General features: G+C 54.7%; 45 protein-coding genes (1 of these 45 running past the window's edge). 5 read left to right on the top strand and 40 right to left on the bottom strand.

The genetic code is table 11. The features are described 5' to 3' along the window. The 4 genes from VE23_RS23285 to VE23_RS23270 all read right to left on the bottom strand — a co-directional run. Positions 1-2435: the 5' portion of a PKD domain-containing protein gene (locus VE23_RS23285; protein WP_232317025.1), read on the bottom strand. The gene continues 931 nt to the left of window position 1, outside the view; only the first 2435 of its 3366 coding nucleotides appear in the window; the start codon lies at positions 2433-2435; the stop codon falls past the left edge of the window. Then, positions 2432-5491: a CARDB domain-containing protein gene (locus VE23_RS23280; protein ID WP_084781639.1), complete on the bottom strand. Its 3060-nt coding sequence runs from the start codon at positions 5489-5491 to the stop codon at positions 2432-2434. Before VE23_RS23280 ends, VE23_RS23285 begins: the two co-directional genes overlap by 4 nt. Beyond that, on the bottom strand, positions 5488-6639 hold the full coding sequence (locus tag VE23_RS23275) for an S-layer homology domain-containing protein (RefSeq protein WP_049869302.1): 1152 nt from the start codon (positions 6637-6639) through the stop codon (positions 5488-5490). Before VE23_RS23275 ends, VE23_RS23280 begins: the two co-directional genes overlap by 4 nt. Positions 6640-7171: 532 nt before the next feature. Further along, positions 7172-8017, bottom strand: a complete 846-nt coding sequence (locus VE23_RS23270; protein WP_269746017.1) for a nucleotidyltransferase-like protein — start codon at positions 8015-8017, stop codon at positions 7172-7174. Positions 8018-8194: 177 nt separating this feature from the next. Here VE23_RS23270 and VE23_RS23265 point away from each other — a divergent pair, with 177 nt between their 5' ends. Continuing rightward, a complete protein-coding gene (locus VE23_RS23265; RefSeq protein WP_069202519.1) occupies positions 8195-8614 on the top strand; it encodes a YgzB family protein in 420 nt (139 codons plus the stop codon). A gap of 88 nt (positions 8615-8702) precedes the next feature. Here VE23_RS23265 and VE23_RS23260 read toward each other — a convergent pair whose 3' ends face one another. The 23 genes from VE23_RS23260 to VE23_RS26745 form a co-directional block, all read right to left on the bottom strand. Continuing rightward, positions 8703-10313, bottom strand: coding sequence for a glycosyl hydrolase family 18 protein (locus tag VE23_RS23260; protein ID WP_232317023.1), 1611 nt, complete (start codon positions 10311-10313; stop codon positions 8703-8705). Between the two features lie 259 nt (positions 10314-10572). Further along, positions 10573-11007, bottom strand: coding sequence for a peroxide-responsive transcriptional repressor PerR (gene perR, locus VE23_RS23255; RefSeq protein WP_021877254.1), 435 nt, complete (start codon positions 11005-11007; stop codon positions 10573-10575). Between the two features lie 128 nt (positions 11008-11135). Then, on the bottom strand, positions 11136-13037 hold the full coding sequence (locus tag VE23_RS23250; protein ID WP_049869298.1) for a DUF4097 family beta strand repeat-containing protein: 1902 nt from the start codon (positions 13035-13037) through the stop codon (positions 11136-11138). Next, positions 13034-13750, bottom strand: a complete 717-nt coding sequence (locus VE23_RS23245) for an MgtC/SapB family protein (RefSeq protein WP_048745818.1) — start codon at positions 13748-13750, stop codon at positions 13034-13036. The genes VE23_RS23250 and VE23_RS23245 overlap by 4 nt, the downstream gene beginning before the upstream one ends. A gap of 212 nt (positions 13751-13962) precedes the next feature. Next, entirely contained in the window at positions 13963-15405 is a 1443-nt protein-coding gene (gene gatB, locus VE23_RS23240) for an Asp-tRNA(Asn)/Glu-tRNA(Gln) amidotransferase subunit GatB (protein ID WP_048745821.1), read from the bottom strand. A gap of 35 nt (positions 15406-15440) precedes the next feature. Next, entirely contained in the window at positions 15441-16892 is a 1452-nt protein-coding gene (gene gatA / locus VE23_RS23235) for an Asp-tRNA(Asn)/Glu-tRNA(Gln) amidotransferase subunit GatA (protein ID WP_049869297.1), read from the bottom strand. A 28-nt stretch (positions 16893-16920) separates the two neighbouring features. Further along, positions 16921-17208 (bottom strand): Asp-tRNA(Asn)/Glu-tRNA(Gln) amidotransferase subunit GatC, encoded by a 288-nt coding sequence (gene gatC, locus VE23_RS23230; protein WP_049869296.1) that lies wholly within the window; start codon positions 17206-17208, stop codon positions 16921-16923. A gap of 146 nt (positions 17209-17354) precedes the next feature. Further along, on the bottom strand, positions 17355-18059 hold the full coding sequence (locus VE23_RS23225; RefSeq protein WP_049869294.1) for a metal-dependent hydrolase: 705 nt from the start codon (positions 18057-18059) through the stop codon (positions 17355-17357). Positions 18060-18100: 41 nt separating this feature from the next. Beyond that, on the bottom strand, positions 18101-18484 hold the full coding sequence (locus VE23_RS23220) for a hypothetical protein (RefSeq protein ID WP_021877246.1): 384 nt from the start codon (positions 18482-18484) through the stop codon (positions 18101-18103). Positions 18485-18807: 323 nt separating this feature from the next. After that, positions 18808-19323, bottom strand: a complete 516-nt coding sequence (locus VE23_RS23215) for a hypothetical protein (protein WP_049869293.1) — start codon at positions 19321-19323, stop codon at positions 18808-18810. A gap of 31 nt (positions 19324-19354) precedes the next feature. Beyond that, positions 19355-19780: a hypothetical protein gene (locus VE23_RS23210; protein ID WP_049869292.1), complete on the bottom strand. Its 426-nt coding sequence runs from the start codon at positions 19778-19780 to the stop codon at positions 19355-19357. Beyond that, positions 19777-19923 carry a hypothetical protein gene (locus VE23_RS26755; protein ID WP_157054034.1) on the bottom strand — a complete coding sequence of 49 codons (147 nt, stop codon included), beginning with the start codon at positions 19921-19923 and terminating at the stop codon, positions 19777-19779. Before VE23_RS26755 ends, VE23_RS23210 begins: the two co-directional genes overlap by 4 nt. Before the next feature lie 43 nt (positions 19924-19966). After that, the gene (locus VE23_RS26750) at positions 19967-20119 is read right to left on the bottom strand and encodes a hypothetical protein (protein WP_157054033.1); all 153 of its coding nucleotides are present in this window, start codon (positions 20117-20119) and stop codon (positions 19967-19969) included. A 219-nt stretch (positions 20120-20338) separates the two neighbouring features. Next, the gene (locus VE23_RS23205) at positions 20339-21229 is read right to left on the bottom strand and encodes a hypothetical protein (RefSeq protein ID WP_049869291.1); all 891 of its coding nucleotides are present in this window, start codon (positions 21227-21229) and stop codon (positions 20339-20341) included. 21 nt (positions 21230-21250) lie between these two features. Next, entirely contained in the window at positions 21251-22189 is a 939-nt protein-coding gene (locus tag VE23_RS23200) for a type II secretion system F family protein (RefSeq protein WP_049869290.1), read from the bottom strand. Then, the gene (locus tag VE23_RS23195) at positions 22186-23679 is read right to left on the bottom strand and encodes an ATPase, T2SS/T4P/T4SS family (protein WP_069202517.1); all 1494 of its coding nucleotides are present in this window, start codon (positions 23677-23679) and stop codon (positions 22186-22188) included. The genes VE23_RS23200 and VE23_RS23195 overlap by 4 nt, the downstream gene beginning before the upstream one ends. Further along, on the bottom strand, positions 23676-24512 hold the full coding sequence (locus VE23_RS23190) for a hypothetical protein (RefSeq protein ID WP_048745830.1): 837 nt from the start codon (positions 24510-24512) through the stop codon (positions 23676-23678). Before VE23_RS23190 ends, VE23_RS23195 begins: the two co-directional genes overlap by 4 nt. Continuing rightward, on the bottom strand, positions 24509-25237 hold the full coding sequence (locus VE23_RS23185; protein ID WP_049869289.1) for an SAF domain-containing protein: 729 nt from the start codon (positions 25235-25237) through the stop codon (positions 24509-24511). The genes VE23_RS23190 and VE23_RS23185 overlap by 4 nt, the downstream gene beginning before the upstream one ends. A 226-nt stretch (positions 25238-25463) precedes the next feature. Then, positions 25464-25814 carry a type II toxin-antitoxin system PemK/MazF family toxin gene (locus VE23_RS23180; protein ID WP_021877237.1) on the bottom strand — a complete coding sequence of 117 codons (351 nt, stop codon included), beginning with the start codon at positions 25812-25814 and terminating at the stop codon, positions 25464-25466. Positions 25815-25817: 3 nt separating this feature from the next. After that, positions 25818-26099 carry a CopG family ribbon-helix-helix protein gene (locus VE23_RS23175; protein ID WP_048745833.1) on the bottom strand — a complete coding sequence of 94 codons (282 nt, stop codon included), beginning with the start codon at positions 26097-26099 and terminating at the stop codon, positions 25818-25820. A gap of 191 nt (positions 26100-26290) precedes the next feature. Then, positions 26291-27496: an alanine racemase gene (gene alr / locus VE23_RS23170; protein WP_049869288.1), complete on the bottom strand. Its 1206-nt coding sequence runs from the start codon at positions 27494-27496 to the stop codon at positions 26291-26293. A 171-nt stretch (positions 27497-27667) separates the two neighbouring features. Then, positions 27668-28843, bottom strand: coding sequence for a LolA family protein (locus VE23_RS23165; protein ID WP_049869286.1), 1176 nt, complete (start codon positions 28841-28843; stop codon positions 27668-27670). Between the two features lie 404 nt (positions 28844-29247). Further along, on the bottom strand, positions 29248-29418 hold the full coding sequence (locus VE23_RS26745; protein ID WP_157054032.1) for a hypothetical protein: 171 nt from the start codon (positions 29416-29418) through the stop codon (positions 29248-29250). A gap of 126 nt (positions 29419-29544) precedes the next feature. Between VE23_RS26745 and VE23_RS23160 the strand changes: the two genes are divergently transcribed. The 3 genes from VE23_RS23160 to VE23_RS23150 all read left to right on the top strand — a co-directional run bounded on the left by VE23_RS23160 (position 29545) and on the right by VE23_RS23150 (position 32782). Next, complete coding sequence (locus tag VE23_RS23160) at positions 29545-30912, top strand: ABC transporter substrate-binding protein (protein WP_049869285.1); 1368 nt, start codon at positions 29545-29547, stop codon at positions 30910-30912. Positions 30913-31023: 111 nt separating this feature from the next. Then, the gene (locus tag VE23_RS23155) at positions 31024-31881 is read left to right on the top strand and encodes a carbohydrate ABC transporter permease (RefSeq protein WP_021877231.1); all 858 of its coding nucleotides are present in this window, start codon (positions 31024-31026) and stop codon (positions 31879-31881) included. Positions 31882-31903: 22 nt separating this feature from the next. Beyond that, complete coding sequence (locus tag VE23_RS23150; RefSeq protein WP_021877230.1) at positions 31904-32782, top strand: carbohydrate ABC transporter permease; 879 nt, start codon at positions 31904-31906, stop codon at positions 32780-32782. A gap of 90 nt (positions 32783-32872) precedes the next feature. On the opposite strand, the gene VE23_RS23145 is transcribed toward VE23_RS23150, so the two are convergent. The 12 genes from VE23_RS23145 to VE23_RS23090 all read right to left on the bottom strand — a co-directional run bounded on the left by VE23_RS23145 (position 32873) and on the right by VE23_RS23090 (position 47298). Beyond that, positions 32873-33106 carry an Arc family DNA-binding protein gene (locus VE23_RS23145; RefSeq protein WP_021877229.1) on the bottom strand — a complete coding sequence of 78 codons (234 nt, stop codon included), beginning with the start codon at positions 33104-33106 and terminating at the stop codon, positions 32873-32875. 12 nt (positions 33107-33118) lie between these two features. After that, positions 33119-33988: an SPFH domain-containing protein gene (locus VE23_RS23140; protein WP_049869283.1), complete on the bottom strand. Its 870-nt coding sequence runs from the start codon at positions 33986-33988 to the stop codon at positions 33119-33121. Between the two features lie 134 nt (positions 33989-34122). Then, entirely contained in the window at positions 34123-34644 is a 522-nt protein-coding gene (locus tag VE23_RS23135) for a hypothetical protein (protein WP_049869282.1), read from the bottom strand. Between the two features lie 137 nt (positions 34645-34781). Continuing rightward, entirely contained in the window at positions 34782-35120 is a 339-nt protein-coding gene (locus VE23_RS23130; RefSeq protein WP_127507149.1) for a hypothetical protein, read from the bottom strand. Positions 35121-35259: 139 nt separating this feature from the next. After that, positions 35260-36213 carry a magnesium transporter CorA family protein gene (locus tag VE23_RS23125; RefSeq protein ID WP_048745844.1) on the bottom strand — a complete coding sequence of 318 codons (954 nt, stop codon included), beginning with the start codon at positions 36211-36213 and terminating at the stop codon, positions 35260-35262. A gap of 309 nt (positions 36214-36522) precedes the next feature. Continuing rightward, positions 36523-37860 (bottom strand): TrkH family potassium uptake protein, encoded by a 1338-nt coding sequence (locus VE23_RS23120; protein ID WP_021877224.1) that lies wholly within the window; start codon positions 37858-37860, stop codon positions 36523-36525. A gap of 134 nt (positions 37861-37994) precedes the next feature. Then, a complete protein-coding gene (locus VE23_RS23115) occupies positions 37995-40244 on the bottom strand; it encodes a response regulator (protein ID WP_021877223.1) in 2250 nt (749 codons plus the stop codon). Between the two features lie 27 nt (positions 40245-40271). Further along, positions 40272-41060, bottom strand: coding sequence for a CheR family methyltransferase (locus VE23_RS23110; protein WP_084781740.1), 789 nt, complete (start codon positions 41058-41060; stop codon positions 40272-40274). Positions 41061-41112: 52 nt separating this feature from the next. Beyond that, positions 41113-44796, bottom strand: coding sequence for a response regulator (locus VE23_RS23105; protein WP_048745847.1), 3684 nt, complete (start codon positions 44794-44796; stop codon positions 41113-41115). Positions 44797-45118: 322 nt separating this feature from the next. Next, entirely contained in the window at positions 45119-45712 is a 594-nt protein-coding gene (locus VE23_RS23100; RefSeq protein WP_049869279.1) for a hypothetical protein, read from the bottom strand. A gap of 113 nt (positions 45713-45825) precedes the next feature. Beyond that, the gene (locus VE23_RS23095) at positions 45826-46842 is read right to left on the bottom strand and encodes a CobW family GTP-binding protein (RefSeq protein WP_049869278.1); all 1017 of its coding nucleotides are present in this window, start codon (positions 46840-46842) and stop codon (positions 45826-45828) included. Between the two features lie 129 nt (positions 46843-46971). Then, positions 46972-47298, bottom strand: a complete 327-nt coding sequence (locus VE23_RS23090) for a general stress protein (protein WP_021877218.1) — start codon at positions 47296-47298, stop codon at positions 46972-46974. Positions 47299-47569: 271 nt separating this feature from the next. Between VE23_RS23090 and VE23_RS23085 the strand changes: the two genes are divergently transcribed. Then, positions 47570-48742, top strand: a complete 1173-nt coding sequence (locus VE23_RS23085) for a glucose-1-phosphate adenylyltransferase (RefSeq protein ID WP_048745850.1) — start codon at positions 47570-47572, stop codon at positions 48740-48742. Between the two features lie 98 nt (positions 48743-48840). On the opposite strand, the gene cysK is transcribed toward VE23_RS23085, so the two are convergent. After that, entirely contained in the window at positions 48841-49761 is a 921-nt protein-coding gene (gene cysK, locus VE23_RS23080; protein ID WP_049869277.1) for a cysteine synthase A, read from the bottom strand. Positions 49762-50000 lie beyond the last annotated feature (239 nt).

Genomic DNA, 50000 nt, shown 5'->3' with positions numbered 1-50000 from the left:
ATCTCGGTTGGCTTGAGCTGATCTTTGCTCGCAGGATTGGCAAGCATGACAGACGGCAGCCGGTTAAGAATGGTGACCTGTTTTTCCATCTGGGCTTCAGAGCCGCTTGAATCCTGCACCAATTGACGAATGCGGAACAATCCGAGACTGCTGAACGTTTTTTGCCAGCTCGTACGAGAGCTGCCGGCTATCGTCTCCCCGCCGTTGGTCGTTGCATTTCGCAAATACCAAGTTTGAGGGAGATTCTCTCGACTTCCGTCCTCCTTGTCATAGGCAGTGGAGTCGAACGTAATTGAAACGCCACGGAAAGTACTCAAGTGTGTTTGATTGAATCCAGGAACCGGAGGAGTGTTGTGAGCAGGTATCGTTCCTATGTTGACCGTCTGAATGGAATACACCGACCAAGCCCCGTACTCATCCTTGACGGCCATCCCGACTTCGTAGATACCTCTTTCCTGCGGCGTGACGAGTTTCTGATAGACGGTTTCCCCGGATGGCGTTACATAGTAGAACTTCTTCTCTAATATTCCTTTTGTCGTTCGATAATCGATGCCCGTGTTCTCCGTGGAGTAGTTAGTCGAACTCACATATCGGTCGGGATCATAGCTGCTGTCCGTCCAGATGACTTTCCCGTCAGCTGCGGATGCAATCGTGAAATGCGACACTGGCCTCCGGTGAACCGTCACTTTCTTTATAAACGGATCTGAATCCTTTCGATAGTCTCCGAATCGATTGTCCGGATAGCGGTAATCCGGATGCGGATCGTCCCTCGCCTGCAGCTTGACGAGGTAATCCCCCACTTTATCAAAGGTCAGCTGCTCGGATTCAACCATGCGGCCGTTTAGAGATGATAAACCTTGATTGTTGATGAATCGCGGCGTATGTTCATAGCTCCATAAGTAGGAGCCGGCTTTAGGATCCCCTTCCGGATCGAAGAACTGAATGTTTTCATACTGCACATCAGCCCTCGCTGTGCCTTCATCCCAGATGGCATAATCCGCAGACCACTCCACTTTGTTTTCGACGGCCTTGTAAGTCAGTGCGCTGAAACGGACAAAGGCTTTGTTGGCATAGTATCCGAACTTGCCTTCCGTGAACTGGCCGTCTATGGCGCTTAGAATGGGAATGTTGTTCAGGAACGCTTCAATTTTATTGCCTACTGTTTTGACCTTCAATCCGTAGCTGACATCGGACTGGAAAGGGTAGCTACCATTCTGTAGTACCATCCTGGATCCATTCATATATTTCACAAGGTCAAACGAATGGCCATCTGTCTCTACCGCGTACCGGTTCCGTGGATCCTGCATGCGGAAGCTGAAGCCCATGTTCTCCTGGTCGATGTCCACATCCGTCATGCGAAGGCTGAATTTCATCTCCACATCGTTCAGCGAAACGTCGGATACCATCTGTCCGTTTGTGAACGTTTGACGTGCAAGCGGACTTGTCGTAGGATCGCCTACGGCCATATAGACGTAAGGAATTTTCGACGGATAAGCAGGTTCCAGAACTTCAACCAGGACACCGTTACCTGTATACTCTCGGAAAAATGCACATCCATAGGCATTGCAGTCGCCGCCGGTGTTGGCATTATCCGCTGTAAGGGTTGTGTTGCTTCCTGTCCTGTTTCCGTTCCAATCAACGAAGGTGCCTGTTCCTCCGGGAAGCCGTTCCTTAATTGTGCCATCCCTCATGCTCAGCCGCAGCACGGTGGATTCAATGCTTGTCGAGCCCCCGTTTTGAACTAGAGGGACGTACAAATCATCCGCCGATGGCGACATCGACATTGGATGATAATTCAAGGTCGTCATCCCCCGGTAAAATCCGACCTGGTTGCTGTTCAGTCCGGCTTCCCGATTGATTTCATTCACATACTTCTTCCAGACTAGATTCATGTTGGCGTCGTATTTGTTAACCGTTAAGTCCAGGTAAGAGTGAATCGGATTCCATGTCTGTCCTGAAGATATTTTGGTGCCATGGCCCTCATAGGTGTATGTGTTCCCATACGGGTCCGTGTACCATTCATCCGCAATGTGATAATCAAAGCCGGTCCAATACGTTCCCGGCCTTAACGGTACGGATTTGATTGTTCCAAGGCGCTTGGGAGATAAATCAGGACCAAGCTTGACGAAATATCCGGCATCCCCGCCGTCAGGGAGCGTGTAGTTGGAGGAATGGTCATTGTAGAAGCTGCTTAAAACAATGGTTCCGTCATTTCCGGAACGGGATATTTTCCATTCATCAAAGGATCCCCATGACTTGTCCCGATCGGCTACAATTCCATCGAAACTGGAGGTAAAGCTTTTTTCCTTCAAGACTTGTCCTGTTGATACATTGTACGCGGCAACCCTCACTTCACCTTGCGCGGTCTGGATTACATACAAATAGGATCCCGATACGGTAAACCACTTTCGATAGGCGTTATCGATTGTAATCACGTACTCATACGGGTGCCATTCGTCCATTTCCGTTTAGGCAAATAGGGGTTGCTGTAATCCCAAATGATAGGCGACAACTTCTTTGGATTCATGCCATAGATGGTGTAGCTCGAGCCCTTGTAACCGGAAAAGATCGTGAGTTTTTTAGTTGAATATACTTGAGGCAAGAAGTGATTGTACAAGATATTTCCGTCACTTCTAACCTGCATCAGTTCATTGTCTTTATCCAGAATGATGTCATTAAACTTGTTTTTGTTCGTAAGTGCGCGCCAGGGAGAAAGGGAGTTGGGTCCAAATCCATTGTCGGCTTGCGTTCCCATGGTCCAAAATACAGTATCATTTCCTGTTGCGCGGTTCATTTCATAGCGGTTCATATTATTCGCTGCCCCGCCGAAATTGCGGCCTTCGCCACCGACCAGGCTGCCGCCGTCAACATTCCACAGCTTGAGCTTGTCGTATACCTGCTCCAAAGTGTTCGGGACGTAAACAGGCCAATCAATCATTTTCTCCGGACGGATGGTCGTACTGGCGTCCAGATCTGGCTGCGGGTTCTTGCCTTTGAGATCGAAGGATACTTCTGGAGCATTGTTCACGATATTTAGGACAAGAGTTGATTGTGATTGATTGTCCGTGCTGCCCGTCAGGCCGTAGTTTTCAGTTACCTCTGTCCAGAATAAATACTTTCCGACTTTGCTGCCGGCAAAGGTGACTTGCTTCATAGTCCCGGTCAATGTCTGCCAGGTATCATCTGCAAAGCCATTGTTCAGCGCGTCGTATTTGTATTTGTATTTCGCCGAAATGATTTCATCGCCATCCGGACTGTAGGATTTATTGAGAATGACGTTAGGCTCATTACGGATGCCAAGTGAAGGAACTTCAAGTTTGGCAATGGGGGGCTGATCGGGTTTGACGATAATCTCGCATACGGCTGGAGCGTCCGATTTTCGGCCTTTCGTATCATACACATCCAGTTTGACTTGGACGGTGATATCTTGGCCGGTTCCGTTCGCATAGCTGGTCTGTTTGTTCTGCCATTCGTCGCGGGAGTGATCGATTGGCGTTCCGTCTGGACTGTAGCTGCCGCTTGAATCGAATGCGCTGAAAGGGACAATGTGATTTTCGATGACACTGGCCGGGCATTTAATGATTGGAATGGGGCTGCGGGAAAGAACGTTAATAAAGGCGCTGGCCTCTGCTGTCGCTCCCCACTGGTCACGGCCGGTTCCATAGACAGTATGAGTGCCTTTCTCCATTGTGACTTCGTACATGCCGTATTCGTTCGTCGGGTATTTGCCTTTTAAGCCTTTGATCCAGGGCGTGCCTCGACTGTAATCGAAACCATCAAAGATGAAGTCATCCCCATCCAGGTCATTTGGAGTAGGGACCGATGGGTCTTGGATAACGACGAGATCAAGGATATCGCCTTCCATGGCTTGGCGGACCGGTTTTGTCGGTTCGCTGCGTTTCACCCATGCAATCTGGAATGTCGGCGGATGGTTGTTCTTTGGTCCTTTGACTTCAAGAGTCTTCGGTCCGATCCAATCAGTTGCTCCGCAATCGGTTGATACCTTCATATAGACTTGATGGTTACCTTGCCCGATTGCTCTTGGATAGTCGGACCGGGTATAGGTGGTATCGGAATAACTTCTGATCCATTCAGTGACGCTTTCGTTGCTGCCGCGAACGAATTTGTACATGTGACCGGTATACGTGCATTTTCCCAGTTGCAGATCCTTTGGGTGAGCTGTGAAGCTATCCCCGTAGTCTATTAAAGGGGGGAGGACGTCAAAATCGGCCTTAATCTCTTTGTTTGGAGTCGGCGTCGGTGTTGGAGCTGCGCCAGGCGTAAAGGTGCGCTGAATCGTATTGTTGCTTTCGTTGGATTCATTGATGACGTTGCCGCTGTCTACCGTGAGCTTGAAGGTTTTGGATGCGCTAGTCATGAATGTGCTCACAAACGTCAAGCTGGCTGATTCACCGCTCTTAATCGAGCGAATGGTATCGAGCTTGAGCGTGATCCCCTTTTCGTCCGTCACCTTGACATTGAAAGTGTTATTGATGTCCATGCCTTCGTTATGATAAGTTGCCGTGAAGGTGGCGGGTTTCCCGACTTCGATGACAGGTGGGCCGGAGATGTCGTCTGCGATGAGGTCGGGTTTGGTGGGGGTGCCGATGCGTTCGTAAATTACATCAACTTCATATTCTAGGAGATAAGTAGTTCCTGACCATATTGTATTTGAGTTCAAAAAGTAAGAGCGACCTTGAACATTACCACCTAAAGAATTATCTACAGAATAGTCCAAGCCCTCAACGTTATTATTTAATGACAAAGGTTTATGAACTTTTAAATAGCCATAACCGTCAGTACCCTTACCTTTGTAATCAATGGTCATCCCTGCATTTATAGGTGTTGCTTCAGTTATATTTATTGAATGTGAGGATACTTTTGAGTTCGTTACTAAATCTCCTGTATTTGTCACAAAATAATCGGGTGGAGGGAGCTTGTCTGACCATGCAGCTGCACTGCCATCCGAGTATCGAAGCTGTGAAGGAATTGCTTTCCCGCTATCATCTATTGCAGGAATTGCCCCTGGGTACTGTGAAATCCCTCCAAGTAGGGTTGATGAACTGGCTGCGTATTCATAATTACCTGCTTCACTGGTGCCAGTTCTCCATGTTTTCCCACTTGAGCTACGCCAGATTGCGTAATACATTGTAGACTTTCCATCAGCGTTAACTGGGACTGGATCCCCGCTAATGATTGAAATGTTAATTTGTTGAGTGGAAGTGTTATAAGTACCCAATTGTCCCTTTTCAATATCATTTTTTCTAAGTGTGTAAGATTTCACTTGATAATTTTGAAATTGTGGGACGGCAATTGTTAAGTTATTAATTGTTGAAGATGGATAATATTTTTGGTAACCCGGATTGTTTGTCGACTTAATAGTATAAGAATAAGTGTCATTAGAAGTTGCTTCTGCTATAGGTGAAAAAAACGGTGTAAACAGGGAACTCCAAAACGAAATAAGCAGTAAACATACAGGCCATTTCTTCATTTATCTAAACCATCCGGGAAGAGTCTTCCTTCCTTAGAAAACCAAATGTGATTCCCTTTGTTATTCCAATCAAAATAGAAGAATGGCCAGTTTTTTGTTTTAAAAAATTCCAACTTCTTTCTATCAATTGTTGCAAGATACCATGTGGTGATTTTATTTTTTTCTCCAAGATTAATTTTATCATTGGAGTTTAATTTGGATTTGAGGTTAAAAGGATAGATAATTGCTGTTTCTAAATACGGGTTACCGACCATTTCTTTAAAATATAGATTAGTATTAGTCGCTGTCTTTACGACTTCCATTGTAATATTGAAGGCTACTAAATAATCGTTTATCCAATCTTTTCTACTTTCCTTGAGTAGACCGGGTACCCAATTTTTAAAAGGGCTGTTAGAGTCGGACATATCTATTACAAGGATTTGATTAAAGGTCCCCCTTACGTTATAAGATAAGTTCTCCGATAAGGGAAGTGAATCAATTCTCCCTCCCCACATCGTTTCAATGTTTGTTCCTCGATAAGCTACTTCCGCATACGAGGCAGCTCTTTTATCCGCTGTCAGATTTCCGCCATTTAGAACCGTCAGGACCCGATCCACAATAACCGTGGCCTGAGCGCGCGTAGAATTTTCTTTCAGACCCAGCTCGCCGCCGGTAAGGCCAGATAGGATTCCGCGCTTCGTTGCTTCATAGACCAATTGCGTGTCGCTAGTCTTCGTATTCCGCAATGTTTGATCAATAGCCCTTACTGTGATTCGCGCCATTTCCTGGCGGCTGATCGGCTGAGTCCAATTCCCATTAAAATCGGATGTACGGTGTATGCCAGCTTCTACAGCTGCACTTACATACGGCGTGTACCAGGGCTTGCCGGATAAGCTTGCGGGGATATCCAATTGGAGAGATAAATCAACAAGCTTCAGGAATTCAGCCCTGCTGATCTCTTGATTCGGTTTGAACGTGCCGTCTTCGAATCCATTGACCAGCTCTTTCGAGATGAGCTTTTGAATCGAGCTGTAAAACCAGTCGCTGGCTTTCACATCCTTGAAGGATGTACTGGCGGCCGCAGTTGAAGCTGCTTCAATTGATGCTGAAACGCATGAAAAGAAAAGAGCAGCAGCTGTTAAACCGGTGGTCAGTTTGGAAAGTTTCATTTCAATCCGCTCCTTAACATAGGATCTTGTTATTTCCTAACCTGCTTGTGAATGGTCTGGCATGAATTGATCGGGTGATAGAGCAGCGGCTTAATTTCATTCATAAAAAGGTTGTCCGACTTTCCCACACCTTTGTCACTTAAATGAACCGTCCGCTTTTAAACCAACACTAGGAATCGTTCTGTAATTGTCGTCCAGGAAAGATAAAATTATATGGTCTAAAAATTGTTATCGTTGTTCCCGAGCCTGCTCCGCAATAATCATCGATCTGGTCGAGTTGATAGATTCGTACATGATCAAGCCTGAACCGGCTAGCATAACCATAGCCGACAAGGTAATTAACATTAACCGAACCAAACTGCATTCCTCCAGACACCTCTTTTTGCCTTATATCGGTAATTTTAATGATTCCTTCCATAATCAGAACAAAAAAACACCCGTCCCAGCATCAGCTGCGGACGGGTGCTTCCCGATTCCGAATCATTCATTTCTTCCTATTATATCCATGTAGAATCATTAATCAACAACAAATTTATCTCGGGAGCTTGTATCTCAGCTCAAGCGCATCGGATTCCCTGGGATCGGCCATGACAGCCACTTCCCGAACATACCCTCGCTGAACGAGCTTCTGCAGGATAAGCGTAAGATCGACGTGAAGTCCGTTCATGGAAGGATGGCTTGCCAGCTCCATGATGCTCCAAGGCTCCTCCCTCGATTCCAGAATATGAAAGATTAGAGAGGAGCAGGATCGCATTTTGCTCATGATCGAAAACTCGCAGGCGAGAAGCACGAGCTGAATGCGCTGTTCAAGCGTCTCCGGACTCGTCGTGAGCTCCTCATACAGCTTATAAATGCCCGGATGGAACCTTCGCATCTGCCGCCAAACGGAAGGCTCCGGATGAAGTCCGGCTTCAAGCAGCTCCATATGGGCATAATGATTTAAAGTTTTGATAATATCGTTATGAGCATCGAATTGAAACCCGTCCGAAAGGTTTTTCTTGGCTTGAAGGCATGATTTCAAGAAAGCCTCATACTCCACAAGCAGCTTCCGCTTCATGAGCTCATCCGGGAATTGGCTGATGCGCGCCTTGATCTGTTCGAGGAAGCTTTCCTTGTCGAAAACAACGTCTCCTCGCAGCAGCCATTCGATGATCCTGCCGTCGCTCCCGTTGGAAACCCATTGCTCCAAGCCCACGCAGGTTGTCCGGCGGATCATGACACGCTGCCCTTCCATGCGCAAATGTTCAATCGATGGCCGGCTGCACGCCGAGCTCGTGATGACGAGCAGCAGCAGGTCCAACCCGTCGATCTGCGGATGAAACGGATAGGGATGAGAGACAGACACAAGCCCGATCACTCCTTCTTCAAACTGGAGCATACTCGAAACGTGTTTTTTCATAAGTTCCAAACGGTTATCCCCCATATAGCTTCCACCAGAAGTTTCCGCTATAATATTAGTCTGTAGGTTATGATTCGACAAAAACAGGCGGTTTCCTGCCTTGCTTACAAGAAATCGGGCCGCTATGCCCGAGCCAATGAAAGGGAATGAATTCGAGTGCTACTTAAATCCAGCAAGATCAACGAGTTCCGCCTGTGGGGGCTTGTTCTCATCCTTGTCGGAATGGGGGTTATGATTCTTGGCACGGCAGGCATCGTTTTCTGGGGCCAGACCGGCAAAGTGATTGCCGCCGTGTTCATGGTTATCGGCATGATCGCCCTGCTCGTCAGCGTCGGCATCTATTTCTGGGCAGGCATGCTCTCGACCAGCGCGGTCATGCTCATCTGTCCGGAATGCGGACGCCAGACCAAAATTCTTGGACGCACCGACCGCTGCATGTACTGCAAGACGATCCTCACGCTGGACAAAGAGATGGCGACGCACGGTCTGAACAGCGATGATGATGAGCTGCCTGTTGCTGCAAGCAAGACCGATTCGGGACCGGCAGCAGCCGCTCCGCCTTCGTCCCAGGCCTGAATTTCATAAAAGCCCTCGGCGCCGCGACTTCACTTGGAAGTCATGGCGCCGAGGGCTTTTTTTGATCGTGATTTAAATCGTCCTTGAATCAAGATGGATTGCTGAGGCCGTTGTGGATGACAGACCAGACATCATCCGCCTGGAAGGAGCGGCTCCATGTGGCCACGCCTGCCAATCCGTATTTGTGGACCAAGGCGATGCGCGCCTCAAGGGAGACTTTGTCTTCGATCCATATCCGGTTCAGCCCTCCCTCTACCGGGTACTGAACATAATTCTGGCCCGTTGACGGATCAAACTCCGGCTTCAGCTTGTTCGTCGCGATCAGCTCCCTGATCTTGTTCATGCCGACAGCCTTGGACGATACTTTGACCGACCCGTCCGAACCGGTTTTCTCCGTCCAGATCCGCGTATATAGAGGCATGCTCAAAATCAGCTTGGAGCCGGGAATCTTATCTTCTTCCAGCAGCCTCAAAATCGAATTTTCCACCCAAGGCAGCGAGGCGACCGAACCCGACTGGGGACTGGACGCCCAATGCTCGTCATAGGCCATGAGCATCATGTAGTCGACGCTTTGAATCAATTCGGCCCGGTCCAGGAACAAGGACCACATCTCGCTATTGGACTTCGGCGTCACATCGATGGAAACGACAAGACCCTGCTCATGCAGCATCGGCGTCAGCTCCCTCACGAATTGAACGAGTGCGCCTTTGTCGGAGGTCCGTACATTCTCGAAATCGATGTTGATGCCCTGAAGCTGGTACATTTTGGCGTAGGCCAAAAGCTGCTGGATCATGGAAAAACGGGTCTCGACATTGGCCAAAGCTTGAGTCGTCCGTTCCGGATCAAAGCCGTTGCTGAACAGCGCCCACACCTGGATCCCCTTGCTTCTCGCCCATTTCGCATAATTGGCATCCGCCTTGCTGCGGATTTGGCCGGCTCCATCCATTAATTCGAACCAGGTGGGGCTGACGACGTTGACCCCTTCCATGGCAGGGAACTTCGCCGGATCGGGAGCCACGTTGTATACCGCTTCCCAAGTCAGATTGATTTTCTGGCCGGTCGATTTCCACGCCAGTTCAGGCTGCTGCTCGACTGGCTCTTGAGTCGTCTGCTTGTCCGACAACCGAAGCTCGGATTTGCGGGCATAACCGCTGTACCCGCTTGGTCCTTGGACGGAGTACCAGTCTCCCTCTTCCTTCCAGACCGTGAGCCTGCCTTCCAATGGAACCTTTTCAATATAAGGGCTATGAATGCTCGGCCCGTTACGGACAGCCAGCTCCTTTTTGCCAGGAATCGCATACTGGATGCTGTCGCCTCCCTTGGCAAGCGTAACGGCTCCAGTGACCTTCGATACTTGAGCTTGGACGCCGTACAGCGTGTTCAGCGGAGTCAAAGGCACATAGACGATGCCTTTTCGGGTTTCCGGAGCGACAGCCAGCTTGAACGGTTTGCTGCCAAGCTTGGCGGTGAGAGTATCCGTTTTCATTCGCAGCACTTGACTGCCATTGGTTAAAATGATGGATTCCGAATCGGCTTCATAGCGAATCGGAATCTCGCTTCCGAGCATGGAAGTGACGGCTTCGATCGGAAGCTTGATCTCGTCGCCCTCCAGCAGAGCGCCCGCTCCCATGAACTCGCCTTTATAGAACAGCGGATGCTCAACCGAGAACACCGGCGTCTCCTGCTCGTTGCTTGGCATAAGCAGCTGATATCCTGCCCATGCCCCTGCCATGATACCGATACATACACAGAATCCCAGCAAGCGGCGAAATCCTCTTCCCTTGCGCCTGCCCGCAGAGGTCATGCCCCTTCTCATTGCTCACACTCCTTGCGTATACAAAGATTAGACGAGTTCGGAACGCAAAAAGTTGACCGATCCTTCTCTATGAGTCTATTAAAAGAGGGCTATATTCATGCACATAAAAAAAACCGTTTGGAAGCATCGCTTCCAAACGGTTTCAATTCACGGTCGTTTTCGCGCATTGCGTGCATACTCCGTAAATTTCCATTCGATGTCCTTCGACACGGAATCCGGTCTCTCGGGAAGCGGCTTGCTCCACCTCCATGAGAGGAGGATACTCAAAGTCGACGATATCTCCGCATACTTTGCATATGGCGTGATAATGGTCGGACAAGTCGGCATCAAACCGGCTGGAGTCATCCCCATAGGTCAGCTCCCTGACCAAGCCTGCCTCGACGAACAAACGCAGGTTGTTGTAGATCGTAGCGACGCTCATGCTCGGGAAGTCGGGTGACAAAGCTTTATAGATCTCGTCCGCAGTCGGATGAGTCATGGAATTCATCAGAAACCCAAGTATCGCGTGACGCTGCGGGGTCATGCGGACGCCGCTTGCCTTCAGCTGCTCCAGAGCTTGCTCAACGCTGGCTCCCATTCCCGATCACGTCCTTCGTAATTTATAGTTGTATTTACTTTGTAGTAGTTCTATTGTAAGCCTGAATTTTACGTTTTGTCAATGAAGAGGCTACCATCCAACTTTTCTCTTTGCATGGCCTATAGGCTTCATCCGGGACCGGGATAAGAGGTAATCCGTATGTCGCTGTTGGCATCGACCCGGATCCGGTACGTACCGAGCCCGATTTGGCCTTTGACGGTCTTTTTCTCGATTTGGAGAGGCAGCTCGGAACGGATCGTCCCGAAGGTAACCGATCCATCAACCGTATAAGAACCATCCGCCGGCAAGGATAAGAGAATTTCGCCAATGGAGCTGTTGATGTCCCAAGTGCCCCCGACCACAGAGCTTGCCAGGCTGATTTCTCCATTCAGCGTATCCGCCTGCACGCTCCCGCTTACTTCACGGACATGGATGAATCCGTTCCTCGTCTCGAGCAGCGCTTCACCCCGAACATCGTTGATGTCCAGATTGCCATTGGCCGTGGAAGCGGTCAGCTTGCCATGGATCGACGAGGCTGTAATCGCTCCTTCCTTGGCCGACAACGCCGCGTCTCCGGTAATTCTCCGGGCTTTCACCTCGCCATTGCTGGTGCCCGCTTCCAGCGGTCCGGTCAAATCCATCGCTTCGATGGAACCGCTGCGATTGCGTACGACAAACCCGCCGGTTGCGCGAATGCCGCTTAGCTTGACGGAGCCGTTGCCCGCATTGAGCAGGAATTTGACCGTTTGCTCAGGAGCAGCGGGAGGAGGAGAGGGACTCGCCGCGTCCGTCTGTGGAGAAGGAGAAGGCTCCGTACCGTCGGGTACATTCTCTCCCGGCAGGGCTGTTCCCGCCGAGAGAGGACCAGGAGAAGGAGATGCTCCCGGAACGGACAGCAGCGTCTCCAAATCGGCCGGAATCGTAATCTGGAGGTTGAAACGCGGCATCCGCGCCCCGTTGGCGCCGTAAGGCATCCCCTTTGTCTCAATGTGCAGCTTTCCTTCCGCAGATACGGAGACGGCTGATTTTTGCTCCACCAGATCCGCCTCCTGCTTGTTGTCGGAATCGACCCAGAGCGTCGCTTCGACGGTTACTTCCCGGCTGTCCGGGTCTGTCGAAGGTACGACCGACACGTCTCCGTTGGGGTTGTCGACCACGACATCGTTCAGCGGTTCCGTAATGACGGCGGATACTGGCTTCAAGCTGTAGCTGTACCCCTTTTCCTCCGACAGGTTCTCCATCCTCGCGCCGGTCCCGTATTGATCCAGCCAACGGAAAGGAAGCCCGCCGTATTGGGTGATCGAGTAGGCTGATCCCGCAAGCAGCAGCGCTGCAAGAAGCGAGCCCGCGCCTGCCGACAGCCTTCGCCCAGGCTTTTTTCTCTCCAGCAGCTGGTAGACCAGCATTTCAAATCCGGCAAGAACGAACAAGAGCGGCCACCAGTCGGCTAACAGCCCGATGTCATTGCGTCCCGCAGCCTGATCCCACAGCAGCAGAACTCCGCATGCAGCCAGCAAAGCGGCGCTGCTGAGCCTGCCGAAGCGGAAGAAGCCCGGCTTGATCCGAAAAGCCATCCATGCGGCGATGATCAGAAGAATGACTCCGGATGCCATATCCCCAAGCCAATCCAGTCTTGGCTGGACAGCTCTTGTCGGACGGATAAGAAAAAAGAGAATGATTCCGCCGGCGACAAGAATCATGCTGTGAGTCATCGCGAAGCCGGCAGGCTCCGGTCGCAGGCGCGCATCGTCTTCAGACAGACGCGTGCGGCTGGCGATCTGCAGGGCATCGAACACGCTGACGAAATACAGCGCCGGCAGCGCCATTCCCAAATATACGAGCAAAAGGGCGCGGCTGCCGCTCGTCGCATCGGAAAATCGGACGAGAGCGGCTAGATCCAGCAGCACCGCGAGCAATAGGACCAGGCCGCGTCCATAGCGGCCGATGTAGAGATGGCCTCCGCCGGGGAGCAAAAAAGCGAGCAGTCCGGCCAGCCAGCGACGTTTCGGTTGGAATTGGGTATTGTTCATTCCGCGCTCACGGCATGCACACCATCCAGCGATTTGATTTCTTCAAGCAATTTGATGATATTGCACGATCGGGGGAAATTAACATACAGCAGCAGCATCACCCTCGGCCCTTCCATTTCACGGTTGCCGTGCTCCTGCAGCGACATCTTGCGCATGACGATGCCTTGCTGCTGGAGAAGAGCGCTGATCGCCTGAAGAAGGGCGTTCGTTTCGTCAGCCAAAATCTGCAGGTGATGCTCTTTTTTTCCGTTGCTGAATTTGCGTTCGACTTTATTAAGGACGATGAGGACGATAAGGACAATCACTGTGACGGCCACGGCAGGGAACAAAAATCCAGCGCCGACCGCAAGTCCGATGGCGGATACGACCCATAGCGTAGCGGCCGTCGTAAGGCCCGTAATGGATTTCCCGGTAAATAAAATGGTGCCCGCTCCCAGAAAACCTATGCCCGTAATGACTTGCGCTGCCAGACGAGCCGGGTCGAGACGGACATTCGTCTCGTTGATGAAGGCTGAAAATCCGTATGCCGACAAAAGCATCAGCAGACAGGAGCCAAGGCAAACCAATATATTCGTCCGAAGGCCGGCCGCATGATTCGACTGCTCCCGCTCGAAGCCGACCAGCCCGCCGAGCAGAACAGCCATAAGCAGCCGGAGCATCATCTCCCACTCGCTGATGTACCAGGGACTGCTGACAGCCAAGGATGCGCTCATGATGTGCCATCCCACCCTTTCTCTTCGTTGCTGCGCATCTTTTCAGGCTATTGTACCTTACTGTATGCGGCGACATGAAGCATTTCTTCGCTTCAACATACTTTAACACGGATGCTAGGTTCCGTAACGTCCAAAGCGGGCAGGAGCGATAAACCTCGTACTTATATCGCATATTGAAAAAAGCCGCTCCCGATAGGGAACGGCTGTTGAAATCAGCGGTTGAGATAGTCGGTCAAAAGCTTGTTGACGAGTCCCGGGTTCGCTTTGCCGCGGGATTCCTTCATCACTTGGCCGACGAGGAAGCCGATCGCTTTTTCCTTGCCCGCCCGGTAGTCCTCCACCGACTGCGGGTTCGCTGCGACGACCTTCTCCACAATGCTCTGGATGGCTCCTTCATCGCTGATCTGGACGAGTCCCTGCTCTTCCACGATCTGCTGCGGAAGCTTGCCGCTCTCGAGCATTTCCTTGAACACGGTCTTCGCGATCTTGCCGCTGATAGTGCCTTTTTCGAGGAGGCCGATCATTTCTCCCAAGCCTTGTCCGGTAATCGCGACGCCGTCGATCTCCTTGCCGGTCTGGTTCAAATAAGCGAGCAGATCGCCCATGATCCAATTGGACACCGATTTGGCATCGTTCGTATACGCCAGGCTCTCTTCAAAGAAATCAGCCAGCTTTTTCGAGGAGGTGATGACGCCGGCGTCATATGCAGGCAAACCGTATTCGGAGGTGTAGCGGGCTTGCCGTGCATCCGGAAGCTCGGGAATGGAAGCGCGGACGCGCTCCTTCCACTCGTTGTCGATAAGCAGCCGAACCAGGTCCGGATCGGGGAAATACCGATAGTCATGCGACTCTTCCTTGCCGCGCATGGAGAAGGTTTTGCCTTGGGAATCGTCCCAGCGGCGCGTCTCCTGCACGACGGTACCGCCGCCGTCCAGTATGTCGGCCTGCCGCATCTGCTCGTACTCCAGTCCGCGCTGCACGCCGCGGAAGGAGTTCATGTTCTTGAGCTCGGCTCGGGTGCCGAATTTCTCCTGGCCCCATGGACGAAGGCTGATGTTGGCGTCGCAGCGCAGGCTGCCTTCTTCCATCTTCACGTCGGACACGTCGCAATACTGCATGATGGCGCGCAGCTTTTCCAGATAGGCCTTCGCTTCCTCCGGAGTACGGAGATCCGGCTCGGATACGATCTCCACAAGCGGAGTGCCGACACGGTTGAAGTCCACAAGGGAAGCGAAACCGCCTTCGACATGGGTCAGCTTGCCGGCGTCCTCCTCCAGATGGAGGCGGGTAATGCCGATCCGCTTCGTCTCGCCGTTCACTTCAATGTCGATCCAGCCGTTCTCGCCGATCGGCTGATCGAATTGGGAGATCTGATACGCCTTCGGTGAATCGGGATAAAAATAGTTTTTACGGTCGAACTTGCTGATATCGGCCACGGTGCAGTTAAGCGCCATGGCCGCCTTCATCGCGTACTCGACCGCCTGCCGGTTCAGTACCGGCAATACGCCGGGGTGGCCGAGGCAGATCGGGCATGTATGGGTATTCGGCGGCGCTCCGAACGATGTCGAGCAGCCGCAGAAAATTTTGCTGGCGGTATGCAGCTCCACATGCACTTCAAGCCCGATCACCGTTTCGTACGAATTGTATTCCGTCATGGATAACGTTCCTCCTGCTTGCAAGATACGGGCGCTTACAGCTGCGGGCGCGCCTTGTGGTGGTCGGTGTGCTGCTCGAAGGCATGGGCGGCGCGAAGCACGGTCGCTTCGTCGAACGCCTTGCCGATCAGCTGCAAGCCGACAGGCAGTCCGTCCGCGAAGCCGCACGGCACGCTGATGGCCGGCACGCCGGCCAGGCTGACCGGGATGGTGACGATGTCGTTGAGATACATCGTCAGCGGGTCGCCGATCTGCTCGCCGATGCGGAATGCAGGCGTTGGAGCCGTCGGTCCGAGCAGCAGGTCGAAGTTCTCGAATGCCTGGTCGAAGTCGCGCTTGATCAAGGTGCGTACCTTTTGCGCCTTCAAATAGTAAGCATCGTAGTAGCCGGAGCTGAGCGCATACGTGCCGAGCATGATGCGGCGCTTCACCTCGTCGCCGAAGCCTTGGCTGCGTGACTTGCGGTACAGGTCGATGAGATTGTCCGGATTGTCGGCTCGCACGCCGTATCGGACTCCGTCGAAGCGGGCCAGGTTGGAGGACGCTTCAGAGGAAGCGAGCAGGTAATAGGTCGCGACCGCATACTCGGTATGAGGCAGCGATACTTCTTCCCATGTCGCTCCAAGGCTCTCGTACACTTTAAGCGCGGCCAGGACGGCCTCCTTCACTTTAGGATCGATGCCTTGACCCATATATTCCTTCGGAACGCCGATGCGAAGACCTTTGACATCTCCTGTCAAAGCGCTGACGTAATCCGGAATGGCAACGTTCGCCGAGGTCGAGTCCATGCCGTCATGTCCGGCAATGGCTTGCAGAACATAAGCGGAATCCTCGACGTTTTTGGTCAGCGGCCCGATCGCATCCAGCGAGGAAGCAAATGCGACCAGACCGAAGCGGGACACAAGGCCGTAGGTCGGCTTCAAGCCGACGACGCCGCAATAGGATGCCGGCTGGCGGATGGAGCCCCCGGTGTCGGACCCTAGAGCGAAATACACTTGGCCGGCTGCAACCGACGCTGCCGAGCCGCCGCTGGAGCCTCCAGGGACGTAGTCCGTATTCCAAGGATTGCGGACCGGGTGGAAGCTCGAGTTCTCATTGGAGCCGCCCATCGCAAATTCGTCCATGTTGAGCTTGCCGATCGTGACCGCTCCGGCATCGCGCAGCTTGGAAGCCGCGGTCGAGTCGTAGATCGGATTGTAATTGCTCAGGAACTGGCTGGCGCATGTCGTGCGAAGCCCCTTCGTCACAATGTTGTCCTTGATGCCTGCGGGGAGTGCGTGCAGCAGCCCCTTCTCCGCTCCTGCATCGCGGTCCAGCCCTGCAGCCCTGGCACGCGCGGATTCCTCGTTCAGCGTCAGGAAAGCCCCTATCTTGCCGTCCGTCTCCGCGATGCGCTTGAAGGAAGCATCGGTCAGCTCAGCAGCCGACAGCTTGCCGGCGGCGAGCTCGTTATGTACATCCTGAAGTCTCTTGTCAAATAAAGCCAAGCGTTGTTCCTCCTTTCAGCTAGGGATCCTATTCCAGCACGGCAGGCACTTTGAACTGCCCGTCCTCTTCATCCGGCGCGTTCAGCAAAGCGGTCTCGTTGGAAACCGATCCGCGCACCTGATCTTCCCGCATGACGTTCGTCACCGGCAATACATGGCTCGTAGGCTCCACATCCGTCGTATTCAGCTCTCCGAGCTTATCCGCATAAGCGAGTATGGCGCTGAGCTGCTGGGCAAATTGCTCCTTCTCCGATTCCGTGAACTCCAGCCGGGCCAGTCCCGCCACATGCTCCACATCCCGAATTGTTATATTCATCGCGCTGTTCCCCCCTTGCCTCTTCGTCATTCCTTGTATTATACCTTGAGTTCCACAACATTCTCAATGAGCTGCAAATGCAAAAAAGAAGGCGTCCGCCAAGTTGGCGGCGCCTTCTGCGCTTACTTGCTTGCTGTGCCGGAATATCACTTCCAGGCAGAGAGATCGACCTTGGAGCCCGGCTCCACGACCTGGCCCTTCAGGCCGAGCCCTCTCAAGCTCTCGACAAAAGCGCCGGCATCCTGACGGATGGGCGGAAACGTATCGTAATGAATCGGGACGACATGCTCCGCTCCATACCATTCGGCCGCCTGCAAGGCATCCTCTGGTCCCATCGTGAAATGGCCTCCGATCGGGATGAAGGCGATATCCGGCTTGCTGCGCTTGCCGATCAGAGCCATGTCCGAGAACAGACAAGTATCGCCGGCGTGCAAAATCCGCTTGCCGTCCACCTCAATGACAAATCCGGCCGGCATGCCGCCGTAAACGATTCTCTGCTCGTCATCCAGCACGATGCCCGAACTGTGGAAGGCCGGTATCATCGTCGCCTTGGCGAACCCGAGATCGACCGTTCCGCCCATGTTCATGCCGATCGTCTCGGCACCTTGCCAGGACATGTAGGCAGCCAGTTCGGGAATAGCGACGATCGGAGCTCCGTTCGCCTTGGAAATGTCGGCGGCGTCCAGGATATGATCCTGATGCGCATGAGTAAGAAGAACGTAATCCGTGCGGATATCGGACGGATTGCTCTTGGACAGCGGATTGCCGCTTAGGAATGGATCGACCAGCAAAGATTTCCCGTTATCCGCCGTAATTTGAATGCAAGATTGGCCGTGAAAAAGAATTTCCATCCTCATCATCCTCCTCTATCGACTAAAATCCGCTCCGCTTCTTAAATCCAGGCCTTGAGATTGACTTGCCGGATAAAGTCGTCGCGGCTTTGCAGCTCTTTGGATCCGGGCTCTTCGGCAGGCTCTTCGGCTGCGTCGCCATTCATGATCCGGTTGAACAGCTCTTCGTTGCGGGTCGCCAAGGCATAATCGATCAAAGCCTCCCGCTCCACGCGGTCAGCCTCCAGACGAAGCAGGATCTCCTCCAGCTCCACGTCATCTCCCGGAACGAGAAAATTGCGGTTTTCCGCTGGTATGCGGATGACATAATCAAATACATTGTCCGCATTGCGGTCATAGGCAATAATATATCCATACTCCCCGACAGGAAGATTCTGCTCATATTGATCAGCGATGATAACGACCTTGTCTCCGAGCTTCAGCATTGTCACTCGCCCCCCTGCTCTTTGCCGCGGCCTATTGAAATAAACAGAAATGATAGGCTCGCGGACAGCTCTTTTAAAAAGTTTACTAGATGTAGCGGGGTGAGTGCAAACGGATATGTTCAAGAGCCGGCAGATGAAGAGAATAAACCGGGCCGGAGGCAAGGAAATTAACAGTATTGACATGGTTTTCCTGCACGGCAGCACCCTATGCTGCGGCTTCAAATCAAAAGCTAAGTGCTGTGGTTCTTATTAGGTTGTTAGCTGTGGTCTGATAAGGAGCTAAGTTCTGCTGACCTGATTAGGTTAAGTGCTGCGGTTCCCGATCAAGAACTAAGGCTTGTATAGACTGTATTCATCGGGCCGGTCAGCTCGGCGGTTCCTTTCACATGCCAGACAACCGGCTCCATCATGGAAAACAACCGCGGATAAGAGACGGCTATGATCATGACGACGCCGGGCCGATCGAGCGTCACTTCGTAATTGTACCGGGAATTGCGGTACGTGAAAGGAAACGGCTGGCCGGCGTTGATGACTGCCCAGTCTTCCAGCACGACGCGCTGGCGCAGCCTGGAGCCGGGAAGCGGATGACCCGAAGCATCCAGCAGCAGATTGAGCCGCAAGTATTCCATCGCCTTCTCGTACGCCGCCTCTTCATTGATCGTGAACCGGCCTTCGGCCAAATCCTCCTTGTTCAACTGCTGGGCGGCCGCATGGACGGCTCTGCTGACGGAATGCTTGCTCTCGAACAAGGTGCGGATCGATCTTTCCTCATCGATCTGCAGCGCATGGGCGGAAGCCCAGACGGTCAGCATGAGCATGATAAGCAGCAATTTGGACATGGTTTTCCCCTTGCGTGATCAGGATCAGGCATTACGGCACGTATTCGCTCATTTTAATGCCCGATGCGGACATTCTCTCCTCGGGATCAGGCACAGCAATCCCTATCAGGCTGTCGATCTGGAACAGCCTTTCGTAGGGATAGCTGATCGTAAGAAGCAGCCCCGTTCCTCTCAGCAAAGGTCTGGACGAAGAAGTGGCGACGCCTCCATCCGAAGCCGATATGCGGTAGCGGATCTGATCCCGCCTCATTCCAGCCTGCTCCAGCCTGCTGCGGGAGGCTTCGACCATGGCATCGTCAATATAACCGCGGCTGCCGCTCGCCCCCGTTTCGAGAAGGTAATCCACTTCCTTCTGGAGGAGAGCTTCCCTGACGATGAAGACATGCTTGTAAATCGGCGAAAACATCATCCAGCACAGCATTCCTGCAAACAGGACGAATACCAGAATCTGCTTCATGGATCGGTGCTTCGGATCTCTTCCGCCATCCGGCTGCCCATGGAGGCCAACCGGACTATCGATCCTTCCTCTCCGTCCACGACGGATAGGTAAATGGCGATGACCGTTACCAATAAAAGCATGGATACGAGCAGTTCCTTCATGGATCCCCCTTGCTTTCAGCCAGTCGATTGGAGACTTAGGAACTTAAGGCAGCAGGCTGCTGATTTGGCCGTTCGCAGCCGTTCCGTGATTCTGAATCTGCACCCGCGTACCGGTGCCGTTGTCTGCGATTATGGAATTGAACAGCAGCATTACGACAACCAGCATCATGACCGTAACTAAAATATTGCGCATCATCTCACCTCCTTGAATAACATTTGCCTTGCACGGAAGCATGAATCGATGGATTCAAGCAGGAACACAACTGCTGAGCTGCTTGAGCTGTCGAGTTGGATGAGCCGTTGAGCTGCATAAGTGTCGAGTTGGATGAGCCTTGAGCTGCTTGAGCTGTCGAGTTGGATGGGCCGTTGAATTGAATGAGCTGGAACAGCAGCTTGTTCGGCTTAGAGAATTGCGCTAGTTGAGCGAATTGAACAGAGCCTGGCTCTCCCTCACCCACGGATAGATGAAGACCTGAAAGGTATACAGGATCGGAATACCCGCGAGCATGAACAGCATGTACGAGCTCGACTCCTTGCGGCTTTCCTTCAATAGCTCCAGCTTGTCCTTATAATCGCGGATACGTTCCCTTAACAGGACGTAATACGCCTCGTGATCATGCACCCGCAGCGATTCAATCGTCTCGGCGAAGCTCATTCCCTCCTCCGTCCCGATCCGATGCTTGAACTGGCGGATGGATTGTTCGGCATCGTGATACCATTCGCCCAGCAGCCGCTGAAGGTCGCTCCGAATGGATCGTGTATAGGGCACGCATCTCATGAGTTTGGCGTGGATATGCAGGCTGGAGCCTTGCAGGTACAACAGTTGTACGCTTATGGCATGCACTTCCTGGATGACACGCCTCGATCTGGCTTTCTTCCAGGCACCGAGGATGGATTTGTCGGCATAGGCGCAGACAAACACCGCCGCGAATACGGCCATGATAACTGCTTGAACGGGTCGCGCCTCTCCTATTGCCAGCCAGGCTCCGCATCCTGTCACCCCGAGCATGCAAGACTGCATGGCTATCCTCCGCACAAGCAGGTAAAACCCCGGATCGTACTCCAGACCGCATCCGGCCAACAGCGCCGCTCTTGCTTTATAATCGAGGCTATCCCTATAAAGCTTCCAGAATGCAAGCCTTTCATCCGTCACCCGAACATGCTTCCAAGGACGATCGGGAAGATGGAGCCAGCGCTTGCGCTTCGCAGGAAGCAGCTTCCCTAAGAAAAAGATCGAAACCGCGACAAGCACAAACTGTCCCAAAACAGATGCATAGAATAAGACAGCGGCCCAGCCTTCCATCATAATCATAACCACCTGTGTCCTTTACATTTTTTTGCGTGAGAGCCAAAGCCCCATTAAGAAAGACATGAAGATAAGCAGCAGCGCATTCAGCAGCATGTCCCTGCCAGCGGCGTCCTGCAGATAGTACCGATAGGAATTGTCTGCGTTGTACCGGATATTGATCCCCATGAAAACGGCAAGAAAGAGGATCGGCGTAAAATTCGCGATTCGGATCTCCAGAAGCTTATGGCGTTCCTGTTCTGCAATCCGCCTCGACTTGCGCATGTCTCCCACCAGCTCCCGCAAATTTTCGGATACCGGATTGCCTTCAACGAGTGCAATTCGGAGAATTTCGACCAAATAATCGCCCCACATATGACCGAGCGACGAAGCGAAAACTCGAAGGCTGGCTTCGTCATCCCCTCGGACGGACAAGTTGCGGTACAACTGCTCGAAAACGGGCTGCATCGGTCCAAGAAGCCGCTGTTCCTCGACAACCCGCTGCAATGTCCTGCGAATCTGCCGTTCGCCCGTAATCATATAGCACTGGTAAAAGAGCTCCACCGCCGGAAGGAAGTCCATTCTCGCCTGCATCTGCCGATGCAGCAGCAGGCTTCTAAGGAAAACGTAAGGGATCAGCCCTCCCATGGCTCCGGAAAGCAGACTTCCCTTGAAGCTCAAAAACAGCAGCCCCCCTCCCGCAGATCCGGCGGCCAAAAGAAAGAAGGAGAGAAGCAAAAAGCCTTCGGGTTTGATTTTAGACTGCACCGATTCAAGCAAGAGGGAAATATGACTGTACAACCGCTCCTGCTTCGCTAACAAGGAAGCAAGCCTTGCCTTGACGCTGCGGTCGCGGCGGTAGTGAAGTCTGGCTGCCGAATAATAGGCCCTCTCTCCGTGACGAAGCATCGCCATCACCAATATGAAGAGGCATAGTCCGAGAAGCAGGGAGGCCGCTGCGGCAAGTACCCCTCCGCTCACAGCTGCAGCGCCTTCATCGGAATCTCCGTCCGATATTCGCCAGCTTCAGCTTCGGTGACCGCAAATCCGGCAGAAGACAACGTAAATCCAGCTTCGGCAAAGCGCCTGCAATCGTCCGGATCAGGAGAAGCAGCCACATGCCAGCTGCCTGATCCGCGTACATAGACGGCCCAGTCGAGCACGCTTGCTTGTCCCCGATCCCAGCGGATCCGGCCTATTCTTACGATTCTCCGCTTGCCGTCCAACACTTGCATCTCGATTCCGATCTGGGTCACATAACCCGCGATCCGCTTGGAGAGCCGGTCCGGATTCATGGCTCTGCCGTCAAGCATACACATATCGCAGATCGTATCCGGTATATCTTCAAGACGGTTCGCATGAACGGTCGTCATGCTGCCCGAGTGCCCCCGGGTGCAGGCTCTTACGTAGATGTTCGCATCGTCATCCCGAATCTCGGCATGGATGATCCTATCGGGAGATTGTCGGAGCGCCAGCTTGAATGCTTGCTTGGAACGATGGAGCGGATCATCCTCGTCCATTTCGTATTCCACCGCGTTTTTGTTTGGAAAGTCTCGGCTAAGCATCATCTCCAGCCGGCTTTCCAGCGTGACGAGACGCTCGTCATCGGGCAGCTCGGCGATGAGAGCCTTGAGCAGATGGGTTTTGCCGGAACCCGTCGGACCGATAATGACCAGATTGTACCGGCAATCAAGCGCGGCTCTCAGCATGGCCGCCATGGCGGCGTTCATCGTGCCGCATTCGGGAGAGATCAGCTCTTTCAGACGAAAAGCCTTTGATGCGTAAAAACGAAGCGTAAGCGTCGGCTGGGACGTGAATCCGAATCCCGTCATCGTAACGCGGGTGCCGTCCCGCAGCATGACTTCGGCCCATCTTTTGCGGGGATTGATGCGGTCGTTATTGTAAAGAACAAGATTTTGCTGGATCCGCTCCACTTCCTTCAATGACTGGAAACGGTATGGAGACCGCGAGACCCGACCTTCCCGCATCACATAAATTCTTGTTCCTACAACCTGGATTTCTTCCAAGCCGATCCGCTCCTGAAGGACAAGCTCCAGCGCCCCAAGCCCAATGACTTCTGCGAACAGCGCCTCCGCCAAGGAAGGATATCCGCCAGCCGTTCCGGGCAGCTCGTGAATGCGCAGCCTCAACAGCCTGTCCGTGATAAAAGCCAGAATCTCCTTGCGCTCTCCTGAATAACCGAGAACGGCCCGATTCAGCTTCTCGCCGTATTCACGCCGCTCTTCCTCCGTCAAGCCTCGGGGCGAAGCTAGATATGACCTCATGTCATCCGCCGCTTTGGCAAAGTCGGACGGCTTCCGAGCCTGATCCCCGTCAGCTTCATCGACGTCTTTGATCATCATCCGGACGACCGGAACGGTTCCGGCTTGCTTCGGCGAGCTTTCGTTCGGATCCTCGTTCTTGAGCTTCGCGGAATAGGCGGAGGGAGAGAATCGCTTCTCTCCGCTCATACTCCCAGCTCCCCCCGATGAGCGCGCAGCCGACGGTACCAAGGCTGCGATTCCACAGCCGGCCGCTGCCTCAGGCCATGCCGTTTCACAAGCGTCTCTGCAGGACCGCTCATGGCCTGGGCTCCGGCAGCATCCTTCTTGAGCCAATGCCCGTATCGGCCATGGTCAAGGGAATCATAAAAAGCTTCATTCGTTTTAAAACTCCCGATTAGCGGCAGTCCTGTTTCTTTTCCAATTTCCTTCATCTTGTATCCTCCGGTTCTCCAAGGGGTTTGAATGGGAAGCAGTTCGTATCGGCTCGGATCGACTCCGAATAAAGGGGACACCTGGCGAATCCAGCGGCTGCAATCCTCCTGGAAATGCGAGAGCGCTCCGGTCGTGCACAATATCCGGGAATCTGCGCGCCGAGCCGTACTGATCGTCGCGGCATTGTCCCAGCAGCAGCCGGCGTCCGCCACGACCGCCGAAAAGGTCCGTGCAGCTGTCTCCAACAGATGCTCCGCTTCCTCCGGCGTGAAATATTCGGCCTGGTCCCTGAGCAGATTGCCAAAGAGAGCATGTACGCCAGGCTCATCCGGGAAAGGCCAGCAAGCCCGCCTCAGCATCCGAGGCGTCAGGGAGCGGGATTTCAGCTCGGGACGGATCGCGTCCAGCGTATGAGCAGGAGCATCGCTCCCAAGGTAACGATGGATTTTGGCGCTCTTCAAGTTCAGGCATAGGAAGCCTACCTCTCCGCCGGTCTGCTCCGCGATTCGGCAGGCTGCCGCATAAGCCGCCGCCGTCGTCCCGATGTTGGGCGTCGTCCCGATAAAGGCGATCAGCGGTGCCGTCATGGCCTGCCTCCCGCGGCGGCAGCCGCCACAGCGTTGAGCGAGTCGGGGCTATAGGCCACGACGAGCTTGCTCTCCCCCGACTTGCAAAGCGAATCGATCCGCAGCCATTGCTCTTCCGTCAGATTCAGGTTGATGTCCTCGATTCTTCCGTTCGCATCCCGGCGGGAAGCATACATCTTCTCGCGGTCGCCAGAGGCAAGCGACAGCAGATTGGGATTGTCCATGTCGTCGATTTCCTGGTTTCCTCCGGTCTTCACCGAAGCGACGATGACCGGTTCCGGGAACAGCCTTTCCGACAGCTCAGCCGCTCCCGATACGTACAGCTGCACCCGATCGCCGGCACGGATGCCGTTGGATACCGAAAGCACATAGCTTCGGGGCAGCTGGAAGGTAGATTCGTTTTTGGCCGGCATGAGCCGGTATCCGTCCATCTTCCAGCTTCGAAGCGGCTCTCCTTCTCCAAGCGGGACGATTGCCTCCTTGCCCGCAGCCAAACCCATCTCCGTCATCATGTCGGCATTGAACGCCATCTCCGGAATCGACATATAACGCAGATCTTCCGCAGCTATCCTCTCTCCGGCTGCAATGAAGCGCTTGGGAGCGACGATCTGCACCGATTGCCGCCTCTCCAGCATGTTGGATTGGACTTGATAAAGGCCGTATACAAGTACGGCGGATAGCGCAGCTGCCAGTAAAGCGGTGGATTTTTGATTTCTTTTGAACATGTTGCTCCCTTCTCTGCCCCGGAAAAACAAAAAACGCAAGCAGGAACCGGTAATCCGGTTCAACTGCTTGCGTTCTTCGCGAGCAAAACGATGCCATGCATCGTATACGGTTATGTTTGAGTCTATAGTATCAACAGAATAAATACCTGTCCAGCATTTTTTTCCATATTTCCCTCATCGGACACAATCGCCAGGCAGAAAATGGCAGAGCCGATTATCTGCCGGCTTAAAAGTCGATCAGACCGACGCTGATCTGCAGCGCGTCGTCGACATGTCTCATCATCTCATCGTCGAGATGCGTGATCTTGTCAGTAAGACGCTGCTTGTCGATCGTGCGGATCTGCTCGAGCAGGATGACTGAATCGCGATCGAAGCCATGAGCCTTGGCGTCGATCTCAACATGGGTAGGAAGCTTCGCCTTCTGGATCTGGGCCGTAATGGCCGCTACGATGACCGTCGGGCTGAAGCGGTTGCCGATATCGTTCTGAAGGACAAGCACCGGGCGCACGCCGCCTTGCTCGGAGCCTACGACGGGAGATAAGTCTGCAAAGAATACGTCGCCGCGTTTGACGATCAAGAGCTACACCCCGCTGACGAGGCGGCCCAGCGCACGGTCTGCGTCTTCTTCCGCGTGGAAAGCTTCCGAGGCCATGTTCAAGTTGATCTTAGCCATTTCCAGATAACCGCGCTGCATCAATTCACGGATCTGACGTTTTTTGCGCTCCACGAGATAAAGCTTCATCGCCTGCCGAATGAACTCGCTGCGGTTGGAATTCTCCTTGGCCACGATTCCGTCCACTTCTTCCAGGAGCTGGTCCGGGATACTGATCATGATTCGTTTGGTATTCTGCAGATTGGCCACCAACTCGCACCTCCAAAACTTGTCAAAGCCTATTACCATTATGTCTCCGTTGGTATCGAGCTATACTCAACCATACCTATGAAAGGGCACTTTTCGTTAGAACGGCAAGATCCTTCAATAGTCGTTAAAAGGCTATTCGCCGCATAGCGACGCGATTCCTTCTTGACTTCTTCAAAAAATGACAAGAAGCCTCACATCCCTCCGCCGAGAAGCGGATTCGACACTTCGACGACCGCACCGCCGCGAGTGTAAATCCGCGGGACGCGCGCAGCAAGCATGCAGGTGAGCTCGTAATTGATCGTGCCGAGCTTGTCGGCAACCTCTTCGGCCGAGATCCGCTCTTCCCCTTGCGAGCCGATGAGGATGACTTCCTCGCCCGGCAGCACCGGGAATGTACCCGCATTGTCTGCGGCTGCAAGCGCAATCATGCTCTGATCCATGCAGATCGTGCCGACAACCGGAACTCTGCGGCCGCGCAGCAGCGCTTCTGCCTTGCCGGTGAGCATCCGGCTGAAGCCGTCGGCATATCCGACCGGCAGCGTGCCGATCCGGGTATCTTCGCCGGCGACGAAGCGGGTGCCGTAGCTCACTCCCCAGCCAGGGGGCACCGTCTTCACGTGCACGACTTCGGTCTTCAGGGACAAAACCGGACACAGATCCACTCTGCCGAATTCCACTTCATTCGACGGATATAGACCGTACATGCCGATGCCGAGACGGAGCATGTCTCCGCCCAGCTCCGGCGTATCCATGCCTGCCGCCGTATTGGCGCTGTGCAGGATTGGAATCGGAAGGCTGCGGCTGCGCACGTAATGCATGATCCCGGCAAACCGCTCGTATTGCAGGAGAGTGTAGCTCTTGTCGGCCTCATCCGCTTTGGCAAAGTGGGTGAACACACCGTCGACCTGAAGCCGAGGGATCGCGAGCGCCTTCTCGATGAACCGTTCGGCCGCTCCGCTGCCGTCGGCGAGCGTCCCGAGCCGGCCCATTCCGGTATCCACTTTGATATGAACCTTAAGCTTGCGCCCATCATCCTCGGGCAGCGATGCCGCCGCCTCCAGAACATCCTCCCGGAATAAGGCGATTGATACATCATGCCGTCGCGCCGCCGGCAGTCCCTCCGGCGGAACGTATCCCAGCACGAGAATCGGCGCGGCAATGCCCGCCCTGCGGATCGTGAGAGCTTCGTCAAGAAAAGCCACACCCAGATAGTCGATTCCGCGAGCCTCGGCTTCGCGGGCGACCTGGATGAGGCCGTGTCCATAGGCATTCGCCTTGACGGATGCCATCATCTTCATTCGTGCCGGCAGCGCGGAGCGGAAGGCTGCGATATTGTGAGCCAGTGCATCCAGGGAAATATGAGCTGCGGTCGGCCGATAAAATGCCGCTTCATCCATCGTATTTCAGTCCTTTTCTTTTGAACCCAGTGCCTCTAATGTTAAACGCTGACCTCGGGACTGTCAATGAAACGGGGACGGTTCGGCACTGGCACCTGTTGCCAATTCGGCATCGGCAGGTAGGGAAAAGAGGCGCCGCCCAATGCCCGCGAACGCCTCTTGCATGATTGTTTATTTGCCCATTTCATCCACGACAGACTGGGCTACCGCAATCATTTGGTCCTGCGGAAGATCGCCGCTGGTCAAGCGGAATTCCTTGCCTCCGTAGGTCCAGGTGAGCGTCGTCTGGTCGCCTTCGTTAAGCTGGGCCCACGTATAGCCGAGATCCACCAGCCGGCCGCTGCCCATCGCCACCGCCGTATCTTCCGGCTGGGTTTCGATCAGCGTGTAATTGTAGGTGCCCGTATAACGCTGGATGTAGCCGGGCTCACCGCCGAATACGATCTCGCTGGAATCCTTCAGCGCAATGCCGTCGCCGCCAAGATAGGATGGCTCCATCGGCACGAAGCTCGTCGGATCTGCCGCTGCATCCTGCTGCCCATCCTCGTCCTGCGCTCCGGATGGATCCGCCGAGCCTGCGCCCTGCTGATCATCGCCTGCAGACGCTGCTCCGCCTTTGCCTGCGTCGCCGTCCTTGCCGGCCGGGTCGGCCGCCTTGCCGTCCGTCGCATCCGACTCCGGAACGGCTGTCGTAGGCTGCGAGCCGGCCGCAGGTGAGGACTGGAGATTCGTCTTCGTGTCGAACACGCTTTTGTCCAGCTTTTCATTGAATTTGAAGGAGTCGAACTTCACATCGACCAGCACGGAAGCATTCGAATCGCTTACTTCGACCTGCTTGGGCGCATAGTCGGATTTATTCAGCCAGATTTTTTGCCGGGCCAGGGAAGCATTCTGATAATTAGCCATGACATCGAACACATAGCTGTCCTTCTCGGAAGCGAACTGGCGCGAGTTGTCGAGCAGGATGCTCTTCACCAGCGTCTGGTACAGATAGACTTGACCTTGGTCTTCCGGCCAGTTGCTTTGGAAGCGGAATACCTTGTTCAGGCTCGGGGTCAGGACGAACACGCCCTCGTCGTTGCGCAGCACGATCTGTGTCAGGTCCTTCTTCTCGTTGGTAAGCGCGATCCGGTAATAGTTGGGCTTCTGGAACTTCACATCCACCTTGTACTCCAGCGGCTGCGTGGCGGTATGAAGCGTCATCGTCCCCGTTCCCTGGTAAGTCTCGGTCTTGTCCTGCAGCTTGCCAAGCTCCTTCACCACGGAGCCGGCGTCCTTGCTGCCGCATCCGGCCAGCACCAGCGTAAAGCAGGCAATCAAAGCCGCGATCCATGTGATGCGACGCATGTAAATCATCCCCTCTGCACATTGGTTTTCCTAAGCTGATAACATGTCTATGAGGGGTCTTGGCCAATTATGCGGACGGGTTTCAGCTTGGCCGAGTTTTTGTCTGGAGCAAGCCCAAAGAAGGCCTGTGATCCAGCTAAATCCGATATGTGCAGGGTTTTGCCGAGCGGGGGCCGCAGGACGCAATGCCAGCCAACTCCGCTTTAATGATAGAAAAGAATTCTTATCTCTATCGCTGGCCGTGCTTTCCACAAGCTTGCCATGCAGGAATGCCTCCAAAACTCAAGTGATTTGGGAACACAGACCTTCAGACCTTCAGACCTTCAGACCTTCAGACATTCAGACCTTCAGAACTCAAACCTCTAGATCATCAGAACTTCAAATCTGCAGAACTCGTCAGGGCTTCAAATCTTCATAACTCCAGAATCCCAGACCTCCGCCACAGCCTCCGAGCTTTTAATCGGCAGCGCGACTTGCGGCCCATTGATTTCATCCCTGCTGCCCTTCCACTGCCCCAGCTGGAAATAAAAAGATGATTTTCCCCTATTGGCCATAAAATAATCCCCCATGTCCATAGGAATATCCCCCTCCTTTAGAACCAATCTTGCCTTGGCGGGCTGCTGGAAACCTTCTAGACTTTATCTAAGCAGATCAACGATCTGTACGATAAGACTTAGCTAAACTAAGGGGGATCATCGTCGATGAAGAAGAAGTCCCAAGCTCTGTGCGCCCTTTCCGTGGCGACTGTGCTGCTCCTGTCTGCATGCGGCAGCAACGGAAACAACAACTCCGGAAATACCGGCGGAGACGCAAGTCCGGCACCAAGCCCGGCAGCAAGCACATCGCCGAGCCCGGAAGCGTCCAAGGCTCCGGAAGCCAAAGACGTCACGCTCCGCGTATTCTCCACCTTCGCCGGAACGGACGCAGCCAAGCCTGCTTTCCAGAAAGCGCTTGACGATTTCTCCGCCAAATTCCCGAACATCAAAATCACGAACGACGCGATGTCCGCGAACGACGACAGCTTCCGCACGAAGGTCAACACGGACATGTCCAGCGGCAACGAGCCGGACCTGCTCTTCTACTTCGTAGGAGCCGACGCCAAAGGCTTCGTCGATGCCGGCAAGGTCGTTCCGCTGAACGCTCTGCTCGACGAGGACGCAGAATGGAAAGCCGGCTTCAACCCTGCGGCTCTCGATGCCGTCAAGCAGCCGGACGGCAACATCTATGCCGCTCCGCTGACGGGCTACTACGAAGGCCTGTACGTCAACAAGGACATCTTCAAGAAATATAATCTGGAGCTTCCAACCGACTGGGACAAGTTCACGACGGCCATCAAAACGCTGAACGAGAACAAGGTCATCCCGCTCGCCGCTCCATTCGATCAATCGCACTACCTGATCGAGCACTTCGTCCTCGGCGCCTCCGGCGGCGCAGGCCACAACTCCGGCATTCTGGATGCCGTCAATCCGGACTGGGAGCTCGGCCTCTCCAAGCTGAACGAGATCGGCAAGCTCGGCGCCTTCCCTAAAGACGCCGCCACGATCGACCTGAACATGGCTGCGAAATACTACTCCCAAGGCAAGGCTGCCATGGTCATCGAAGGCTCGTGGGCGCAAGGCAGCTTCTCCGACGAAGTCAAAGCGGCTTCGACCGTGCTTCCTTTCCCGGCCATTCCAGGCGGCAAAGGCGACGGCAAGTCCATCATCGGCGGCTTCGGCTCCGGCTTCTACTTGTCGAAGAGCACGTACGACAACGCGGACAAGAAAGACGCTGCCGTCCAGCTGCTCAAGTTCCTGACGTCGCCTGATACGATCAAAGCGATCGCGCAAGCCAACTCCGGTACGCCTGCCGCTGCCAACGTGCAAGTGGAAGGCCTGCCGCAGCTCGCTCTGGACGGCTTCAAGATGGCCAGCGAAGCTCCGACGATCAACGCTCCGATCGACACGCAGGTCGCTCCGGAAACGTTCACGACGATCCGCCAGCATATCCAAGGCATCGTATCCGGCAAAGATACGGCGAAAGCAGCCCTGGAAGCCGCTCAGAAGATCGAAGTCGCAAACAAGAAGTAAGGCGTCCATATCCAGGCGATAGCCAACCCGACTCGCCGCCCGCTTGCTTGAAGGGCGGCGAGTTTCTTTAAAAGACTGGGGCTCGACGATAAACCGCAAAAAGGTGATTGAATGAAGGGCGATAAGAACTATATTTTGGCTTTCCTACTGCCGGCTTTCCTGCTGCTCGGCACCTTTGTCTACTATCCGTTCCTGAAAAGCTTCTATCTCAGCTTCTTCCGCACAAACGGCTTCTTCAACAAGAAATTTGTCGGCTTGGACAATTACGAGCGCCTTTTTTCCGATGATCTTCTGGGCGCCGCTACCTTGCATACGCTGGAAATCATGCTTTACGTCCTGATCTTCCAAGTCGGAATCGCGCTTGTGCTGGCCGTCATGGTCGACAGCATCTCCAAGGGCAAGCAGTTTTTCCGAACCGTCTTCTTCTTCCCGATCGTCATCTCCGGAGCCGCGATATCCCTCCTGTTCGTGCTCATCTACAACTACCAGTTCGGCCTGCTCAACGGCATCATCGCCAAGCTGGGCTTCGAGCCGATTCTGTGGATGAGCGAAACGGGCTCCTTGAAAGCCGTCGCGGTTCCGACCGTATGGCATTACGTCGGCTTTTACTTCGTGCTCTTCCTTACCGCCATGTCCAAGATTCCCTCCGATTTCTATGAAGCAGCCAAGCTGGAAGGAATCGGCGGCATCAAAAAGACAACCATGCTGACCATCCCGCTTATTTTGAGCGACATCAAGGTCGTCATGATCCTTGCCATCACCGGCACGCTCAAAATTTTCGACTTCGTCTTTATTTTGACCCGCGGCGGCAACGGGACGGAACTGCTCGGAACGTACATGTACAAGAAGGCCCTTGTGGACCAGAACTTCGGTTACGGTTCCACTATTGCGATCTACATCGTCATTTTCGGGGTCATCCTGTCCTTGATTACGAACCGTCTCCTCAAGAGAGAAGAAGTCACATATTAAGTTGCAATGGGGTGGAAAGTGAATGCAGCAAGTCAATCCTGCCAATGCCGTACCTGTCACGAGAGGCCGCTCCGGCAAGCGATTCCCGTTCGGGATGGCCTTCGTTTATCTATGCCTTTCCTTATGGGCGCTCACGACGATCTATCCGCTCATCTGGATCATCAACAATTCGTTCAAATCGTCCGACGAGGTCATGGACAATTCGTTCAAGCTGGCGATTCCGCCGGACAAGCTGAATTACACGAACGCTTTCGAGAGCATCAGCATCGGCCGGGCATACGCCAACAGCTTGATCATGTCCGTCTCCGTCGTCCTGCTTGTCTTGATCGTCGCCGGGCTCGCGGCCTATATTCTGTCGCGCTTCAAGTTCCGGGGACGCAACCTCATCAACTCGCTGCTGGTCGCGACGCTGCTCATTCCGACCTTCGCCACCGTCGTGCCGGTGTACGAGCTGCTGATCAAGTGGAAGGTGGTCAACACCTACTTCGGCCTCATTCTGCCGCAAACGGCTGGCAATCTGTCCTTCGCCATCCTCGTCATCGCAGGGTATCTGGCTACAATCCCCAAGGAGCTGGAGGAAGCCGCCTTCATCGACGGCTGCAACCGGTTCAACATGTTCACGAAAATCTTCCTGCCCGTTGGAAGGCCGGTCTTCGCCTCGACCAGCATCTTCGTCTTCCTGTGGTCCTACAATGACCTGTTCTCCGCCATCATCTTCGTCAACAAGGATTCGGTAAGGCCGATCGTGGCGCTGCTCGCTCAGATCAGCTCCCAATACGGCACCGACTTCGGCCTCATGGCCGCCGCTGTCGTGCTCACTGTCATCCCCGTTCTGATCGTATACCTCTTCATTCAGAAGTACATTGAAAAAGGGATGACCGAAGGCGCGATCAAAGGCTGATTCCATTCCCCAAAAAAAGAACCCTGCGGTCACAGCTGTGACCGCAGGGTTCTTTGATTTTGCGTCAATCATGAATGATGAGGCTTGCTGCTAGCTGGATCCGTTCTCCGGGACCTCTGCGTCCCCGGAAGGAACGGACTTGGATTGATCCTCCGCAGCTTGAGGAGGAAGGCTTTTGAGCCTGCCGCTCTTCTTCAGCGATTCGCGGAGCAGATATTCGATATGCGCGTTTACGCTGCGGAATTCGTCGCCGGCCCATTTCTCCACGGCCTGGTACAGCTCCAGGTCCAGGCGCAGCGGAAACGCCTTGCGTTCTTTGGCCATTAGACGGCTGCCTTAATTATAGAGCGTACCGGTATTGATGACCGGCGTCGTTCCCCGTTCGGAGACGATGGCAACCATAAGATTGTTGATCATCGCCGCACGCCGTTCGTCATCCAGTACGATTCCGTGGTGCTTCAGCTGCTGCAGGGCCGACTCCACCATGCCGACAGCACCGTCTACGATTTTTTGCCGAGCCGCTACGATCGCTTCCGCCTGCTGGCGCTGCAGCATCGCACCTGCAATCTCGGCTGCATATGCAAGGTGGGACAGACGGGTTTCCAGCACTTCCACGCCAGCTACGCTGAGGCGCTCCTGAAGCTCGGCGAGCAGCCGTCCGGAAATTTCGTCCGCGTTGCCCCTAAGCGAGATGACGGAGCTGTCCTCGTACGTGTCATAAGGGTACTGCGCCGCGATATGGCGGATCGCCGTCTCGCTCTGGATTTCCACGAACGTCTCGTAATCGTCGACGTCGAATGCCGCTCTGGCCGTATCCGTTACCTTAAATACGACCACCGCTGCAATTTCGACCGGGTTGCCGGAAGCATCGTTGACCTTCAGCTTCTGGCTGTTGAAATTCCTGACCTTGAGCGACATCCTGGATTTGACGGTGAACGGAACGACGATCCACAGCCCGCTATCCGATACCGTGCCTTTGTAACGTCCGAAAAACGTAATGATTTTTGCCTGATTCGGCTGAACGACCGTAAGCGAGCTGAACGCCACGAGCGCCAGCAGCAGAAGGACGACTCCCAGCACATTCATGCCAGCCGAACCATCGTCGGCATTGCCCGATACAAAGCACCAGATCGCTGCCGCCGCCGCCGCGATAGCAGCCAGCGTCGCCAGGAAACCGTTCGCATGCCAAGCCTGATGTTCCTTCATCCCCATCACACTCCATATCAACTTGATATGATTATGATATCACTTTTTCTTTGAAATGGAAAATAAAAAATCCTTCCTTATGGGAAGGATTTTTATCGAACCTAAAGGTCGCTGCCCCATCGCCCTCTCTTCCATCAAGAGGGCCGTGTACCGTCCATCTGATGAGGTCCCTTCGGCGCTGGAACCTTCAGCTTCCCCTGCTCATGCAGGCTTTTCAGCTCGTCGCGAAGCTGCTGCTCCGACTTTCCCTCGACTTTGATGCCTTGCTTGACGGCAAATTCCTTCATTCTCGCGAAGCGTTTTTCCTTCATGCTCGCTTTGAAGGCCGTCCATTTCTCCGGCTGCTTTTCCTTGGCCGCGTGAATTTCCTGACGGAGCTGCTCCTCCGTCTTGCCGTCGGCTTTGATGCCGAAATAAGCCGCGGCTTCCTTCAGCATGGCGAGCTTGCGGGCTTCGCGGTATCGATCGTGATGCGGATGGCCTTTCGGATTCCGCAGATCTCCTTGATGGTTGTAGCGGTCCGGAGCGCCCATATCCTGCGATGCATGCGGAGATGCCTGCGGAGCTGCCGGAGACGCCTGCGGCGCGGCGTAAGCGGCGGCTGGCAGGGCAAGAGCGGCAAGCAGCAAGGCAGCCGCTGTCCAAGTTGCTTTCATCGATGCTGTCATCCTTTCGGTCTTGGATTCCTTCCTTTCGTATACTTCCCTCTTATTGTTTAATTATTCCAACCTTGCTGAAAATCAAAAAAGCGTCCCCGGAGGGACGCCCGCTGCTGTATGAAAAGGAATGGATGTTATACGGACTGGCTCTGGAGCTTCTCGCTGAACTGCTGCTCCGTCATATCGTCCTCCAGCACTTCCGACACGGGGATTTCCGGACAATCCGCCTTCGTGAACGATTTGCCTTTGAGATAGTAACCGTTCTTCCTCGCAATGGAGTAGAAGCTGCACAGCTGATCCGCGATCTTGACCGCTGCTTCTTCCGAAGTGGAGCTGGCCAGGTTGTTGCCGAAGCTGAGCGGATTTTTGGAGCTCTGAATATTGACTCGGTACGGAGCAACAGAGTCCGACTCTTCATGCTTGACCAGAATCTCGATGTCGGAGCAAGTATTACGATATTTGATGGTCATCATCAACACCGCCTGTTGAGACCTCGTATGAGGTAGATTCGGTCAGTGCATTCCAGCGCTGCCGTACTAGCTATTACACGGCTCAGGCAGCTGTTAAACAGCGTGCCCAAGCCTTCCGCCAACATTTTCAGCCGCATGCCCGTCACAGCCGTTCCCGTCGGTTGTCCTCCCGGAGAAGATCCCCCATCCAGCCTTTCGTCCGCATCCAGAAATAGACGCCGACCGTAGCCGCCAAAATGACGGCAAGCCCGAATACGTATCCAAGCTTCCACTTCAGCTCCGGCATCTGCTCGAAATTCATCCCCCAGATCGCGCCGATCGCCATCATAGGCGTGCAAAGAATCGTGAACACCGTGAGCGTCTTCATGATTTCGTTGCCGCGGTAGTTCGAGATATTGTCCTCGAGCAGAAGCAGCGACTCCACCTCCTGCCGGTACTCTTCCTGCAGCATGATCATCCTCTCCAGACGCGAGTTGAACGCCTGATGGATGAGACTCTCCTTCATCTCCTCGGGAAACGCTTCTTCCAGAGCAAACCGGATTTCGCGGACCGGCCTCGTCAGTCCGGTCCAGTGAAGCAGGCCGTAGCGGAGCTCCAGAATGCGGTGAAACATATAGCCGCCATTGCGGTCCCGGATATTCTCCTCCATCTCGCGCAGCTTCTGCTCGAAATTGTCCATCCCGTCGAAGAACGGCTCCATGATGCCGGCAAGCAGCTTGATGAATCCGTCCAGAGCCGTCTCCGACTGCTCGATTTCCGCAAAAAAATGAGCGGCTCCTTCACAGCCGTCGACAATATCCTCTTCATCGAAACCGATCGTATACAGATTGCGGTGCCCGAGGTAAAAATGCATCGTGCAGTTGCTTCTCTGGTCATCATCCGATCTGCCCACGACAAGCGTCCCGAACACCGCATTTCGGCTCCCTTGAAAGGAAGTAGCCGCAAGATGGTTCACATCCCGATCCTTGCTTCTTTCGATCCATTTCCGCACGGACTCGTCCTGCCGCCACATTTCCGCCGCTTGCCCGCTGTCGCCGCTCCGATGCCACGCCCAGCTCCGGCCTTCCGCCGACGAGCGCTTATCCTCGTTCCCCATCGTTCCCACTCCTGACTGACTGCATCTTGACCGTTTACTACCCTTCCATTACCCTGCCCAGCCGCCCTCGGAATCAGTTGGCGACATGGCAATGATTGAAAAAAAGCCCCGCAAAAATGCGGGGCTGCTGAAAAACAAGCGAAGGGCGCGGAATCGTTCCGGAGAAACGGAATGTGGTCGCCTTTGTCACCGGATTTCAACCGCAGAAACGGCAACAATCAAAGAAATACGGGGACAACAGCGATCGGAAGAATGATTCGCGCACGCAGCGACTACTTTTTCAGTGGCCTCAAAAATGCGGGGCTGCTCTCAGCCGATAATGATCCGGCCCTCCGGATATCGGAACGGTTCTTTTTTGGATTTGGAGCGGATCGCGAACGCCAAGGTTAACAGCCCGAGCCTGCCGGCAAACATCAGGAAAATGATGACCCCTTTGCCGACAGGGGTAAGATCAAAGGTGGCTCCAAGGCTGAACCCGACCGTGCCGAACGCCGACACGGCCTCAAAGAGAAGAACGAGAAAGGAAGCATTCTCCACGGTCGTCAGGATCATCGTGGAGGCGACGATAATGATGACCCCCATGAGCGTGACCGTGATAGCCCGATACAGCTCCTTGGCTGCAATCCGGTACCGGAAGATCACCGCATCCTCGCGGCCGCGCAAAATCGCATGGATGCCGGCAAGCAGCACGACGAAGGTGGTCAGCTTGATCCCTCCTCCTGTAGAGCCCGGCGCGGCTCCGATGAACATAAGGATGATCATCAGAAGCTGGGTCGCCTGACGGAGCTCCTCGATCGGCACCGTATTGATTCCTGCCGAGCGCAAGCTGAATGATTGGAAAAAGCTGGCCCAGATCTTGCCGTTCAGCCCCAGATGGCCGAAGCTCCTTGTATTCGTAAATTCAAAGATAAAGAAAAGAATGGCGCCGCCCAATGTGAGGACGACAGAAGCCCACAACACGACCTTGCTGTGCAAGGAGATTTTGCGCCTCTCGGGAAACCGGATCAGATCCGCCATGACAATGAAACCGATGCTGCCGAAGAAAATAAGCGTCATCGTAATCAGATTGATCGCGGGATCGCTGACGAACTGGCTCCAGCCCCCGATAATTTCGAAACCGGCATTGTTGAACACGGAAACCGCGTGGAATACGCCGAAGTAGGCCGCTTTGGACAGCGGCATGGAGTCCATCCAGATAAACGTGTACAGCAGCGCTCCGACCCCTTCGATAGCGGCGGAGAACAAAAAGATCCTTATAACGAGCTGGACGATTCCGCTCATTTCCGTCTGATTGAGGGACTCCTTGAGCACGAGGCGGTCACGGAGCGATATTTTGCGGCCGAACGCCAGGGCAAACCAGGTAGCGGCCGTCATGAAGCCCGTCCCTCCTAGCTGGAACAGCACGAGCAGCACGATTTGTCCGAACAAGGAATATTCGGTGCCTGTGTTCATAATGGTGAGCCCCGTCACGCATGTAGCCGAAGTCGCCGTGAACAGAGCATCCAGTACAGGAATCCGCACCCCGTCAGCCGAAGCGGCAGGGGTAGCGAGAAGAATCGTGCCAAGCACGATCAGAGAAAGAAATCCGCCCGCAAGCACCCTCGGAGGTGTCAGGTAGGTAGAGCGGATATAACGATTGGACAGCACGGCTCGAAGCCCCTTTCCGCTTCATTTCTAAAAGCGTGGTGAAAAATAGATGACCTGCGGTCGGAACGGGTCGCCAATCGCTGTTGTCTCCTTGGCAAGCCTTCCCGGCCCGGACATGCAAAAAGCAGCCCACATCAATGCGTGGACTGCCTGCCCATGGTCCAGTCATAATCCAGATACCGGCCGATAATCGCTTCAAGCATCTCCAGCCGGATCGGCTTGCTGATATAATCGGTCATCCCGGCTTCCAGACAGCGCTGCCTGTCTCCCGGCAGCACGTTGGCGGTCATCGCCACGATGACCGGCTGCTTGCCGGCACGCGCGTCTCCGTTGATGAGCCTTGTCGCCTCAAGTCCGTCCATGACCGGCATTTTCATATCCATGAAGATCATATCATAGAATCGGTTTTTTGCCATCGCCACGGCCGCTTCCCCGTTCTCCGCCACATCCGCTTCGATGCCGAGACGATCGAGCAGCTTGAGGATCAGCTTCTGGTTCACGTCGTTGTCCTCGACGACGAGAACCCGGGAACGCTCGCTCGGCGCCGGCACGCCGCGATCTCCAGTGCCGAGCGTGAATGGCAGGACGTTGGCCTTCAGGACAAGGCGGCTGGCTGCGCTCGTCTCGCTGGCCGCAGTAGTCTCGGTATAGGTCTCGCTCAGCATGGCGGAGAAGGAAAAGGAATCCGAATGAGGAGGGGCTTCCCATGGACGTGAGCCGGGCAGCGGGTGGTCTTCGGCTGGATCTCCCTCCAAAGCCGGATAACATTCCTCCATCTGCTTGAGGCGGACGGTGAAGGTGAAGCAGGCTCCTTTGGGCTCATTGGCGCACGCTTCGATCGTCCCGCCCATCAGCTCCACCAGATTTTTGCAGATGGCTAAGCCTAGTCCGGTTCCTCCGTACTTGCGGGTCATGGAGGAGTCCAGCTGGGAGAACGGCTGGAACAGGAGGGGGAGCTTATCCTCCGGAATGCCTACCCCGGTATCGCTCACTCTGAACTGGACAACGATGCCCTCTTCCTGGCGCTCGGCATCGTCGGGCGAATCCTCGGCAAGGCGAACGTCGACATCAATATGCCCTTCATGCGTGAATTTGATCGCATTGCTGATCAGGTTCATCAGAATCTGGCGCAGCTTGGTTACGTCCCCGTACAGATACTCCGGCAAATCCGGGGATATCGAACAGAGGATATCGAGATTGCTCTCGCGCGACTTGGCGATGAACAGATCCAGCGATTCGTCCACGCAGCTCTTCAGATCGAAAGGAACCATCTCGAGTTCCAGCTTGCCGGCTTCGATCTTGGCGTAGTCCAGAATGTCGTTGATGACGCTGAGCAGGCTGTCGCCGCTCTTCAGGATGATCTCGGCAAAATCCTTCTGCTCCTCGTTCAGTTCCGTCTCCATGAGAAGATTGGTCATGCCGAGAATGCCGTTCATAGGCGTGCGAATCTCGTGGCTCACCATCGCCAGGAACTCCGTTTTGGCTCTGTCGGCCACCTCCGCTGCTTCCTTGGCCGCTAGAATTTCCTCCTCCGACTTCTTGCGCTCGCTGATGTCGCTGACCGTGCAGGCGAAGATGACTTCCTCATCCACCAGCGTGCTGCCGAGCTTGATCTCGGCATGGAAGACACTGGCGTCCTTGCGGCGCGGCATGACTTCGATCAGGCGCCCGGAAGAGATTCCGTCCATCGCGGCTTCGCCCATGAGATCCAGCTGCCTGACGCATATTCCCGGGATAAGCTCATCGACCTGCTTGCCGACGACTTCTTTTTCCCGGTACCCGAACATCGGATAGACCGACGGATTTACCGTCAAAATGGTTCCGTTCTTGTCAAACGTAATCATCGTATCCATCGAAGTCGAGCTGATGACGCTTTTGACGGCTTCCGACTTGGTCAGCTGGTAGGCCGTGCGCATCAGCTCCTTGTTCATGCGCTCCAGCTCCTGCGTCTGCTGCTGAAGCAGGACGGCTTGCTGCTGCAAGGTTTTGTTGCCGACGTACATCCGGACAAAGCCTTCGATCTTGGAACGGAAAATTTGGGGAACGAAGGGCTTCAGCATATAATCGATCGCGCCGACGGCGTAGCCGGCGAACATATGCTGGGCTTCCTTGCTCGTCGCCGACACGAAAATGATCGGTATCTCCTTGGTCTTATCCCTGGATTTGATCATTCGAGCGGTTTCGAAACCATCCATCCCGGGCATCTGGACATCCATGACGATGACGGCAAAATCATCCTTGAGAAGCGCCCGCAGCGCCTCCTCGCCGGAAAGGCATTTGACGAGATTGTAGTTGAGATCGCCAAGGACGGCTTCGATAGCCAGCAAATTTTCGGGGTAGTCATCGACCAGCAGGATATTGATAGGCCCGTCATAAGAGATCATGGTTTCCCCCCTCCCTTGTCTGTGGCTTTACTTGACTTTGCGGTAGATCCGGTTGATCAGGTCCAGCTCATCGAACTGATCCGCATGCCGGGTGAAGTTGATGCTTTCCTTGGTTCCCAGCAGCAGCACGCCGAACATGCTGAGACTGTCGTAGAGCAGCCCATGCACATGGTTCTGGAGATCCTTGTTGAAGTAGATCATGACATTGCGGCACAGGATGACATGAAATTCGTTGAAGGAGCCGTCCGTGACGAGATTGTGCTGGGCAAAAACGATATTTTTCTTCAGGAAGCTTTGGAAAATAACCGATTCGTACTTGGGCGTGTAGTAGTCCGAGAACGACTCCTTGCCGCCGCCGTCCTGGTAATTGCGCGTATACTGCTGCATCCGCTCAATCGGGAATACGCCCTGCCTCGCTACATCGAGAACGGTCGAGCTCATATCCGTGGCGTAGATTCTCGTGCGGTCGTAAAGCCCTTCCTCATGAAGCAGAATCGCCATCGAATAGACTTCTTCGCCGGTCGAGCAGCCGGCATGCCAGATCCGGATGAACGGATACGTCTTGAGCAGCGGAACGACATTTTTGCGGAACGACTTGAACACTTCCGGATCGCGGAACATCTCGGTGACATGGATCGTGAGATCCGACAGAAGCCTTTCCATGCAGCCACGGTCGTGGATCACCCGGTCCGTCAGCGACGTGATCGTCGTCAGCCGTTCCGCATGCACCCGATGCCATATTCTCCTACGGATCGAGGCATAGGCATAGTTCCTGAAATCATAGCCGTAGAGCTTGAACATGGCCACGAGCAGCATCTCGATCTCCAACTGTTCTCTTTCGTCCGAGTCGCTCGGACGAGGTTTGACGCTATTTATACAACCACACCCTCATTAGTGAAAGAAGTTGATCAACGTTGACCGGCTTGGCGATGTAATCGCTGGCCCCGGCTTCAATGCATTTGTCCCGATCGCCTTTCATCGCCTTGGCGGTGACGGCAATGATCGGCAGCTTGTCGTAGCGGGAGTCGGCTCGGATGAGCCTCATCGCTTCGTACCCGTCCATTTCCGGCATCATGATGTCCATGAGCACGAGATCAAGATCGGGATTTTTCTCGATCTGCTCGATAGCCTCCCGGCCGTTCTCGGCATAGGTAATGTTCATCTTATACCCTTCAAGGACATTGGACAAGGCGAACACGTTGCGGATATCGTCGTCGACGATGAGAACGTCCCTGTTTTCGAAAATGGTCTCCACGCTGTGAAGCTTGCGCAGCACGTTGCGCTTGTCTTCCGGCAGCTCGGCTTCGACCCGGTGCAGGAAAAGCGTCGTCTCGTCAAGCAGCCGCTCCGGCGACTTGACGTCCTTCACGATGATCGTCTCGGCGTATTTCTTGAGCATCATTTCCTCGCGCTTCTCCAGGTCGCGGCCGGTGTAGATGATGATCGGCAGATCATGCAGCTCTTCGTTGCGCCTGATCTGGTCCAGCAGCTCGAAGCCGGTAATGTCCGGCAGGCCGAGATCGAGGACCATGCAGTCGTAGTGATGCTCGCTCAGCTCCTTGAGCGCCTCGCGTCCGGACGATACTCCCGTAATGACCAGATCGTCATGGCCGATCAGCTCTTCGATGGCGTGACGCTGGATCTCGTCGTCCTCCACCACGAGCAGACGCTTCATATTGCGCTCCATGAACAATCCGATCTGCGTAAACAGATTGTCGAGATGCTCCTTGGAGACCGGCTTCTTGAGATAGGCGATCGCTCCGAGCGCGAGTCCCTGCTGGACCTCGTCGATAACCGAGATCAGATGGACCGGAATATGGCGAGTGTTGGAATCGTTTTTCAGATGATGGAGAACGGACCAGCCGTCCATGACCGGCATTTGGATATCCAGGAGAATCGCATCCGGAAGGTACGTTCTTGCATAGGACAGGCCCTTGTCTCCCTGTCCGGCAACGATGGCCTTGAAGCCTCGCGAGCGGGCGATATCGACGAGAACTTTGGCGAAAGCGACGTCATCCTCGACGATGAGGACGACTTTATCCCCTTCCTTCAATTCCTTGAGGTCGTCTTCCACATCGAACGCATGGCGGGCAAGCTCGGGCTTCGGCTTCCGTTCCGCCGGGATGACCGGCGACGGAAGCGCCGCCGCCGCTTCGTCCATGCCGCTGAACGAGCTTCTTGAGACTTCGAAGTCGGATCCGTCGTTCATTTTGACGAGATGGAATTCCGGAAGCGTGAGCACGAAGGTGCTTCCCTCTCCCGGCTTGCTCGTCAGATGGATGTCTCCGCCAAGCAGTCTGGCCAGATCCCGGCTGATCGCGAGGCCAAGTCCGGTACCGCCGTATTTGCGGCTTGTCGTCCCGTCGACCTGCTGGAAGGCTTCAAAGATGATCGCCTGCTTGTCCTCGGGAATTCCGATGCCCGTGTCCTTGACTTCGAACGAAATCCAGCTGCCCTGGGCGCCTTCCGGCATCTCGGCCGGGGTGGATTTGCGGATCCGCATGCTGATGGAGCCCTGAGTCGTGAACTTGAACGCATTGGACAGCAGATTGCGCAGGATCTGCTTGACCCGGTGGCTGTCCGTGAACATTTCCGCCGGCACGTCCTCCTCCGTCTCCGTAAGGAACGGCAGCTCCTTCTGGATGCTGACCGGCTGGAAGCTGCGTACGGCATACTGCTCCAGATCCCGCAAAGGAACATGTTCGGTGACGACGTCCATCTTGCCTGCGCCGATCTTGGACAGGTCGAGAATTTCGTCGATCAGCTTGAGCAGATCGCTGCCCGAAGTATGAATGGTCGTTGCGAACTCGATCTGCTTCTGGGTTAGATTTCCGTCCTTGTTGTCCGACAGCATTTGGGACAGAATAAGCAGGCTGTTGAGCGGAGTCCGCAGCTCATGCGACATGTTGGCCAGGAACTCGGACTTGTACTTGGAAGCGAGGCCGAGCTGGACCGTCTGCTTCTCGAGCGCGTCCCTCGTCTGCTCGATCTGCTGGCTGTGCTTTTTCGTTTCCTTCATCTGCAGCTCCAGCAAATGGGTTTTCTGCAGCAGCTCCTCGTTCGTCTGCTCCAGCTCTTCCTGCTGGCTCTGCAGCTGCTCCTCGGAAGCCTTGAGCGCCCTCGTCTGCTCTTCGAGACGGTCGTTGGAGCTGCGCAGCTCTTCCTGCTGGCTGATCAGCTCTTCGGATTGGGATTGGAGCTCTTCGCTCATCGTCTGCGATTCGCGCAGCAGCTCCTCGATCCGGATCCTTCCGAACAGGTTGTGAAGCACCATGCCGGCAGACTCGCCGATCTGCTCCAGCAGCTCGTGGTGCAGGCTTGTGAACGACTGCAGGCTGCCGAGCTCAAGCACAGCCACGACGGAATGCTGATAATGGACCGGCAGCAGATAGAGCTCCCGGATCTGCGTCTGCCCGATGCCCGAGCGGATGTTGAGATATCCTTCCGGCACCTCGGTCAGATGCATCGACTTGTTGTCCGCCGCGATTTGGCCCACGAGTCCTTCTCCGAACCGGAAGGAGGAAGCCGCTTGCAGACCCTCCGTCCCTGCATAAGAAGCACGCAGCGTGAAGGTTCTGCCTTCACCGAGATGATCGCGGATATAGAGAGCTCCATAGGTCGCTCCCGTAAGAGGGGCGACGGAGGAAATGAATTTCTCCGCCAGGTTCTCCAGCTCCGTGATGCTCTGAACGCCAACGATGACGTTGGCCAGGCTCGTTTTAAGCCAGGTCTGATCCTGCATCATCTGGTTGTATATTTTCTCCGCCTGCGTCTTTTCATCCAGATCGTCCGCGAGCTTGTAGAAGGAGTCCGCTACCTCCTTGAACTCGCCCTCTTGGACCATCGCATCCAGGCGCGTCTCCCGGGTCGATTCTCCTCGAGAGAACCCGACAATCGCGGAGGAGAGGAACCGGAAACCGCGGTTGAGCGTCTTTGTATTCCAGATAATGATGAACAGGCCGAGCAGGACGCCCGCAATCGTCACGGCAACCATGATATTGGTCGTCGCCTCGTTATCGTTGCGCGTCTGTTCGACCAGCTGGTCCAAGGCGCGCTGATGATAAGCGGCCATCTCGTCGGCATTATTGACGAGCGTCTCCTGATAGCGGAGGCCTTCGCTTTCCCGCAGGGCGACGGCTCCCGCTCCGTTGCCGGACTCTACGAGCTTCATCGCCCGGTCGACATACGAGAAGAAGTCGGATGTTCCGGCTTCCATCTTGTCCAGCATCTGAAATTCGGATTCGGATGAGGCAATGCCTTCCAGCTTTTTAAGGGCGGCCTGGACCGATTCTTTGTTCTTTTCAATGCTGTCTCGGTTGCGGTCGACCGTTTCCTTGGTAGGCACGGTCAAGATATTCACCATATACTTGGCCATGTTGTTCACGTTGCCGCGCATGCTCGTCGTGGTGGCCACCTTGGTGTATCTCTGATCGTAGATCTCGTTCAGCTGATTGCTGAGATTGAACAGATTGCGAATTCCCGCGCCGCCCAGGACAATCATGATGGCGAGCAGGATGACAAACCCCAGTTGAACCTTTGTCCGTATTTTCATGTCAGCCGATCACCGGATCCCCTCTGAAGTAATAGTGGATAAGCTGTATATGTGAGAACCTTAATCTTTCCCTCTATGAATCCTCTATGAATCCTCTATGAATCCATTCACTCTATGAATACAATTGTACAAATAATAGAGCCGGGAGTCATCCTCTCTCGACGTATTGGCAGCATTTCCTGGCCAACACACGAATCGGCCGCCTCCCTCAAGGGTTGCGACCGGACGTTGGATCAAAGTTTTCTATTCTTTACCCTGCCGAAATGAAATTGAACCACCTTTTCGACAGAAATCTATGTTTTTTTCATCCGCGGTTATTCCTCTACTCCATGTCCGCCCAGAAGAAGTCGACGGATAGAACTTGGCCCGTCTTCTGATTCAGGAACAGCTTGGCGGCAAAACCGTTGGCATCCACATATCCGACGCCATCCTCGGCCTTGTACTGAGGCTCTCCATACCGGCCTACCCACCCTTCCAAGGTGACCGGAAGCTCCTCATCCCCTACCCGAACCGACCGGTTCGAGGAAGGCACGCTTACATAATCCACTTCCGTACCTGTGAAAGCGATGTTCATGTCGGGATAAGTCCAGCGCGTCTGCTCGGCGAGAAGCTCATCCTGAGCCGCTTCGAGCGGAAGTCCAAGCTCGGAGACGATCTGCTCCTTGTCGTCGGTCAAGCGGACTCCGTTGATCGTGCCGAAGTCCATCGTCCCCGGAACGGCATTTGTCGAGGAAGCGGATTCCTCTTTCAGCAAAGCAATGACAGCGGGAGGAGCAGGCTGGCCTGCTGCCGTCTCCGTCCCCTTGGCCGGCGCGGCGGCAGACGGCAAGGATGCGACGGGGCGGGTCAAGGAAATCGCCATTCCTATAACCAGAAACAGGCAGGCAACCGAAGCTGTAAGGATCGTCTTTTTCACATTGCTTCCTCCCTTTCCACATGCTGCTGATCCAATAGTATCCATTAACCAGCGGACTCAGCGCGCGAAACAGCAAATCAGCCTGCCGGAAGCCGGCAGGCTGGAGGTCGTCTTTATTCGGCTTGATCCGTATGCCCCGCCTCCAGAACGGCAAGCCGCTCCAGCACTTCGCCTCGCGAGAAATGCTCTCCGATGAACACGATGGCGTCGCGCATGCTCTCGGCCGGAGACAGAGGAATGAAATCCGTCTCCCTGTACGCGAATTGAAAATGGTACCGGCTCGCCGTGTCGGCGAATGTGACGATTCCTTTCGCCCGGTACACGTTGTCGGGCAGCGTCTGGAGCATGCTTTCGAAGTCCATGCTGTCATAAGGCCGCTGCGGATAATAAGTCACTGCCATCAGATGCTCGTGGGCATGGGCATGGCTTTCTTCCTTCCTGGCAGCGGATGCATCCCCTGTTCCCCCATCGGTCCTAGCGGCGACCTCCTCGGGCCTCAGGGCAGCTCCGGGATCAGCGGACAGCACGCCCTCGATCCATTCCGCCTCTGCGCGGCCATGCCGGACGGTGACGAGCGAAGCATGGGAATTGAGCTCCCGAATCCGCTGCTGAACCTCGACCAGCTCCTCGGGATGGAGCAGATCGGCTTTGTTCAGCACCAGCTTCGTGGCGCAGCGGATTCCGTCCTCCATCAGCTTCATCGTACGCCGGCTCCCCTTGAGGCGAAGCACGCCCGGGCCGTCGACGACAGTGACGACAGCGGACAGGTAGAGCGATTCGTGCAAGGCGGCGTCCATTACGCCTTCCACCAGCTCCAGCGGATTCGCAGCTCCGGTAGCTTCGATGAGAATGACACCGGGCCTCTCCCTCCTCGCCAGCAGGACCAGCTCTCCGGCCAGATCGCCTTTCATCGTGCAGCAGATGCAGCCGTTCAGCATTTCCTTGAGCGGAACGCCGGAATCGAATCTCGCCCCCTCCAGATGAAGGTCTCCCAGCTCGTTGAGAACGACTGCCGGCTTGATGCCGGCTTCCCGGCAGCCGTCCAGCAGGCGTGTCAGCAAGCTCGTTTTGCCGCTGCCCAGAAATCCGGCCAGAACGACGACCGGTACAGGAGTGATTTGTTCTTCCATTTTCTCCCCATCCTCTTCCGCTAATCGTCTTTAAACCCTTCCAGTATAACGGATTCCGTTCCGAAGGCACAAAAAAACGCCCGGCCGGATCGAATCGATCCAGCCGGACGTCCAAGCTTCGGGGGCAGCTCAGTGAGGCTTGGCGATGACCAGGATTTTGCCTTGGTCAAGAACTTCCTCATAGCGCTCGGCTTCCATTTCGGTCAAGCCTACCGACTCCAGCTTGGAGCGCAGCGCATCGCCGCGGGAGCGGAACATATTCGCCATGGAATCGAAGACGCCTTCCTCCTGCATGCCGATGCTGTTCGCTTGTGAATTTTCGGCCAGGCGATCCGTCTGGTCTTTATCGTGGGCAAGCACATAAATCTCGTCCTTGTCATATCCGCGTCGATTGAGCTCGCGTACTGCCGACATTGCGTCCATTCCGCTTTCTACAACTTGAATGCTTGGTTTCATGGTGTATCCCTCCAAATGGTATAGTTGTCGGTTCGGCCCCGCCGTGGCAGGGCGTTCAAGCTTACAGGTTAGTACCCCTGCCCCGATGCTCGTGAAACATTCCGCTTGGCGACGCCGAGGCGGCCATTCCGACTCTCTACAGATTAAAATGCCTGCGGAAAATCCCGGGAAAAGGATATCATTGGAATTTTCTCATCTTGGTTTCAAAGATTTTCAGGCCGTTTACTTATACCGTATAAAGAATTCGAACGAGACAACGGAGGTAACACAGATGAATGTTAACAACGAATGCATGGCAATGCTCCTCGCGGGAGGAGAAGGCAAACGGCTGGCGCCGCTGACGAACCGGCTGGCGAAGCCGGCTGTTCATTTTGGCGGCCGCTACCGCATCATCGATTTCCCGCTGAGCAATTGCGTTAACTCCGGAATCGGCAGCGTGGGCATCCTCGCTCAATATATGAAGCAATCCATCAGCGGCCACGTTGGCGACGGCTCCGCTTGGGACAACACGGACATCACGATCCTTAATTCCGAGGATCAAAAGACCGGCTACAAGGGAACGGCAGACGCCATTTTCCAGCACATCGATTTCATCGATTCCCATCAACCGGAGCATCTGCTCGTCATCTCCGGCGACCATATCTACCAAATGGACTATAAGGAAATGCTCAGCTTCCATAAAGCCCGCGGCGCGGCCGCGACGATCGCCGTCAAAGAGGTTCCTTGGGCAGAGGCTTCCCGCTTCGGCCTCATGAATACGGATGAGCGGCTGAACATTACGTCCTTTGAAGAAAAGCCGGCCAAGCCTCAGAGCAATCTGGCCTCGATGGGCGTTTATATTTTCCGGTGGGCCGATCTGCGCGAAGCGCTCATTCTGGATGCCATGCGCGCCGATTCTTCCCATGATTTCGGCAAGGACATCATCCCTTCCCTTCTGGCCTCGGAGGAGAAAATCATCGCCTTCCCATTCAAAGGCTACTGGAAAGATGTCGGTACGCCGGGAAGCCTGTGGGAAGCCCATATGGATCTGCTCCAAGGCACGATCGACCTCAACCGTCCCGAATGGCCGATGTATACCCCATCCCTGTCGGTAAGCCCGGCCATCTATGTGGAAGGCAAAGGGGAAGTAAGCAATTCCATCGTCCAGCGGGGCTGCCGGATTCAAGGAGATGTGGAGGGGTCCATCCTCTTCCACAGCGTCCAGATCGGAGAGGGCAGCACGGTGACGGACAGCATCATCATGCCGGGGGCGAGAATCGGCCGCAATGTGAGCATTCACCGCGCCATCATCGGCGAGGGCGCTTATGTCGCGGACGGATCCTCCATCGAGGGCAGCGATGACAACCTGACTGTCATCGGCGCGGGCGAGTTCCGCTACAGCCGCTCCCCGCTCCGCAGAACCCGCCCGACGGCTATGCTGGGAGACGTACGGACCGGTTCTTGATTATGAAGATGCACAAAAAGTCTGCCTTTGACGGGCAGACTTTTTGTTGTGTTCAGGGATGCTGCTGCACTCGCTCCTGCCCATCCAAGAGTCTGGAATCAAAAAATGTCCATGCTGAGATATCTCTCTCCGCTGTCAGGCGCGATGCAAAGAATGCGCTTGTCCTTGCCGATGCGGCGCGCTTCCTGAACCGCCGCCCAGACGGAGGCTCCTCCCGATGGACCGAGCAGGATGCCTTCCTTGGCCGCAAGCTCCCTGCATGCGGAAATGGCCGCATCGTCCTCGACCTGCACGATGTCGTCGTAGACATCTGTATTCAGAATCGGAGGCACGAAGCCTGGACTCGTTCCGACCAGCTTATGGGGTCCGGGCTCGCCGCCCGACAGGACGGGGGAACCCTGCGGCTCCACGACAAGAATGCGCAATGCCGGCAGCAGCTTGCGAAGCTCTTCTCCCGTTCCGGTAATCGTTCCTCCGGTGCCGCTGGAGGCGACGAACACATCCATTCGCCCTTCCATCTGCTCCATGATCTCCAGCGCCGTCGTTCCCCGATGCGCATCTGGATTGGCGGGATTTTCAAATTGAAGGGGAATGTAGCTGCCTTCAATTCCTGCAGCCAGCTCCTTCGCCTTGCGGATCGCTCCCGGCATCCTCTCCGCTGCCGGCGTCAGCACGACCTCGGCTCCGTAAGCCCGCAGGATGCCGATCCTCTCCTTGCTCATATTGTCCGGCATGACGAGAATGGACTTGTATCCTCTCGCCGCCGCATTCATGGCGATGCCGATGCCCGTGTTGCCGCTGGTCGGCTCGATGATCGTCCCCCCCGGCTTCAGGAGACCGTCCTTCTCCGCTTGCAGCATCATATTGGCGGCGGCCCGGTCCTTCACGCTTCCGCTCGGATTGAACTTTTCCAGCTTCACGTACACCTCGGCGTCCTCGGGACCGACGAGCCGATTGAGCCTGACTGCCGGGGTATCTCCGATCAGCTCAGTGACGGAATTCACGATTCTAGGAGGCATTGGCATCTTCCTTCATTAAAGTTTCAACAATTCGATTACTATGCATGTTACAGGAATAATTCCGGATTCTCAAACGCGCAGCCGCACCCTAAATCGATCGTAGTCATGGAGTGGTCAAAAGAACAAAAAAGGGACCCCGGAGGGTCCCTTTTTCCTTGCTGGATCAGGCTTGGTGGCCCGGCACTTACATCATGCCGCCCATCTATTAGGGGTTTTTGCAAGGCTTCATGAACCTACGA

The sequence above is a fragment of the Paenibacillus sp. D9 genome (genome assembly GCF_001188365.1).
Classification (GTDB): Bacteria; Bacillota; Bacilli; order Paenibacillales; family Paenibacillaceae; genus Paenibacillus_O; species Paenibacillus_O humicus.
The sequence above is the reverse complement of the archived record's forward strand: the minus strand, read 5'-3'. Positions and strand labels throughout refer to the sequence as shown.

Bases quoted from the DNA above. Each gene is read 5' to 3' on its own strand.
- VE23_RS23095 (WP_049869278.1), bottom strand. From the start codon at position 46,842: ATGGAAGAACAAATCACTCCTGTACCGGTCGTCGTTCTGGCCGGATTT.
- VE23_RS23195 (WP_069202517.1), bottom strand. From the start codon at position 23,679: ATGAGCGGAGAGAAGCGATTCTCTCCCTCCGCCTATTCCGCGAAGCTC.
- VE23_RS23270 (WP_269746017.1), bottom strand. From the start codon at position 8,017: ATGCTCCAGTTTGAAGAAGGAGTGATCGGGCTTGTGTCTGTCTCTCAT.
- VE23_RS26745 (WP_157054032.1), bottom strand. From the start codon at position 29,418: ATGGACATGGGGGATTATTTTATGGCCAATAGGGGAAAATCATCTTTT.
- VE23_RS23280 (WP_084781639.1), bottom strand. From the start codon at position 5,491: ATGAAGAAATGGCCTGTATGTTTACTGCTTATTTCGTTTTGGAGTTCC.
- VE23_RS23145 (WP_021877229.1), bottom strand. From the start codon at position 33,106: ATGGCCAAAGAACGCAAGGCGTTTCCGCTGCGCCTGGACCTGGAGCTG.
- VE23_RS23275 (WP_049869302.1), bottom strand. From the start codon at position 6,639: ATGAAACTTTCCAAACTGACCACCGGTTTAACAGCTGCTGCTCTTTTC.
- VE23_RS23135 (WP_049869282.1), bottom strand. From the start codon at position 34,644: ATGAAAGCAACTTGGACAGCGGCTGCCTTGCTGCTTGCCGCTCTTGCC.
- VE23_RS23215 (WP_049869293.1), bottom strand. From the start codon at position 19,323: ATGTCCAAATTGCTGCTTATCATGCTCATGCTGACCGTCTGGGCTTCC.
- alr (WP_049869288.1), bottom strand. From the start codon at position 27,496: ATGGATGAAGCGGCATTTTATCGGCCGACCGCAGCTCATATTTCCCTG.
- VE23_RS23110 (WP_084781740.1), bottom strand. From the start codon at position 41,060: ATGCTGCTCGTGGCCATGTTCAAGCTCTACGGCTATGATTTCAGGAAC.
- perR (WP_021877254.1), bottom strand. From the start codon at position 11,007: ATGGGAGCCAGCGTTGAGCAAGCTCTGGAGCAGCTGAAGGCAAGCGGC.
- cysK (WP_049869277.1), bottom strand. From the start codon at position 49,761: ATGCCTCCTAGAATCGTGAATTCCGTCACTGAGCTGATCGGAGATACC.
- VE23_RS23225 (WP_049869294.1), bottom strand. From the start codon at position 18,059: ATGGAAATTCTTTTTCACGGCCAATCTTGCATTCAAATTACGGCGGAT.
- VE23_RS23140 (WP_049869283.1), bottom strand. From the start codon at position 33,988: ATGAAGGAACATCAGGCTTGGCATGCGAACGGTTTCCTGGCGACGCTG.
- VE23_RS23160 (WP_049869285.1), top strand. From the start codon at position 29,545: ATGAAGAAGAAGTCCCAAGCTCTGTGCGCCCTTTCCGTGGCGACTGTG.
- VE23_RS26755 (WP_157054034.1), bottom strand. From the start codon at position 19,923: ATGAAGGAACTGCTCGTATCCATGCTTTTATTGGTAACGGTCATCGCC.
- VE23_RS23210 (WP_049869292.1), bottom strand. From the start codon at position 19,780: ATGAAGCAGATTCTGGTATTCGTCCTGTTTGCAGGAATGCTGTGCTGG.
- gatB (WP_048745821.1), bottom strand. From the start codon at position 15,405: ATGACGGAATACAATTCGTACGAAACGGTGATCGGGCTTGAAGTGCAT.
- VE23_RS23190 (WP_048745830.1), bottom strand. From the start codon at position 24,512: ATGACGGCACCGCTGATCGCCTTTATCGGGACGACGCCCAACATCGGG.
- VE23_RS23250 (WP_049869298.1), bottom strand. From the start codon at position 13,037: ATGAACAATACCCAATTCCAACCGAAACGTCGCTGGCTGGCCGGACTG.
- VE23_RS23115 (WP_021877223.1), bottom strand. From the start codon at position 40,244: ATGATCTCTTATGACGGGCCTATCAATATCCTGCTGGTCGATGACTAC.
- VE23_RS23150 (WP_021877230.1), top strand. From the start codon at position 31,904: ATGCAGCAAGTCAATCCTGCCAATGCCGTACCTGTCACGAGAGGCCGC.
- VE23_RS23130 (WP_127507149.1), bottom strand. From the start codon at position 35,120: ATGATGACCATCAAATATCGTAATACTTGCTCCGACATCGAGATTCTG.
- VE23_RS23085 (WP_048745850.1), top strand. From the start codon at position 47,570: ATGAATGTTAACAACGAATGCATGGCAATGCTCCTCGCGGGAGGAGAA.
- VE23_RS23185 (WP_049869289.1), bottom strand. From the start codon at position 25,237: ATGTTCAAAAGAAATCAAAAATCCACCGCTTTACTGGCAGCTGCGCTA.
- VE23_RS23125 (WP_048745844.1), bottom strand. From the start codon at position 36,213: ATGGGGAACGAGGATAAGCGCTCGTCGGCGGAAGGCCGGAGCTGGGCG.
- VE23_RS23090 (WP_021877218.1), bottom strand. From the start codon at position 47,298: ATGAAACCAAGCATTCAAGTTGTAGAAAGCGGAATGGACGCAATGTCG.
- VE23_RS23205 (WP_049869291.1), bottom strand. From the start codon at position 21,229: ATGATGGAAGGCTGGGCCGCTGTCTTATTCTATGCATCTGTTTTGGGA.
- VE23_RS26750 (WP_157054033.1), bottom strand. From the start codon at position 20,119: ATGATGCGCAATATTTTAGTTACGGTCATGATGCTGGTTGTCGTAATG.
- VE23_RS23155 (WP_021877231.1), top strand. From the start codon at position 31,024: ATGAAGGGCGATAAGAACTATATTTTGGCTTTCCTACTGCCGGCTTTC.
- VE23_RS23220 (WP_021877246.1), bottom strand. From the start codon at position 18,484: ATGCTGAAGCTCGGAGACAAGGTCGTTATCATCGCTGATCAATATGAG.
- VE23_RS23165 (WP_049869286.1), bottom strand. From the start codon at position 28,843: ATGCGTCGCATCACATGGATCGCGGCTTTGATTGCCTGCTTTACGCTG.
- VE23_RS23105 (WP_048745847.1), bottom strand. From the start codon at position 44,796: ATGAAAATACGGACAAAGGTTCAACTGGGGTTTGTCATCCTGCTCGCC.
- VE23_RS23260 (WP_232317023.1), bottom strand. From the start codon at position 10,313: ATGCCAAGCAACGAGCAGGAGACGCCGGTGTTCTCGGTTGAGCATCCG.
- gatC (WP_049869296.1), bottom strand. From the start codon at position 17,208: ATGAATATAACAATTCGGGATGTGGAGCATGTGGCGGGACTGGCCCGG.
- VE23_RS23245 (WP_048745818.1), bottom strand. From the start codon at position 13,750: ATGAGCGCATCCTTGGCTGTCAGCAGTCCCTGGTACATCAGCGAGTGG.